Source organism: Actinomadura sp. 21ATH (assembly GCF_041951345.1).
GTDB lineage: Bacteria > Actinomycetota > Actinomycetes > Streptosporangiales > Streptosporangiaceae > Spirillospora.
The window spans coordinates 340,533-393,147 of sequence record NZ_JBGNUR010000002.1 but is presented as its reverse complement, the minus strand read 5'-3'; the positions used below and the strand labels follow the sequence as shown (position 1 = coordinate 393,147).

Below are 52,615 nucleotides of genomic sequence, written 5' to 3'. Positions count from 1 at the left end.
CCCCCCCCCCCCCCCCCCCCCCCCCCCCCCCCCCCCCGGCCGGGGGTCAGGCGAGGCCCAGGTGCAGGCCCGCGAGAACGCGGTAGAGGGGCTCGCGCATCACGGTGTTGCGGTGCGCGGCGACCATCGCCAGGTCGCGCAGGATGCGGGTGAAGCGCGCGCCGTCGTCCAGGACGCCCGCGCCGACGCTCTGCCGCAGCGGCCCCTCGACCACCGCGATGACCTGCAGCATCGCCTCCCGGGCGATGGCGCCGAGCCGCACCTCCTCCTCCGCGCCGTACGGCGGGCCGCCCGCCGCCGTGCGCTCGCACAGCGCGTGGTGCTCGGTCGCGCACCGCATCAGCGCCGCCTCCGCCGTGGCGATCTTCGCCAGCCCCTCGCCGTACCAGCGGTGGTAGTCGGGGTCGGTCAGCCGCGGCACGATCGGCGGCAGCGCCGTCCGGCGGGTCCGCATCTCCTCCTCGAACGCGTCCAGCGCCGCGTACCCGGCGCCGACCGTGATCGCGCACAGCGTCATCGTGAACGGCGCCATCGACCGTCCCGAGTAGAGGGCGTCGCCGTGCAGCGCGTACCCGGGCGTCCCGCCGTCCACGGCCACGTTGAGCATGTCGACGCCTTCGAGGGCGTAGTCCGCCGGGATACGGCCGCCGTCGAACCGGATGCTGTGCGACCCGCTCCCCTTGAGGCCGAGGTCGCCGCCCCAGTCGTCCAGCATCGTCCACTCGCTGCGCGGCGCGATGTACAGCAGCATCCGCCGCGCCTGCTCCTCCCTGGGCAGGCCGTCGATGAGCGCCTGGCCGACGAAGTGGGTCGAGTACGGGACGCCCGAGCAGTAGCCGACCGTCCCGTCCAGCCGCCAGCCGCCGTCCTCGCGGCGCGCGACGACCCCGGGAGCGGCGACCGACGCGGCCCGGAACTCGCCGTCCCCGAACACCTCGTCCTGGACGTGCTTCCCGAAGTACGAGCCGACCTGGAGGGCGTGCGCCGCCGCGAGGCCGAAGCACCAGGCGGTGCCGGCGCAGCCGTGCGCCAGCTCGACGAGCACCCGCGCGTAGTCGGAGAACGGCAGGGCCAGCCCGCCGTACCGGCGCGGGACCAGCATCCGGTAGAAGCCGCCCTCCCGGAACATCTCGTGGACGTCCTCGGCGTAGTAGGTGCGGCGCTCGGTCTCGGCCTGCCGCTCGACGAGCAGCGGGCGCATCTCGGCGGCGCGGCGGACCAGGTCGTCACCGGTGGGAGCGGGGGAGGCGGAAGGGGCGGTGGCGCGTGGGGCGGAGGGCAATGGCGGTCCTTCCCGGGAGTGGGGGAGCGGTGCGTCGGCGTTGACGCCCGCCGCCATCGTCACATGATCAACGAGCGGCCGCTAAGCCGGCCCGTGCTCGCCGTTCCTGTCGTGCCCGCCGTGCCCCGCGCGGCGCGCGAGTAGGCGGCGCTTCGCGCCGTGCCGCTCGTCCGGGACGTCCTCCTCGCCGAGGACGGTGAAGCCGGGCGGGAGCAGGGACGCGGGCTCGCCCGGCGCCAGGCACCATCCGGCGGGCAGGCCGGGCCGCACGGTCCGCGCCGCGATGGTGAACGCCTCCCAGGCCAGCACGCCGCCGGGCCCGGCGGCGCGCGCGGCCGGGCCGAACACCGGGCGGTCCCAGAAACCGGTGCACAGCACCAGCGCGAACCCGCCCGGCCCGTCCGCCGCCCATTCGCCCAGGTCGGCGTGGACGAGGGTGAGCAGGCCACGGACGCCGCGGCGGCGGGCCTCGGCGTCGAGCAGCCCGAGCGCGGTGTCCGAGACGTCCACCGCGGTGACCCGGCGGCCCTGCCCGGCGGCCAGCAGCGCGGCGCCGGACGGGCCGCACGCCAGGTCCAGGACCGGGCCGTCCGGCGGCGCCAGCGCCAGGGCCCGCGCCGCCAGGGGATGCGGGACGAACGCGGGGCCCGCGCCGCCGGCGTACTTCGCGTTCCACCGGATCCGGTCGGGATGCCCGGCCAGCCGCGGCGGAACGTCCTCGGTCATGCCCGGCACCCTACTCCGGGCCCCCGGCGAAGTGCCGGAGGCATGTATCAGGGCACGGGGGCGCGCCCTCTTCCTGGTTATGGACCCCTCACGCCCCCTACGTCCCTTGACGGTGGACGACATCGTCCGCATCGCGACGTACCAGGACCGGAAGCCGACCCACGAGGCCCGGGTCATCGCGTTCGCCTACCACCGGCTGGCGCTCGACCTGGCCCGCCACCTGGGCCGCGACGCGAACAACTGGTACTGCTACGCGGTGTGGGCGGTACGGGCGGTCAGCGAGAACCTCGACCTGTCGGAGGGCTCGCCGTTCCTGGCCGAGACGGGACGCCGGCTGAACGTGCCGGCCGCCCTGCGGCGCCCGTTCCGGAGCGTGATGCTGGCCCTGCTCGGCCCGAGCTACCAGCTCGGCCTCGCGCTCGCCAACCGGGCCATCTTCCTGGAGATGGGCAGCCTGGCCGCCGGCCTGTGGGCCGGCGGGCCGGAGTACGCGGTGCGGGTGCGGGAGTCGCGGGAGACGGAACGTCCGGGCGGCGCCGCCGCCGCGGCGGGCGAGGGGGCGCCCGACCCGGTGGTGCGCCGCCCGGCGTTCCTCACCCGGCTGCTGGCCCCGGCCGACGAGAGGCTCCTGGACACGGTCGTGGAGATGTTCACCCGCGCCAGGGACGAGACCGACCCCGCGCTGCGCGCCGAGTACGTGCTGGGCGCCAGCGTCGCGCTGGTCGCCTACGAGCAGCAGCGCGTCCAGCGGGCCCTGGAGCTGGTGTTCTACCGGCCGCCGCGCTGGGTGCTGCGGGCCCCGGGGCACTGGCTGCGCGGCGTGGTGACCGGGCGCCCGGCCCACCGCTTGGAGGTGTACCTGCAGCCGCACGAGTCGCAGCCGCGGCACGTGCGCAAGGTGGAGGAGTGGTGGGCCGGGTTCTACACGCGCAACCTGATGGGGATGCGCACGCCGCTCGGGTCGTTCCGACTCGGAAGGCCGCTCCCGCCCCCGCGGAGAGCGGCCACCGAGCCGCTATGGGCGCCCTTCAAGGACGCGGACGTGCGCGAGCTGGTCGAACGGTTCGTCCCGGACCCGGAACGGGCCACCGACGGCGTCACCGACTGGCTCGACTTCGACGACCGGATGCGGTTCATCGCCACGTTCTTCCGGCTCTACCTGGCGGTGCCGGAGCTGTTCGACCCCCCGTACGTGCCGCCGGCGTCCGACGGGCTCCTGGCGGACATGGACGACGGCGACGTGCCCGCGCCGTACCGCGAGTGGCGGCACGGCCAGGTCACCCGGCGCCGGACGCGGCTGCCGGTCCTGCGGCAGTTGTACCGCTCGCCGCTGCGGGCCGACCCGGACGCCGACGCGCTGGCGGCCTTCGACCTCCGCCCGTTCACCGAGGAGCGGCCGATCGCCACGCGCCCGCCCAAGGCCGGGTACGAGGCGTGAACCCGCCGCGTGCATGCTCACCTCCCTCACCGTCCGCTTCACCGGTCCCGCCTCAGACCAGCAGGTCCGGGGTCACGCCGCGCTCCTCCAGCAGGCCGCGCAGCCGGGTGAGGCAGCGGGCGCGGGACGGGCCGATGCTGCCGATCGGGCGGCCGAGCGCGCGGGCCACCTCGACGTACCTCAGCTCGGGCCGCTCGGCCAGCAGCGTGAACAGCTCGCGCTGCGGATTCGGCAGCTCGGCGGCCGCCTCGGCGAGCGTGCCCGCGAGCCAGGCGCGCGCGAGCCGCCGGTCGACGGCCGCCGCGTCGTCGTCGCGGGGCCGGTCGACGGTGTCCAGGTCGTCGACGCACACCTCCCGGGACCGCCGCAGGATCCGCAGCGACTCGCGGGCGGCGATCGTGGCCAGCCAGCTGCCGATCCGCTTCTCCTGCTCCAGCCGGCACAGGTTCTGCACGGCCAGCAGCCAGGTGGTCTGGATGACGTCCTGGGCGTCCTCGCGGCCCAGCCGGTAGCGCCGGATCCTGACCCGCAGCATGCCGGTGTAGGTCTCCACCAGCCGCTGCCAGGCGTCGGGGTCGCCGGCGCGGGCCGCCGCGACGAGGGCCGTGGGGTCCTCGGCGGCGGGCGCGGCGGCGGGTGGTTCTCCGGTCATGGGAGAACGTTCCATCAAGATCGGACTTCGTGCTGTTTCCGTGGTTACAGTTTCGATGTCTGCTACGACACAATCGCGGCGTACGGCCGTACAGTTCGTTTTATGGAAAGCGGCGGCGAGTGGGTCACGGGCGTGCTGGCCACCGTTCCGCTGTTCGCCGTGCTGGGGGAGGCGGGCATCGCCGCCGCGGCCGCGGCCGGATCGAGCCGCCGCCACCCGGCCGGCCGGTACGTGTTCCACCAGGGCGACCCCGGCGACCGCCTCTACGTCGTGCTGGACGGGCTGGTCAAGGTCGTCTTCGCGACCGAGGGCGGCGCCGAGATCGTGCTGGACACGCTCGGCCCCGGCGAGACGTTCGGGGAGATCGCGGTGCTGGACGGCGCGCCGCGCTCGGCGTCGATCGTCGCCGCCGCGCCGACCCGGCTCTTCTCGCTGTCGCGCGAGCGCCTGCTGGCGCTGATGCACGAGCATCCGGAGCTGACCGACCAGTTCCTGCTGACGCTGGGGCGGCTGGTGCGGCGGCTGACCGAGCGGGCCGCCGACACCGCGTACCTCGACCTCGGCGGGCGGCTGGCCAAGGTGCTGCTGCAACTGGCCGGCAAGCACGCCGCGCCCGGCGGCGACGACCCCGCGAACGGCGCGGTGATCGACCTGCGGCTGACGCAGTCCGATCTGGCGGCGCTGGTCGGGGCGTCCCGGCCGGCGCTCAACCGCGCGCTGCACGCGCTCGCCGCGCGCGATGTCATCGCGATCGAGAAGCGCACGATCGTATTGCGGGATATCGAGGCGCTGCGGCGGCGCGGCATGCCGTGAATTGCCCGGTGTGTGGCGTTACGGGAATGGCCGGATAGGGACACCCGTGTCACCGGAAACGGGGCCCGCGGGAACGTGCCGGTAAAGTGTCCCTGTCCATTTTCCGCTGCCCGCGCCCCGGCGTGACCGCGGAAAACGCGGGCCAGGGGAACCGGGCGAATCGGCGGGGGTGACGCGATGCGTGCCCGGAACGGCACCGGCGGCACGGCCGGTGAGGGCGCCGAAGGCGCGAAAGGCTCGGCGGGTGCGGCAGGCTCGGCGGGCGCGGCGGACCGCTGGACGGACGCCGAGTTCCGGCGGCTGCGCGCGGCGGCCGATCCCGAGATCGACGCGATGGTGGCCCGCTACCGGCGCGAGCGTCCCGAGACCGCGGCCGACCCCGGCGGGCTCGTCCGCGCGCTGATCCGCGACCTGGGCCGGGCCAAGGCGCGGGCGCGCGGCGTCGCCGTGGCCGAGCCGCCGCCCCCGGACGACCCCGTGGAGCTGCTGGACGAGCTCGCGGCGGCGACGGAGCTGCCCGACTGGGGCCGCGACGCCGCCCTGATCGAGCGCGGCCAGCGCGTGTTCACCGAGTACGGCCTCTACCAGTCGGTCGCGCTGTTCTTCTCCTGCCTCCCCCTGGCGTACGCGGAGCCCGGCAGCGCCCGCGCCCTGGCCCGCGTGTCCGACCTGGCCACCGGGAACCTGACCCGCAGGGTCGCCGAGACCGGGCAGATGCTCATCGACGTGATGGGCCTGGAGAGGGCGGGCGCCCTGGAGCCGGGCGGCCGCGGCCACACCGCCGCGATCGGCCTGCGGCTGCTGCACTCCTGCGTGCGGGCGCTGCTGCTGGAGCGCGACGGCCCCGAGGTGTGGGACACCGAGGCGCAGGGCCCGCCGGTCAACCAGGAGCTGCTGCTCGCCACGCTCATGGACTTCTCCCTGGTGACCTGGGAGGCCATGGAGCGCATGGGCATCGTGCTGGACGACGGCGACCGGGCCGCGAACCTCTACGTCTGGAGCGTCTTCGGCCACCTCATGGGCGTGGACGCGTGCGCGGACGGCCCGCTGGCGCTCGCCGACCTCGACGCGATCAGCGCGCACCTCGGCCGCGGTCTCGCGCCCACCCCCGAGGGGCGCCGGCTCATGGCGGCGCTGCTGGCGGAGATGGAGGACTTCATGTTCGTGGGGTGGCGCAAGCTGCCCCGCAGCTTGATCCACTGGCTGTTCGCCGAGGCCGCCCACGGCGTGAGCGAGGTGCCGAAGATGCTCGGCGTGCCGCCGCCCGCCTGGTGGGCGCGGCCGATGTTCGCCACCGCGCTGGCGGCGCACCGCGTGTCCTGGCTGCCCGACCCGCTGCGGCCGGTCGTGCGCGGGCTGATCCGCCGGGCCGGCCGGATGGTGATCCTGACCTACGCCGACCGCTACTCCGGCGGCGGCGCCCCGTTCCAGATCCCAGGCGAGCTGGCCCGGCGCTGGCGGCTGCGGCGCGCGCCCGCGGCCCGCCGGGCCCGGGGCGCACGGCGGGCGGCGCGCCGCGCCGTGCGGGCGCCGCTGCGGCCGCTGCGCGAGCGGCGCGGTGAGCGGCGGGGCGAGCGGGCGGCGTGATGGCCGCCCCGGCGCCCGGCGCGCTGACCACCGCGACGGTGCTGTTCACCGACGTCGTCGACTCGACCGCGACGCGGGCCCGGCTCGGCGAGCGGCTGGCCGACGGCCATTTCGCGGGCGTCTACAAGGCGCTGCACGGTGCCGTCACCGCGGCCGGGGCCGTCTACACCAAGAGCCTCGGGGACGGGCTGATGGCGGTGTTCGCCTCGGCCACCGCCGGGCTCGAGGCGGCCGTCGCCGTGCAGCGCGCGATGGCCGGCGAGAGCGACCGGGCGGCCGAGCCGGTCGCGGTGCGCGCCGCGCTCAGCGTCGGCGACGTGCGCTGGCACGAGCACGACGTCAGCGGCCTGCCCACGGTGGAGGCGGCCCGGCTGATGGGCCTGGCCGGGGGCGGGCAGGTGCTGTGCACCGAGCTGGTCCGGCGGATGGCGCGCGACCGCGGCGGGCACGAGTTCAAGGACCGCGGGCGGCTCCCGGCCAAGGGCCTGCGGGCCCCGCTGCGCACGTACGAGCTGCTGTGGCGCAACTCCGGCGACGACCCGGCGCTGCGGCTGCCGTCCTGGCTGGACGCCGGGCACGTGCTGCCGTTCGTCGGCCGCGAGGCCGAGCTGGCCGCGCTGGACGCCGAGCTGGCGGCGGCCGAGCTGGGCACCCGGGTGGTGATCCTCCAGGGCGAGCCGGGCGTGGGCAAGACCCGGCTGGCCTCGGTCGCCGCGCGGCGCGCCGCCGACCGCCGCTTCACCGTGCTGGCCGGGCGCTGCACCGATCCCGCGCGGCAGGCGTACGAGCCGATCGCGGCGGCGGTGGAGCGGCTGGCCCGGGACGCCCCGGAGCTGCTGCTGCGGGCCGGGGTCGACCGGCGCTGCGGGCAGCTGGTCAGGCTGGCGCCCTCGCTGGCCGCGCCGCCGCTGGAGCTGGCCGTACCGCCGGCGACCGAGCCGGTGTCGGAGCGCTACCAGCTGGCCGCCGCCGCGCGCACGCTGGTCGAGCGGCTGGCGTCGGTCGGCCCGGTGCTGCTGGTCATCGACGACCTCCAGTGGGCGACGGCCGAGTCGCTGGAGATGCTGCGCGCACTGATCTTCGAGTCGGACGGGCTGCCGCTGCTGGTGCTGGCGACGTCGCGGCCCGTTCCCGCGGACGCGCCGGGCCCGGCCGCGGCGGGCTGGCACGGGCTGGAGGCCGAGAGCCGGATCGTCCCGGTGACGCCGTTCGGGGTGGACGAGGTCACCGCGGCGCTGCGCGCGGTCGCCCGCCGCTCGGCTCCCGGCGCCGCCCGGCTGCACCAGATCACCGGCGGGAACGCGTTCCTGGTCAGCGAGGTCGCCCGGGAGCTGGTGGCGGGCGGCGACCTGGACCGGATCGCGGTGCCCGACTCGGTCACCCGCATGGTGGTGGCGCGGCTCGCGAGGCTGCGGCCGGGCGCCCGCGACCTGGTCAACCTCCTCGCGGTCGGGGAGCGGATGGACTCGGCCGAGCTGCGGGTGGCGCTGCGGATGGACGAGGCCGGCTTCGTCGACGTGATCGAGGAGGTCATGGCCAGCGGCCTGGTCACGATGGCGGCCACCGGGGCCTGCCGCTTCTCGCACGAGCTGATCAGGTCGGCCGCGTACGGCGCCCTGTCCGCGCCGCGTGCCGCGCTGCTGCACGGCCGGGTCGCCGAGGCGCTCCGGGACGCCGACCCGCGGATCATGGAGTCGCGGCCGTACGTGGTCGCGGCGCACCTGCTCGCCGCCGCCCGCGGCGGCCACGACCCGGCCCGGATCGCCGCGGCCGCGGACGCCGCCGGGCACGCCGCGGCGCAGGCGCTGGCCCGGCTGGCGCACCAGGAGGCCGTCACCTGGTGCCGCAGCCTCCTCGAACTGCTCGACCGCGACCCGGCCGCCGGCCCGGACCGCCGCGCCGAGGCGCTGGTGCGGTGCGGCCGCGCGATGTGGCTCGCCGGGGACCCGGAGGGCCGTCCCACGCTGGCCAAGGCGGCGGCGCTCGCCCAGGAGTGCGGGCGCGGCGACCTGGTCGTGGCGGCGGCGGGCGCCGAGGACCGCGGCTTCTTCAGCATGACCGCCGCCGCCGACGCCGGCCGGATCGAGCTGCTCACCCGCGCGCGCGACCTGGTCGACCCGGCCGACCTGCGGACCCGGGCGCTGCTGACCGCGCAGCTGGCCGCCGAGCTGACCTGGGCCCGGGACGGCGGCCGCCGGTACGCGCTGAGCGACGAGGCGGTCGCGCTGGCCCGCGAGTCCGCCGACCCGGCCACGCTCGTGAGCGTCCTCGGGCTGCGCAGCCTGACGGTGATCCCGGCCGTGCCGCTGGAGCGCCGCCTGCGGGACGGCCAGGAGATGCTCCAGGCGGCCCTCCGCACCGGCGACGACCTGGCGCTGTTCCACGCCACGTTCCAGCGCATCCCGCCCGTCCTCGAACGCGGCGACATGGACATCGTCGCGACGTTCCTGGAGCACGCCGACGAGCTGGCGCGGCGGCTGTGCCAGCCGCACCTGGTGTGGCTGGTCGGCATGTGCCGTACCGGGCTCATCCTGCTGCGCGGCGACATGGAGGCCGCCGAGCGGTCCTCCCTCGCCGCGCTGGAGATGGGCTCCAAGCTCGGGCGCCGCCTGGAGGCGCTGGCCTTCCACGCCGAGCAGATCGGCGAGATCCGCCGCTTCCAGGGCCGGCTCGGGGAGCTGCGCGACCGGCTGCGCCGCGCCTCCGAGAGCCCGCGGGTCGACCCCGTCCACGCCATCCTGCGGTTCCTGTGCGAGCTGGACGACGCCGAGGCCGGGCCCGCGCTCGAACGCGTCCTCGCCGAGCACGGCCTGATCCCGCGCGCCGACCTGGCGCAGCGCCCGGCGCTGGACAACCTGGCGTACGCCGCCTGCCACCTCGGCCGCGACGACCTGATCGGCCCGCTGTACGAGGCGCTCGCCCCGCACGGCGACACGTTCGGCACCTCCGCGGTCGGGCACCACTGCGGCCACCACTACCTCGCGCTGCTGTCGGCCGCGTCCGGGGACGCCGCCCGCGCCGGCGAGCACTTCGCGGCCGCCGCCGCGGTGCACGAGCGCTGCGGCGCCGCGCTGCTGGGCGCCGAGTCGCTGCTGGACTGGGCCGACCATGCCGACCATGCCGACCGTACGGGCGGCGGGCCGGACACCGCGGACCTGCGCCGCCGCGCCGCCGCCCTGATCGAGGGCCGCGGCGCGGTGCTCCTCGAACGCCGCCTGGCGGCCCGCCCCTGAGGACATGTATCACCGCCCGCGCCCCGCGGCTCTGTTGAGGTACCGAGCGATTACCAGGGGGGCGCATGCAGGCCAACGATGTCCGGCTCATCCGGGTCTTCACCACCAACAAGCCCGGGGCGTCCCAGGATCCGACGCCCAACGCGCTGGGCGGCACCCGGATGGGCGAGTTCTACCTGGTGATCGCGGCCGAGTCCGGCGACGGCCTGGGGGAGGCCGAGGCGCCGTACACGCTGATCATCAGCGCGGCCTCCACCTCGGGGGGCATGACCACGTTCGCGCGGCGGCGGGACGTCGAGACGATCACGGCCGGGAAGTTCGGCTGGACCGATCTCGGCGCCCACGCCGGCTACGCCAAGCTCGACACGCTGATGGTGCCGGTGGAGCGGTTCCCGGTGGGCGACGCGTACCGCTTCACGGTGACGCTGCTGGCCGCCGGCGGGATCGTGTCCACGCTGCGCAGCAACGAGTTCGTCATCGTCTAGACCGGCACTGCGCGGCGTCAGCGGGCGGGCTCGGGCTCGGGTTCCTCGGAGGGGCGGAGCGCGGCGAGCGCGGCCCCGGGCGTGTCGGTGTAGAAGCGGACCGCCGTCACCTCGGCCCGCCCGCCGAGCGGACGGACGGCGGTGACCGGCTCGGCCAGCTCGACGACGATGTTGGTCTGGGACCCCACCACGACCGCGAGCCGGCCGCCGTCCTCGACCCTGATCAGGCCGTCCTCGTTGTAGTTGCGCATCTGCCGGACGGCGGCGATCCGCTCGCGCGGGATCCGCAGGTCGAAGAACGCCCCGTACCGCAGCCGCAGCTCATCGCCCGACACCACGTGCGGGCGGGTGATGCAGGCCGCGATCACCGCCAGCACGATCAGCACCGAGTACGCGTCGATCACGAACACCACGGCCCGCAGCCAGCCCGGGGCGCCCACCGCCCGCAGGATGATCTCCACCCCGACCAGCTCGACGACCATGGCGATGAGGAAGGCCGCCATGGTGGCCGTCTGGGCCCCGGAGTAGGGCAGCGGCACACCGCCGGGTCCGACCCCGTCCCGCCGCCGCGCCACCCACAGGAAGAGGCTGCGCATATGCACGGCGTCGAACGCCATGACCCGCCGCACCACATCCCCGACCGGCCGCTCCATCTTCATCCCCATCTCCCGCTCCCTCCGCCTCGAGCCGCCAGCGCCCCGACCGCCATCACTCACACCGCCACCCGCCCTGCCGCCGTACGTCCCGCCGCCCGCGCGCCTTGCCGCCGGACGTCCTGCCGTCGCGGCCTTGCCCGTCGTTCGCCCCGGGCCGTCGTTCCTTTGCCGCCCGTCCGGGCTGGTGAACGCCGGGCCGGCGTCCGCCTGGGGCGTCGTTCGCACTGGTCGTCCTATGTTCCGCCGTCATCCGCTCTGCCGTCGTCCGCCCGTTCGCCGGGCGGCAGGCCCTCGCGGGCGCGCGCTCGCAGGGTGCGTATGAGCAGGCGGAACGCTTCGGCCTGGGCGGAAGTCATCTCCTGGCTCATCTCCGCCAGCCAGCCGCCGGTGGCCGGGTCCTCCAGGCTGGTGATCATCACCGCGGCCATCTCGCCGGGGATGTAGTCGGCCATCTCGCGGGCGGTCTCGGCGACGCGCGGGTCGCCGGGGTCCGCGTCGGCCAGCTCGTCCAGCCGGGCGTAGAGCCCGGCCCCGCGCTCGGCCATGCCGGGCGCGGTGAGCGGCTGGAGCAGCTCGGCGTACGCGGACCGGTCGCCGTCGGCCGCGCCGGTGTCGATCATCATCATCAGCTCGCGGTCGAGCCGGCCGATCGCCGTGCCGCCGTCGGGAGGCAGGTCGCGCAGGACGGCGGCCATGGCCGGGGACACCGCCGCGTCCGGGTGCACGTCGGGCTCGGCCAGGAGGGCGGCCAGCCGCTCGCGGCGGGCCGCGATCGCCTCCTGCTGCCGGGCCAGGTCGGCGTCCAGCTCCTGGAGCACCTCGCGCAGCTCCCGGCCCCGGTCGTCGGCCAGGACGTCGCGGATCTCGTCCAGCGACAGGCCCAGCTCGGTCAGTCGCCGGATCCGGGCCAGCGCGACCGCGTCCCGCAGCCGGTACTCGCGGTAGCCGTTGGCCAGCCGCTCGGGCTCGGGCAGCAGCCCCTGGTGGTGGTAGTGCCGCACGGTACGGGTGGACACCCCGACCAGCGCGGCGAGTTCGCCGATCCGCATGCCTCCATTAGAAACGTTGACGTCGCGGCAAGGTCAAAGCGGCCGCTCCGCGGTCCGGCAGCGCTCGGCCAGGACGTCCGCGAGCGGCTCGCGGCGGACGCACGAGCCGAACGCGAACGAGTCGGCCAGGGCGTCCAGCTCGCCGTCGTCCAGGCCACGGAACAGGTCCGCGTACTCGACCGTCAGCGGCTGGGCGAACAGGATGTGCCGCATCAGGTCCTCGGTGAACTTGCGCCGCCCGAACGGGTACGGGTCGAAGTCCGGGTACTCCTCGGTCATGAACGCGTGCACCGGCTCGGTGAGGTGCCGCACGCCCGCGTCCGTCGATCCCCAGTGGTCGGCGCCGAGCCGCGTCTTCTTGGCCTGGAACGCCCCGAACCGCCGGGCGTACGGGCTGCCGGGGTCGGTGTGCACCAGGCCCTGGAGCCCGACGTCCTTGTACGTCCACAGCGACCAGCCGGCGCCGTGGGCGTCGTAGATGTCGAGCTGGTCGCGGAGGATCTGGTAGCGCTGCGCGTCCCGTTCCGGGTCGCCGGTGTAGACGGGGCCGAACTCGCCGACCCAGATGGGGGTGCCGGTTCGGCGCTGGTAGGCGGTGCGTTCGAGGAACTTCTCGGCCAGCTGGTCGCGGTCCACCCACACGCCCTCCGTGCGGCCGGGGTAGGGGCCGCCGTACACGAAGCCCGCGAGGGCGTAGTCGTGGCAGGTGTAGACGGTGTTCTCGCGCGGCTCGCCGAACATGTCGAAGCGGGTGGAGTAGGTGTTGCCGTCCAGGAAGAGGGTGTGCCGGGGGTCGGCCTCCCGGACGGCGTCGGCGAGCCGGGCGTAGAACGGCCCGATGATCTCGCCGGTGGGGTCGGCGGGCTCGTTCAGCAGGTTGTGGCCGGCGACCCACGGGTGGCCGGCGTACCGGTCGGCGATCGCCTGCCACAGGTTGACGACCCGGTCCTGGAAGTGCGGGTGCTCCCAGAGCAGCGGCACGTGGACGGGGTTGTCGCTGTGCCAGTGGTGGTTCTGCGCGCCGGGGGCGGCGTGCAGGTCCAGGACGGTGTAGAGGCCGTGCCGGGCGCAGCTGTCGATCACCCGGTCCAGCTGCGCGAACCCCGACTCAATGATCTTGAATGGGGCGCGGTCGTCCTCGAAGTGCCGGTAGTTCAGCGGCAGCCGCACGCAGTTGAGGCCGAGCGAGGCGAGGTAGGCGGCGTCCGCGTCGGTGAAGAAGGCGGTGAGCAGCCGGTCGAAGAACCGCCGGTACCGCTCCTCGCCGAGGACGCCGAGCACCGCCCGGCGCATCAGCGTCTCGGTCGCCGGGTAGCCGGTGATGAAGTTCTCCATGTTCATCCAGCCGCCGAGCCCGACCCCGCGCAGCCGCACGGCGGCGCCGGTGCCGTCGGTGAGCCGGTCGCCGGCCACCCGCAGGAACCGCTGGTCGTCGGTCATGTGCACTCCGTTCCTCGTTCTCGGTTCCTCGGTCCCGTCACTTGCCGAACCCGGCGGTCAGCCCGCCGACCAGGCGCCTGCGCCCGATCAGGTAGAAGGCGAACACCGGCAGGACCGACAGCGTCATCGCCGCCATCAGCGCCGGCACGTTGGAGGTGTACTGGCCCTGGAGGCTCCAGAGGCCCATGGTGAGCACGCGGCGGTCCTCCGACTGCGTCAGGACCAGGGGGAACAGGAAGCCGTTCCAGGCGTTGACGGCCACGTAGATCCCGACCGTCACCAGCCCGGGCCGGCTGAGCGGCAGCACCAGCGCGCGCAGCACCCGCACCGCCCCGCCGCCGTCGATCGCCATCGCCTCGTACAGCTCCTCGGGGATGTCGCGCAGCGTCGTGGTGAGCACGAGCACCGCCATCGGCAGCAGGAACGCGGCGGTCGGCAGCACGATCCCGGCGAGCGAGTCGTACAGGTGCAGCCGGGTGATGATCAGGTAGACCGGGACGATCACCGCCTGGGCCGGGATGGCCAGCCCGAGCAGCAGCAGCGAGAACCCGGCCCGCAGCAGCGGCCCGGAGCCGCGGACGATCGCGTACGCCGCGGGCAGCGCCAGCACCAGCACCAGCGCGACGGACGCGGCCGTCACGATCGTCGTGTTGAGCAGGTAGCGGCCGAACCCGCCGCCGAGCACGGTGGAGTAGTTCTCCAGCGTGGGGGAGGTGGGCGCGGAGAGCGGGCCCGCCGTCAGGTAGTCCTCCCGGGTGCGCAGGCTCACCGCCACCAGGTAGTACAGGGGGACGCCCACCACCACGAGCCAGGCGAGCGCGGCCGCCATGGCGAGCGGGTTCGCGCGCCGCGCGGCGGCCAGCGGGCGGGCCCGCCGGGCGGCGGCGGTGCCCTTCGGCGGCGCGGCGGTCAGCCGGGGGTGCACGGTCACAGCCCCTCCCGCCTGCTGCGCATCGACGCGAAGCCGGTGGTGCGGACGATCACGATGGACAGCGCGGTCCCGACGACCACCAGCAGGACGGCGAGCGCGCTGGCGTAGCCCATCTCGAACGCGGAGAAACCGGTCAGGTACATGTGCAGGGGCAGCACCCGGGTCGCGGTGCCCGGCCCGCCGCCGGTCATGAGCAGGATCGTCTCGAAGTAGGTGAACGACCCGACCAGGATCAGCACCGTCGACGACACGACGGTGTAGCGCAGCTGCGGCAGCGTGATCGAGAAGAACCGCCGCACCCGGCCGGCGCCGTCGATGGCCGCCGCGTCGTACAGCACCGCCGGGATCTGCCGGGCGCCGGCCTGGTAGAGCAGCACGTGGAACGGCACGAACTGCCACGACACCACGAGCACCACGGCGGCCAGCGCCCGGGACGGCTCGCCGAGGATGTCGCCGTCCCGGGCGAGCAGCAGCGGGCCGACGAGGTCGGCCAGGCCGAAGTTCGGGTCCAGCAGCGACTGCCACAGCAGCGCGACCGCCGCGTTCGACATCAGCAGCGGCACGAAGAACACCGCGCTCAGCGCCGCCCGGCCCCGGCCGCGGCCGGCGGCCCAGACCCCGAGCAGCAGGCTGATCGGGGTCTGGACGCACCAGGCCGCGGCGGTGAGGATCAGCGACAGCCGCAGCGAGCCGGGCAGCGCCGCGTCCTGGCCCATCCGGGTCCAGTTCGCGGTGCCGGCCCACTGCGGGGAGCCGAGGCCGTTCCACGCCGTGAAGCTGAGCACGGCGACCAGCGCCAGCGGCGCCACCGCGAAGACCGCGAAGAAGGCGAGGGCGGGCGCCGCCCAGGCCGTCCCGGGGCGCTGCCTCACTTGGCCTTGCCCATCGCGGCGGCGAACTCGCCGGGGTCGATCTCCTTCAGGAACAGCTTCTGCAGGTTGGTGAGCAGCGCCTCCGACACCGACGGGGTCAGCGCCTGGTCCCAGGACTGGGTGAACTCGGGCGCGCCGCTCACCATCGAGTAGATGAACGTGCTGTACGCCGCGTCCGGCCCGGAGCGCAGCTTCGGCTCCAGCCCCTTGATCGCCGGGATCTCGCCGACGCCGATCATGCCCTGGACGTAGGCGTCGGAGGTCATGGTCTCCTTGAGGAACCTGACCGCGGCCGCCCTGTCCTTGGTCTTCGCGCTCACCGAGTAGAAGTTGGTGGGGTTGCCGACGATGTTGCGCGGGTCGCCGGCTCCGCCCGCGACCGAGGGGAACGGCACCCAGCCCATGCGGGCCTTCCTGACGAAGTCGGGGTTCTGGCCGAGCTGGGTGGCGTACTCCCACGAGCCCATCAGGTGCATGGCCGCGCGGCCCTTGGCGAAGAGCGTCGAGGCGCCGCCCACGTCGTAGTCGACGGAGCCGAACCTGGTCCCGAACGCGCCGCGGTCGACGAGCTGCCGGATCATCGTCAGCGACCGGAGCACCGCCGGGTCGCTCCACGCGCCGGGCCTCCCGTCCATGATCGCCTGGAACTTGGCGGGCCCGCCGACGCGGTCGAGCAGGTACTCCAGCCACATCAGCTCGGTCCAGCCCTGCGAGCCGGCCAGCGCGAACGGCGTGATCTTGCGGGCCTTGAACGTGTCGACCAGTTCGAGGGTGTCGTCCCAGGTCTTCGGCGGCCGCGCGCCGGCCGCCTCGAACACGTCCTTGTTGTAGAAGAGGACGATCGGCTGCATGCCGCGCTCGGGGACGCCGTAGTACTTCCCGCCGAGCTGCGCCGTCTTCATCACCGACGGGAGGAACGAGTTCAGCCACGCCGGGTCCTTCTGGAACTCGGCGGTGAGGTCGGCGACCTGGCCGGCGTCGACGTACTGCTTCAGGTGCCCGCCGCCCCAGTTGAGGAACACGTCGGGCGCGTTCGGGGCGCCCATCGCGACCTGGAGCTTCTGCTTGTACGGGTCGTTGAGGAAGGTCTCCAGCCGGACGTCGGTGCCGCCGGACCTGTTGAACGCCGTGACGCCGTCCCGCTCGACCTTGTTGACGGCGTCGCCCTGGAGCGTCCAGGCCCGGATCTCCCCGGCGGCGCCGCCGCCCGCCGGGCCCGACGTTCCGCACGCGCCGGCGGCCAGCACGGCCGCGGCGATCAGCGCCGTCCATCCGGCGCCGCGACGATTCCTGAACACCTTTCGCACCTCCTGAGGCGCCGCCCCCGGACAGCGATGTTCGAAATGTTCCCGATATGTTTCGGAAACTAGAAGCGGGGCGGACCCCTGTCAATATCGAGAATCCGCTTTTGTATGGGGCCGGGCCATCGAAAATTTTCGGAGTAGGATGCCCCCATGGTGCAGCCGCGTGTCACGATCACGTCCATCGCGCGCGAGGCCGGGGTGTCGGTCTCGACCGTGTCCAAGGTGCTCAACGGCCGTGCCGACGTGGCGGCCGGCACCCGCAGCCGGGTGGAGGAACTGCTCGACAAGCACGCCTACCCGCGCGCCGGACGCCGCGGCGCCGATCCGGCCGGGCTGGTCGACCTGGTCTTCGGCGAACTCGACAGCCCCTGGGCCGTCGAGATCATCCGCGGGGCCGAGGAGGTGGCGCGCGCCGCCGGTCTCGGCACCGTCGTCTCGGCCATCCACCCCGGGTCCGCGGCGGGCGCCGGTGCCGACGGCGGCGGGGAGCCGGCCCGGCAGTGGCTCGACAACCTCGTCCGGCGCCGCTCCGAGGGCGTCGTGCTCGTCCTGGAGGAGCTGGCCCCCGGGCAGCTCGCCCGGCTGGAGTCGCTGGACGTCCCGTACGTCGTCATCGACCCGCGCGGCGAGCCCGACCCGCGGATCCCGTCCATCGGCGCCGCCAACTGGGCCGGCGGGATGGCCGCCACCCGCCACCTGGCCGAGCTGGGGCACCGCCGGATCGCCATCATCAGCGGGCCGGCGGGCCTGCTGTGCAGCCGGGCCCGGCTCGACGGCCACCGCGGCGCGCTGGAGAGCGCGGGCCTGCCGGCCGACCCGGACCTGGTCCGGTACGGCGACTTCCACCACGAGAGCGGCTACGTCCAGGCCGGGCTGCTGCTGGACCTGCCCGACCCGCCCACCGCGATCTTCGCCGGGTCCGACCAGCAGGCGTACGGGGCGTGCGAGGCGGCCCGCGAGCGCGGGCTGCGGATCCCGCAGGACCTCAGCATCGTGGGGTTCGACGACCTGTCGGTGTCGCGCTGGTTCTCGCCGCCGCTCACCACCGTCCGCCAGCCGCTGGCCGAGATGGGCGCGCTCGCCGCCCGCATGCTGCTGCGGATGGCGCGCGGCGAGACGCCGGAGACCCGGCGCGTCGAGCTGGCGACCGAGCTGGTCGTCCGGGAGAGCACCGCGCCCCCGCCGTGATCCGCGCAGGGGCCGGCCGTGCGGCCGGCCTGCTCAGCCGGTCCGGTCCAGCCGGCCGACGAGGGCGCTCAGGGCGGCGCCGAGCGGGGCGTCGAGCGTCGTCAGGGCGTCGGCGTCGCCGCGGGTCGCGCCCCGGTTGACGATCGCCACCGGGATGCCCAGCTCGGCCGCGCGGCGGACGAACCGGTACCCCGACATCACGGTCAGCGAGGAGCCCAGCACCAGCAGCGTCCCGGCCCGCTCGGTCAGCCCGAAGCACTCGGCGACCCGCGGTCGCGGCACGTTCTCGCCGAAGAAGATCACGTCCGGTTTGAGGATCCCGCCGCAGGACAGGCAGTCCACCACGCGGAACGCGTCGATGAGCTCGCCCTCCAGATCGGCGTCGCCGTCGGGATTGATCGTGTCCGCGGCGGCGTCCCAGCCGGGATTGGCCGCCGACAGCCGCTCGTGCAGCTCACCGCGCGGGGTCCGCCGGCCGCAGCCCAGGCACAGCACCCGGCCGAGCGCGCCGTGCAGCTCGATCACGCCGCCCGCCCCGGCGGCCTGGTGCAGGCCGTCCACGTTCTGCGTGATGATCCCCGAGACCAGCCCCCGGCGCTGGAGCTCGGCGACCGCGCGGTGGCCCGCGTTGGGCTCGGCCCGCTCGATGTGCCGCCACCCCAGATGGCTGCGCGCCCAGTACCGCCGCCGGTTCGCCGCGGCACCGGTGAACGCCTGGTACGTCATCGGATCCGACCGCCGCGCCCGTCCGGTCTCGCCCCGGTAGTCGGGGATGCCGGACTCGGTCGACAGCCCGGCCCCGCTCAGCACCACCACGTCGCCGTCGGCCACGAGGTCGGCCAGCGCGTCCAGGGAGCGTTCCGCGCCGGGCGGCGGCGCCATCACCGATGTCACCCCTCCATGGTGCCCGATCACCCGGGTGCCGAACGAGAGGTGTCATCACAGGTGTGCGGGTATGCAGCCACCCGTGGACGGGACCACCATGACGGCCCTGGAGGCGGTCACCACCGCCGACCTCGGGGCGGCGCGGATGCAGATGGCGCTCTCGCTGGGCTGGCACATCGTGCTGGCCTGCCTGGGCGTCGGGATGCCCGCCATCACGCTGATCGCCGAGTGGCGCGGGCACCGCACCGGCGACGACAACTACCGGCTGCTCGCCCGCCGCTGGGGCCGCGCGATGGGCGTGCTGTTCGCGGTCGGCGCCGTGTCCGGGACGATCCTGTCGTTCGAGATGGGGCTGCTCTGGCCGGGGATGATGGGCACCTACGGCGAGGTCATCGGGCTGCCGTTCTCGCTGGAGGGCATCGCCTTCTTCATCGAGGCGATCTTCCTCGGGATCTACCTGTACGCCTGGGACCGGCTGCCGCCCGTCCCGCACATGCTGTCCGGGATCCCGATCGTGATCGCCGGGGTCGCCAGCGCGTTCTTCGTCGTGACGGCCAACGCCTGGATGCAGCAGCCGACCGGGTTCTCGACCGCGGACGGCCGGGTCGTCGCGGTCGACCCGTGGGCGGCGATGTTCAACCCGGCCACCCCGCCGCAGACCGTGCACATGATCCTCGCCGCGTTCATGGTGGCGGGGTACCTGATGGCGAGCGTGTACGCGGTGGCGATGCTGCGCGGGCGCCGGGACCGCTACCACCGGCTGGGGCTGCTGATCCCGTTCACCGTCGCGGCGATCATCACGCCGGTGCAGATCGGCGTCGGGGACTGGGCGGCGCACTTCGTCGCCGACAACCAGCCGGTCAAGCTGGCCGCGATGGAGGGCGTGTTCGAGACCGAGCGCGCCGTGCCGCTGCACCTGGGCGGCGTCGCGGTCGACGGGGAGCTGCGGTACGGCGTCGAGATCCCGTACGGGCTGTCGCTGCTGGCGCACTGGGACCCGAACGCCGAGATCACCGGCCTGAACGAGGTGCCCGCGGACGAGCGGCCGCCGGTCAACATCGTGCACTGGGCGTTCCAGATCATGGTCGGGATGGGCTTCGCGCTGCTGGCCCTGGCGCTCTGGCTCGGGCTCTGCTGGTGGCGCCGCCGGACCCTGCCCCGGACGGCGTGGTTCCTGCGCGCCACCGCCGTCTCCGGCGTGGCCGCCGTGCTGGCGCTGGAGGCGGGCTGGACGGTCACCGAGGTCGGCCGCCAGCCGTGGATCGTGTACGGCGTGATGCGCACCGCCGACGCCGTCAACCCCGCGCCCGGCCTCGTCTGGGGCTTCGTCCTGGTCACCGCCGTGTACGCGGTGCTGACGGTCGCGACGGTGTACGTGCTGCGCCGGATGGCCCGCGACCGGCCGGTGCCGATCGCCCCGCAGGAACGCGACGTCACCGGGTTCAAGGTGGTCTGACGATGCTGCACGAGATCCTGCTGGCCGTGCTCTGGCTGGGGCTCACCGCGTACGTGCTGTTCGGCGGCGCCGACTTCGGCGGCGGCGTGTGGGACCTGCTCGCCGGGGGCAGCGAGCGGGGCCGCCCGCAGCGGGCGCTGGTGGAGCACTCGATCGGCCCGGTCTGGGAGACCAACCACGTGTGGCTGATCTTCGTGATCGTGGTGACCTGGACGGGCCTGCCGCCGGTGTTCGCCGCGATCGCCTCGACGCTCTACATCCCGCTGACGCTGGTCGCGCTGGGCATCATCGCGCGCGGCGCCGCGTTCGCGTTCCGCAAGGCGAGCAGCGAGCTGTGGCAGCAGCGGCTGTTCGGCGCGACGTTCGCGTTCTCGTCGGTGGTCACGCCGTTCTTCCTCGGCACGGTCGCGGGCGCCATCGCCTCCGGCCGCGTGCCGCCGGGCATCGCCGCGGGAGACCTGGTCACCAGCTGGTTCAACCCGACCTCGCTGATCTCGGGGGCGCTGGCGGTCGGCGTCGCCGCGTACCTGGCCGCCGTCTTCCTCACCCGGGACGCCGAGCGCGGCGGCGACACCGCGCTGGCGGAGGCGTTCCGCCGGCGGGCGCTCATCGCGGGCGCCGCCGTGGGCGCGCTGTCGGCGCTGGGCCTGGCCGTCCTGTACGCCGACGCGCGGAACCTGTTCGACGAGCTGACCTCCGGCCGCGCGCTGCCGCTGCTGGCCGTGTCGATCCTGGCCGGGCTCGCGTCGCTGGCGCTGCTATGGCGCCGCGCTTACGTGGCCGTACGGGTGACCGCCGCGCTCGCCGTCGTCGGGCTGCTGTGGGGCTGGGGCCTCGGCCAGTACCCGCACCTGCTGCCGGGCGTGGACGTGGCGGACGCCGCCGCGACCGACACCGTCCTGACCGCGAGCCTGGGCGCCCTGGCGGTCGGCGCCCTGCTGCTCCTGCCGTCCCTGTGGTGGCTGTACTGGACGTTCCAGCGGGAGGAGGGCGGGGAGGCCGCCGAGGCGGAGCGGCACTGACGGCCCCGCTCAGCCGCCGGTGACCGCCTGGGCCAGCACCATCCCGGCGTAGGCCGCGCCCAGCCCGGCCGCGACGGACGCGCCGACGTTGAGCAGCGCGGCCGTGCGGGCGCCCCGCTCGGCCAGCCGCACCGTCTCGTACCCGAACGTGGAGTACGTGGTCAGCGCGCCGCAGAAGCCCGTCCCCGCCAGCGCCATCGGCCCGGACCCGGCGGGCAGCGCGGCCAGGAACCCCAGCACCGCGCAGCCCGCCGCGTTCACCGTGAACGTGCCCCACGGGAACGCCGAGTCGTGCCGCGCCTGGACCGCGCGGTCGATCAGGTAGCGCAGCGGGGCTCCGGCGGCCGCGCCCAGCGCCACCAGCAGGACCGTCACCGCCCCTCCGCGCGGGCGGGGAGCAGCGCGCGGGCCAGCCGCGCGCCGGCCAGGACCGCGGCCAGCGCGCACACCGGCGTCACGGCCAGGTAGACCAGCGCGGTGGCCGGCGACCCGGCCTCGACGGCCCGCTGCGCGTCCACGGCGTAGGTCGAGAACGTGGTGTACCCGCCGAGCGCCCCCACGCCGAGGAACGGCCGGACGAGCCGGTGCGCCGCCCACACCTCGGTGATCGCGACCATCAGGATCCCGATCAGCAGGCAGCCGGACACGTTCACGGTGAACGTCGCCCACGCGAACGCCCCGGCGGGGTGACCGAACGCCGCCGCGACGCCGTACCGGGCCAGCGCCCCGCACGCGCCGCCCGCCGCGACCGCGCCCAGCGTCGACCACGGGGCCGTCCGGGACGTCCCGGCCCGCCGCGCCGGGACGTGGAGATCGACGTCCCGGCCGGTCGCGTGGTCGTCGCTCACCCGGCCTACGGTAGCGGGCGCGGGAAGAACAGCACCGCACCCAGCAGGTACGCGGCGGCCCTGTCGTGGGTGTCGAACATGACCTGCTTGCGGCGCTGACCGTTCTGCAGGAGGAACACCGACCAGCGGCCGGCCTCGGGCAGCAGGCTCCACACGCCCTCGGCGGCGTCGTTGATCCGGTACGCGCCGGGGTCGGCGCCCAGCTCGCGGAGCCTGCGTTCCAGGGTGGCGAGCGGGTCGTCGGCCGCCGGGACGGGCTGCCCCGGGTAGGGCGGCGCGGGCGGGCCGGGCGCGTACCCGCCGGGGGCCTGGAACGCGTCCGGCAGCGGCGGGGGAGCACCGTGGCCGGGCGGCGCCCCGAACGGGCCCGGTGGCGGGCCGTAGCCCGGCCCGGCCGGCGGCGGGTACTGGCCGGGCTGCCCGGGGAAGCCGCCCGGCCCGGGCGGCCCGGGCGGGCCCGGCATCATCTGACCAGGAACGGGCGGGCCGGGCATCATCTGGCCGGGTACGGGCGTGCCGGGCGGGTAGCCGCCGGGCATGGGCGGCGGCGGGCCCGCGGGGCCGGGGCCGAATCCGGGCGGCGGCGGGTATCCGGGCGCGCCGTACGGGGCCCCGGGCATCGGCGGAGCGCCCGGCGCCGGCGGAGCGCCGGGCGGCGGGCCGGGATAGGCCGCGCCGGGCGGTGCGGGCGGCGGCGGCGCGGGCGGCGACGGGTCGGCCTCCCGCTTCCCGGTGGCGATCTCGATCGCGGTCTCCATGACGGCCTCGTCCACCTCGGGCGGCCGGTACCCCTGGGCGCGGATGTGCGCGAGGAGCGCCGGCTCCGGCGCGATCCCGTGCTTCTCCAGGTAGTAGTGGACGGCGCCGGCCCAGACCCACGTCCCGTCGGTGAGGAAGATCAGCGGCACCTGGTCGCCGCGGGACGGCTCCACCTCGTCGGGCGCGAACGAGCGGGCGGCGATCACCATCCGGCCGTTCTTCAGATACGAGACGATCTTGTCGACCTCGTCGGCGGGGACGGCGGGGCGGGACACCGAGGGTCGCTCGCCGCCCGCCGCCGGGCGGTCGAACACGCGGGCACTGAACATGGTCCCCGAAGATACCGACGGATCCGGGCGGGGTGAGCGGGAGAGGGCCGGATCGTCACGACGGAATCACCCAGATGGTGGATCTTGGTCGCCCCACGGCGGATCGGCGCCCGGAACGAGGCAGGTCGCGGCCGCGTGCCGGACCGCGAACTCCGCCGCCGACGTGACCTCGGCGAGCGTCAGCCCGTCCAGCCGGCCGCCCAGCCGCCCCTGCCCGTCCAGCCGGTGCAGCAGCCCCGCGGTGAACGCGTCGCCCGCGCCGACCGTGTCCACCGGCTCGATCTCCGGCGCCGGGACGGTCACGCGGTCGCCGCCGAGCGACAGGAGCGCGCCCCGCGCGCCCAGCGTGACGGCGACGAGGCGGACGCCGTTGGCGTGCCAGGCGTCGCAGGCGTCCTCCGGCGTGGTGCCCGGGGCCAGCACCGCCAGGTCCTCCTCGCTGAGCCGGAAGACGTCCGCGAGCGACGTCCACACGGGCAGCCGGTCGCGGTAGCGCTCGGCCGGCGCGAAGAGCGGCCGGACGTTGGGGTCGATGGAGATGGTGGCGCCCGCCCGCCGCCGCGCCAGCAGCTCCTCGATGAGCGGCCCGCCGGGCTCGCGGACCAGGGCCATCGACCCGGTGTGCAGGCAGCGCGCCCCCGCCGGGATCCGGTCCAGCTCCGCCGCGGTCCACTGCCAGTCGGCGGTGCCCTCTGCGTAGAACTCGTAGCCCGCGCCGCCGCCCGGCCCGACCGCGGTGACGGCGAGCGTGGCCTGCTCGGCGGCGGCCACCGCGGGCGCCAGGCCGACCCGGGACGACGCCAGCCGCTCGCGGAACAGGTCCCCGAACGGCCCGGCCGCGAGCCGTCCCGCGAACGCCGCCGGCGTGCCGAGCCGGCCGAGCCCCACGGCCGTGTTGAGGGGCCCGCCGCCCGGCCGCACCTCCATCCGCAGCGCGCCGTCCGCGGCCCGTCCGGCGGGCAGGAACGCGTCGGCCACCGCCTCGCCGATCACAGTGATGTGCTCCATGGTGATCCGATCATCTCAACGCGGGAAGGGAGGGCGCAGGGGGTGAGGCCATGAAGGCCGAACAGGTCACGGATCCGGTCGCCTACCACGGGGAGGGGCCGGTGTGGTCGCCGCGCTGGGGCGGCCTGCGCTGGGTGGACATGCTGGCGGGGGACGTGCTGTCGCTCGCCGCGGACGGGACGGTCGGCCGCCGACACGTGGGCGAGGTCGCCGCGGCGCTGCGCCCGCGCGAGAGCGGCGGGGCCGTCATCGGCGTCGAGCGCGGCTTCGCGCTGGAGGACCCCGACGGCACGGTCACGCACCTGCCCGAGGTGTGGGACGACCGGGGCGTGCGGATGAACGAGGGCGGCTGCGACCCGGACGGCCGCTTCTACTGCGGCTCGATGGCCTACGACAAGCACGAGGGCGGCGCGGCGCTGTACCGGCTCGACCCCGACGGGTCCGTGCGCGCCGTCCTGGAGAACGTGACGATCTCCAACGGGCTGGAGTGGAGCCCGGACGGCGCCGTCGCCTACTACAACGACACGCCGACCGGCCGGATCGACGTCTTCGACTACGACCCGGAGGGCGGCCTGACCGGGCGGCGGCCGTTCGCGGAGATCGCCCGCGCCGACGGCCACCCGGACGGGCTGACCGTCGACGCCGCCGGCGGTGTCTGGGTCGCGCTGAACCACGCCGGGAGGGTGCGCCGCTACACGCCGTTCGGGGCGGTGGACGAGGAGATCGAGCTGCCCGTCCGGCAGGTGACGGCGTGTACGTTCGGCGGCGCCGCCCTGGACGAGCTGTACATGACCACGTCCCGGGAGGGCCTGCCGCCGGAGGAGGAGCCGCGGGCGGGGTCGCTGTTCCGGGCGCGGCCCGGCGTGCGGGGCCTGCCGGTGCGCGAGTTCGCCGGCTGAACGGGGCTCCGGCCGTACCGCCGGAAACCGCCTCTGACCTCGTGTTTATTCATGATCGCGGAGGGCACCGGAGGGGCATCGGCAACTTCGGCGGCGGGGACGGCGATGAGAGCGATCACGGTGGATCCGGGCACCTCCGGCGCGGTTCGGGTCGACGACGTCCCCGAGCCCGACCCGGCGGCGGGCTCGATCCTGGTCGAGGGCAGGCTGCTGGGCATCTGCGGCACCGACGCCGACATCGTGTCCGGCGACGGGTACGGCTGGGCGCCGCCCGGCCGCGACCGGCTGCTGATCGGCCACGAGTCGTTCGGTGCCGTGCTGGAGGCCCCCGAGGGCAGCGGGTTTGCGGCGGGCGACCTGGTCGCCGGGATCGTCCGGCGGCCCGATCCGGTGCCGTGCGTGCCGTGCGCCAACGGCGAATGGGACTTCTGCCGCAACGGCCGCTACACCGAGCGCGGCATCAAGGAGCGGGACGGGTTCGGGTCGGAGCGCTGGCGGATCGAGCCGGAGTTCGCGGTCAGGCTCGATCCCGCGCTCGGCGAGCGCGGCGTGCTCATGGAGCCGGCGTCGGTGGTGGCCAAGGCGTGGGGGCAGACCGGGCGGTTCCTGACCCGCACGTCCTGGCGGCCGGAGCGGGCGCTGGTCACCGGTGCCGGGCCGATCGGGCTGCTGGCCGCGATGATGGGCGTCCAGCGCGGCCTGGACGTGCACGTGCTCGACATCGTCGAGAGCGGGCCCAAGCCGCGGCTGGTCGCCGACCTCGGCGCCACGTACCACGCCGGGGACGTGGCCTCGCTGGGCTTCGAGCCGGACGTGGTGATCGAGTGCACCGGGCACGGGCCGCTGGTCTTCGAGGTCACCCGGTCCACCGCCCCGGACGCGGTGATCTGCCTGACCGGGATCTCGTCGGGCTCCTCGAAGGTGGAGGCCGGCTTCGACGAGCTGAACAAGACGCTCGTGCTGGAGAACACCGTGGTGTTCGGCTCCGTGAACGCCTCGCGCCGCGACTTCGAGGAGGCCGCCGCCGCGCTCGCCCGCGCCGACCAGGACTGGCTGGCCCGGCTGATCACGCGGCGCGTCCCGATGGAGGGCTTCCTCGACGGCCTGCGCAAGCACGAGGACGACGTGAAGGTCGTCGTGGACCTGGCGGCCTGAGGTGCAGGGCTTCTCCAGCGCCCCCGTCAGCGAGGGCCCGCTGCCGGAGATCCCGGCCTCGGGCATGCGCAAGATCTGGACGTGGGCCGTGCTGATCGCGGTCGGCGGCTTCCTGTTCGGCTTCGACACCGGCGTCATCTCCGGGGCGCTGCTGTTCATCAAGCACGACTTCGACCTGAACGACTTCGAGCAGGGCAGCGTGGTCAGCGTGCTCGTGCTGGGCGCGATGGCGGGCGCGCTCGGCTCCGGCCGGCTCGCCGACCGGCTCGGGCGGCGCAGGCTGCTGGGCCTGGAAGGGCTCGTCTTCCTGATCGGCACCGCGATCGCGGTGTTCTCCACCGGCTACTGGACGCTGATCCTGGGCCGGCTGCTGCTGGGCCTGGCGGTGGGCGCCTCGTCGGCGACCGTGCCGCCGTACCTGTCGGAGATCTCGCCGACCCGCATCCGGGGCCGGGTGCTGACCCTCAACCAGCTGATGATCACCGTCGGGATCCTCGTCGCGTACCTGGTCAACCTGGTGTTCGCGGGCGGCGGGGACTGGCGGGGGATGATCGCGGTCGGGGCGGTGCCGGCGCTGGTGATCGTGGTGTCGGCGCTGTGGGTGCTGCCGGAGTCGCCGCAGTGGCTGCTGGCGCGCGGCGAGCACGGCCGGGCCCGCGACCTGATCGCCTCGGTCAGCGACCGGGACACCGCCGACCGCGTCGTGGAACGGCTCGACCGGACGGCCTCGGAGGCGCGCGGGCCGCGGCGGGCGGGCGGCCGGCACGTGCTGCTGGCCCGCCGGGTCCGGCCGGCGCTGATCGTCGGGCTGGTGCTGGCGGCGGCGCAGCAGTTCGCCGGGATCAACACGATCATCTACTACGCGCCGACGATCATCGAGCGGACCGGGCTGACCGCGTCCAACGCGATCTTCTACTCGATCGCCATCGGGCTGATCAACCTGGCGATGACGCTGGTCGCGATCCGGCTGATCGACCGGGCCGGGCGGCGGGCGCTGCTGCTGGTCTCGTTCGGCGTGATGGCGGTGACGATGCTGCTGCTCGGGCTGGCGTTCGTGGTCGGGCTGAACTCCGTCCTCGCCCTGGCGATCATGGTCCTCTACATCGCCGGGTACGCGGTCGGCGTGGGCCCGGTGTTCTGGACGCTGATCGGCGAGATCTTCCCGCCGGACGCCAAGTCGACCGGCTCCGCCGCGTCCACCGCGGTGAACTGGGCCGCCAACTTCGCCGTCAGCCTGGTCTTCCTGCCGCTCGCCGGCGCGATCGGCGAGGGGCAGACGTTCTGGATCTTCGCGGTGGTCTCGGCGGCGGGCTTCCTGTTCGCGCTGCGCTACATCCCGGAGACCAAGGACCGGGACTTCGGCGAGGTCGAGTCCGACATGCGGGCGCGCTTCGGGACGTGAGCGGGGCCGCGGGCGGGTCCTGGCGGCGGGCGGCCGCGGCCGCCTGGCCGCTGCTCCAGCAGGCCGCCGCGGCCACGCTGGCGTGGTGGATCGCCCGCGCGCTCGGGGACCACGACGATCCGTTCTTCGCGCCGGTCGCCGCCGTGGTGGCGCTGAACGCCTCGCGCGGCGACCGCGGCCGCAACGCCCTGCGGCTGCTGCTGGGCGTGCTCGTCGGGATCGTCGCCGGGGAGGTCGTGCTGGCGGCGCTCGGCGGCGGCTACGGGAGCCTCGCGCTGGCGGTGTTCGCGGCGCTGGTGGTGGCGCGGCTGCTGGACGAGCCGCGCATCGTGCTGGCCCAGGCCGGTGCGGGCGCGGTCCTCACGGTCGCGGTCGGCACCGACAGCGCGGGCTTCTACCGGGTGGTCGACGCGCTGGTGGGCGCCGGTGTCGCGCTCCTGTTCAGCCAGCTGCTGTTCACGCCCGAGCCGGTCGCGCTGCTGCGGCGCGCGGAGACGGCCGCCCTGGACCGCATGGCGGCGGGCCTGGAGCTGACCTGCGACGCGCTGGAACGCGGCGACGAGCGGCTCGCGGAGCGGGCGATGACCGCGCTGCGCGCCATGCGCGACGGGCTGGCCGACCTGGCCAGGACCCGGCAGGCCAGCACGTCGGTGATCCGCTACTCGATCGCGTGGCGGTTCCGCACCGCGCCCTCCGCCCGGGAGCGGGAGAACGCCGGCCATCTCGACCTCCTCGGCGGCAGCTGCCTGATGCTCGCGCGCACCGCCCTGGCGGCAGGGCCGGACGAGCGCGCGCTGCTCGCCCCCGCCCTGAAGGAGATCACCGCGATCCTGCACGCGCTGGCCGCCGACCCCGGCGACCAGGCCGCCCGGCAGCGCGCCACCGAGCGGGTGCTGGAGGTCGTCGGCGGCCTCAACGACTCCGGGCTGGAGACCGAGGCGGCCGGCCGCGACGCCGCCGCCGGCCTGCGCGCGGTGGCCGCCGACCTGCTGGTCTTCGCCGGCGTCCCGGCCGAGTACGCGGTCGCCGCCGTGCGGGAGGGCGCCGGCCGCTTCGAGGTGCCCGAGCCGCCGCGGCTGCCGTGGCCGCACCGCCTCGCCCGCCTCCGGCATCCATTCCATAAATCCGATTGACTTAGTAGGGATTTGCTGGCAGGCTCCTTCCCATGCCCGCGGGACTCCCTCTCTGGTCGCGCCTGCACGTCGACTTCCGGCGGCAGGCCAGCGACCTGTGTCGGCACGCCTGACCGAAGACGCCAGCCGTGCCCGACAGTGAGAGGAACCATCCGCCATGACCGTGAGCCTTCCCGCGCCCGCCGCCACCGCCTCGGCCGACGCCGCCTCCGCCGCCTCCGATCTCGCCCGCCGGGCCGGGGACCTGGCGGCCGCCGCCGACGAGTGGCTGCCGCGCGTCCGGCTCGACCCGCAGGGCCGCTGGTACGAGCGGCTGCACCGGGACGACGACACCGAGGTGTGGCTGATCAGCTGGCTGCCCGGCCAGGCGACCGGGCTGCACGACCACGGCGGCTCGCGCGGCGCGTTCGCGGTCGTCCTCGGCTCCCTGGAGGAGCACGACACGGCCGCCGTCCGGGACGTCGCCGCCGGCGAGGTCCGCGCGTTCGGGCCCGAGTACGTCCACGACGTCCGGAACACCTCCGCCGCGCCGGCCGTCAGCGTGCACGTCTACTCGCCGCCGCTGTCCGTCATGAACCGCTACGAACGCACCGACGCCGGGCTGGTCCGCCTGGCCACCGAGGAGGCCGGCCAGTGGTGACGGCGATCCGCACCATCGACGAGGTCCTCGCCGCGGCCCGCGCGCGGCTGGACCGCCTCGACCCCGTTCAGGCGCACGCCGAGGCGCGGGCCGGCGCGCTGCTGGTCGACATCCGCCCGGCCGCGCAGCGGGCGGCCGAGGGCGAGGTGCCGGGCGCGCTGGTCATCGAACGCAACGTCCTGGAATGGCGGCTCGACCCGTCCTCGGACGCCCGGATCCCGCAGGCGACCGGCCACGACGTGCGCGCCATCGTCCTGTGCTCGGAGGGCTACACCTCCAGCCTCGCCGCCGCGTCCCTGCACGACCTCGGCCTCACCCGCGCCACCGACGTGGCGGGCGGGTTCCGGGCCTGGCGGGCGGCGGGCCTGCCCGCCACGGACGGGGCCGGCCGGTGACCGCGCGCGTCGTCGCGCTGGTCGGCAACCCCCGCCCCGCCTCCCGCACGCACCGCGCCGCCGGCCAGGCGGCCTCGGCCGTCGCCCGCCGCCTCGGCGCCGGGCCGCACGCGACCATCGACCTGACGGCCCTCGCGCCGCACCTCCTGTCGCCCCGCCCGTCGGCCGCCGTGGAGTCGGCCCTGGAGCTCGCCGCCGCCGACGTGCTGGTGGTGGCGAGCCCCACGTACAAGGGCACCTACACGGGACTGCTGAAGGCGTTCCTGGACCGCCTGCCGGGAGGGGCGCTGTCCGGCACCGCCGCGCTGCCCCTCCTGGTCATGGGCGACGCCAAGCACGCCCTGGCCGTCGAGGTCCACCTGCGCCCGCTCCTGGTGGAGCTGGGCGCCCGCGTCCCGACCCCGGGCCTGGCGCTCCTGGAAGCGCAGCTCGGCGACGCGGAGGAGACCCTCGCCGCCTGGGCGGACGCCTTGGCCCCGCAGCTGGAGGGGGCGCTCACCTAGGCCGCGGGCAGGACGCCGTGCGGGTCGATGACGTACTTGCGGGCCGCTCCCCGGTCGAAGTCGTGGTACCCGTCCGGGGCCTCGTCCAGCGGGATCACGGTCGCGTTGACGTTGCGGGCGATCTGCACGCGATCGTGCAGGATGGCCATCATCAGCTGCCGGTTGTAGCGCATCACCGGGCACTGGCCGGTGGTGAGGACGTGCGACTTCGCCCAGCCCAGCCCGATCCGGATGCCCAGCTGCCCGACCTTGGCGTGCTCGTCCACACCGCCCGGGTCGCCGGTCACGTACAGCCCCGGGATGCCGAGCCGGCCGGCCGCCCGGGTGATGTCCATCATCGAGTTGAGCACCGTGGCGGGCTGCTCGCCGGCCGACCCCTCCGGGCCGTGCCCGCGCGCCTCGAAGCCGACGCAGTCGACCGCGGCGTCCACCTCGGGAACGCCCAGGATCTGCTCGATCTGCGCCGCGACGTCGTCGTGCGCGGACAGGTCGATGGTCTCGCAGCCGAAGCTGCGCGCCTGCGCGAGGCGCTCGGCGTTCATGTCGCCGACGATCACCACGGCCGCGCCGAGCAGCAGGCAGGAGGTCGCGCACGCCAGCCCGACCGGCCCCGCGCCGGCCACGTACACCGTCGACCCGGTCGTCACGCCCGCGGTGTACGCGCCGTGGTAGCCGGTGGGGAAGATGTCCGACAGCATCGCCAGGTCGCGCATCTTCGCCATCACCGTGTCGCGGTCGGCGGGGAAGCGCAGCACGTTGAAGTCGGCGTAGGGAACGGTCACGTACTCGGCCTGGCCGCCGCGCCAGCCGCCCATGTCCACGTACCCGTACGCGGCGCCCGCGCGGGCCGGGTTGACGTTCTCGCACACGCCGGTGTGCCGCTCCTTGCAGTTGCGGCAGCGGCCGCAGGCGATGTTGAACGGGACGCTGACGATGTCGCCCGGCTTCACGAACTCCACGTCCCGGCCCGCCTCGACCACCTCGCCGGTGATCTCGTGGCCGAGGGTGAGCCCGGCCGGGGCGGTCGTCCGGCCGCGCACCATGTGCTGGTCGGAGCCGCAGATGTTGGTGGCGATGGTCTTCAGGATCACGCCGTGCTGCAGCTTGCGCCCGCCCTGCTCGGCCAGCTCCAGCTTCGGGTAGTCCAGATCCTGGACGGTGACCTTGCCCGGTCCGAGGTAGACGACGCCCCGGTTGGTGTTCGCCATGGCCGCTTCCCCTTCGAAGAGTGCCTCGCGGCGCCGGGAGCGGCTGGCAAGAACCGCTCCTGCGGCGTCTTGACCACCGAATCGTACGTCCGGGACGTTTAATGGTAAACCGCCCATGTATGGCGATTCAGGACCAGGTGGCCTTGCGGAGGATCTCGGCGAGGCCGGGCGTCTCCCACTCGTCGACGATGAGGACCTTCGAGCGCGGCAGGTACCAGACGCGCTGGACGAACGACACGTTCGTCTCCACCGAGGGGTCCCGCATGAGCAGGCACCTGATGCGCCACTCGCGGTACTCGGCCTGCCGGGAGCCGACCGGCGCCAGCCCGCGCCGGACGAGGGTCGAGCGGCCGGCCCCGACCATGTCGGCGCGCTTCGGGCAGACGTGCGACACGTCGGTCTCCGGCCCCCAGGGCGCGCCGGCGCGGAACGTCCGCCAGCCCCGGGTGCCGTCGTTCGACCACGGCTCGGTGATCACGGCGAAGCTCGGGCAGTAGTCGTGGTAGTTGCCCGAGTCCTCGGTCCGCTCGCCGCGCTCCTCGGCGAGGTCACGCACCACCTTGGGCACCCGGCACGGCCCGGGGAAGTTGACCCGGTGGTTGCCGCTGGTGCCGCCGGTGACGCCCGGCAGGCGCTTGGACCGCCACGACGGCGGGACCACGAGCGTGAGGCCGCCGAGCGCCAGCGTCCGGCCGGGCGGCCGGGCGGCGGGCGAGACCACCGCGGCCGGGCGGCGTTCCGGGTCGTCCCGCAGGGCCTGGTAGACGCCGGCGCCGCCGGCCGCGCTCCCCGCAACGGCCGTGCCGGCGATGACCGCGGCGGTCTTGGTGCCCAGCGCCCCCAGCACCCCGGCCGATCCCGCGCCCGCGGACGCCGCGGACGCCGCGCCGCCCGAGAGCAGCCCGGCGGCCAGCGGGAAGAGCGCCGCGAACGCGACGGCGGCGCCGGCGAGGGCGCGCACGCCGCGCGCCTCCCAGTCCGGCCCGTACGCGGCGCTCGCGGTCTCCTCCAGCTCGGCGACGAACGCGGCGGCGCTCTCGGGCCGGGCGCCGGCGTGCTTGGCCATGCCCCGCTCCACCAGCGGCCGCAGCGGCCCCGGCACCTCCTCCGCCGGGACCGGCGCGGACAGGTGCCCGGCCGCGATCGCCGCGCGGTCCGCCGCCCCGTACGGCCGGCGCCCCGTCACGCACTCGAAGAACACGCACGTCGCCGCGTACACGTCGGTGGCGGGCGTGGCCGGTTCGCCGCGCCACTGCTCCGGCGCCATGTAGAGGGGCGTCCCGGCGCCGGCGGACGAGCCCAGCGCGGTCGCCACGCCGAAGTCGATGAGCTTGCTGTTGCCGTCGGCCGGGACGATCACGTTGGCGGGCTTGTAGTCGCGGTGCACGACCCCGAGCGCGTGCGCGGCGGCCAGCCCGAGCAGCGAGCCCTTGAGCACGGTCAGCGCCGCCTCCGGGCCGAGCGTCCCGTACCGGGCGAGGATCTCCTTGAACGAGACGCCGTTCACGGCCTCCATGACGATCGCGAGCCGGCCCTCCGACTCGACCAGCCGGTAGAGCCGCGCGACGTGCGGGTCGTCGATGCGGCCCAGCAGCCGCGCCTCGTCCCGGAAGCGCTCCCGCGCCGCCGCGTCCGCGCCCTCGGCCAGGTACTTGATCGCGACGGGAGTGCCCGCCCGCGCGTGCCGGGCGAGCACGACCCGGCCCTGGGCGCCCCGGCCCAGCTCCCGTACCTCGTCGAATCCCGACACCCGCCATCCGGTCACCGGCGCCACCTCCGAACATGGGACGCTCCCGGAGCCGCGCCGGTTTGGCCGTCAGCCGGGAACGGACAGGTGGCGGGGGTTGGTGACGGTGAGCTTGTCGGCGACGGCGGCGCGGACGGCCGCGACGACCTCGTCCGTCCGGCCGTCGAAGCGGCCGGAGCGGATGCCCTCGGCGAGTTCGGCGTCGTCCGCGCAGCCGAGGGCACGCAGCCGCTCGCGGTGGGCCTCCCGGTGGGCGTCGCCCAGCAGCAGCTCGCGGCGGGCGATGCGGAGCGCGGACGCGGCCACCCGGGCGTGGAAGCGCAGCCGCTCGTCGGGCTGCTCGGCCTCCAGCAGGAACGCGGCGGCGGCGTCGATGAGGTCGGCCGCGCCGGGCCGGTCGTGCGGCCCGGCCGCCGCGCCCGGCACGTGCCCGTCGAGCGGGTCGGGGACGGTCGACGGCGAGGTCAGGCCGAGCGCGAGGAGCAGGTCGTGCTCCTGCTCGCACACCTTCCGGCCGAGGACGGCGTACTCGATCGACGGGTCGGCGCCGCTGAGGTACCGCTCGGCCTGGTGGCGGCAGAGGATCGTCCAGCGCAGCGTGCCGTACACCTCCCACCAGTGCAGCTCCTCGTCGGTGGGCGGGGTGCCGCCGGCGGCGGCGTACCCGGCGAGCAGGTCCGCGCGGCTCCCGAACCCGCCCGCCGGGTGCGGCGAGCCGAACCGCCACGCCTTCACGCACAGCCAGCCGAGGTCCTCGGCCGGGTCGCCGGCGTGCGCCAGCTCCCAGTCCAGGACGCCGCGCACGCCGTCGGTGCCGATCATCAGGTTGCCGTTGCGGAAGTCGCCGTGGACGAGGGCGCGCCGGTCCGCCGGGGGCGGGCGGTGCTCGCCGAGCCACCGCAGGGCGAGCTCCACCGCCGGGCGCGGCTCGCCGTACGACTCGTAGTGCTCGGTCAGCTCCTCCAGCGGGTCGCCGTCCGGGAGCCCGGGGACGGTGTCGGGCGCCAGCGTGTGCAGGCGGGCGAGGACGGTGCCCAGCTCGTATGCCAGCCGCGGCCTGATCTTCGCGAACCGCTCGTCGCGCAGCAGCCGGCGCGGGATCGTCTCGCCGTCGAGGCGCTCCATGACCAGGTACGGCGAGCCGAGCAGGTCGGGGCCGTGCGACTCCACCCGCGGCACCGGGACGCCGGCGCCCGCGGCGGCGGTGAGCAGCGCCGCCTCGCGCGCCATGGCCGCCGGGTCGGGGGCGGCCGGGGGATCGCGGCGCAGGATGAGGCCGCGGCCGGCGGCGTCGAACGACCAGGTCTCGCGGCTGGCCCCGCCCGACAGCCGGCGCAGGCCGGTCACCTCGGCGCCGGTGAGTTCGGCGAGGCGCTCGCCGAGCCCGGCCGTCATGCCCGGGCCGCGCGCTGGGCGGCGGCGAGGGCGCGCAGCGGGTCGCTGCCGCGGGTGTCGGCGTACTCCTCGATCCGCGCGATGCGGCCGCCGTCGACGGTGACGAACAGGCAGGCGGCGATCTCGACCGGGTCGCCGCCGGGCAGGTTCCCGCGCAGGACGTGCCGCTGGACGTAGCCGCCGGGCATCGGGTCGCGGCGGATCTCCTCGTACCGGAACCCCTCCAGGTTGCGCGACAGCCAGCGCAGCGTCCGCAGGTTGTCCTCCACGCCCTGCTCCTCGCCGCCGCCCTCGCCGGGGCCGTTGTGCCAGATCAGCGCGCCGGGCGCGTACAGCGAGCGCAGGGTGGCCACGTCGCCGGCGGTGATGGCGCCGATGAAGCGGTCGGCCAGTTCCTGGTGCACGTGTTCCTGGTGCACGGGGTGCCTCCTGTTCAGGGGGTGTCGGGCAGCCCGAGCGCCCGGACGAAGAGCGCGTCCAGGGTGTCGAGGAGCCGTTCGGTGCCGGGGGCGTCGTCGCCCTGGACGAGCCAGAGGTAGAGGCTGTGGTCGACCATCGCCGACAGGGCGCGGGCGGCGAGTTCGGGGTCGAGGTCGGCGGCGACCAGGCCGGCCCGCTGCCAGCGCGCGATCGCCCGCGCGGAGCGGCCGAGGGAGGCGGCGCGGTGCTTGCGGCGCATCTCCTGGAACTCCTCGTTGAACGTCGCGACCTGCTCGATGATCGCCATCATCTTCGCGTTGCGCAGGTACGCCTGGTAGTACGCGCGGTTGGCGCGGCGGATCCGCGCGGCGGGGGAGGGGCCGGCGGGCGGGACGAGGGAGTTCTCGGTCATGTCCTGGAAGAGCCGGTCGGCGACCTCCAGGAAGACCGCCTCCTTGGACGGGAAGTAGGTGTAGAACGAGCCGTAGGCGACCTTGGCGTGCCGGGCGATGTGCGCGACGCGGGTGTCCAGGAAGCCGCGCTCCTCGAACACCTCGCGCGCGGCGGCGATGAGGCGCTCCCTGGTACGGGCGCCGCGCTCGGTCAGCGGCGCCGGCTCCGGCTCGCTCGGCATGGCCGTGCTCCCTCCCGTTTCCCGTCCCGGTCCCGGCGGCGGGGGTTGACAACCCGATGCTCCCAGGCCGAGGATCCGAGCATCGAACAGAATTGACATGACTGTCAAGTCATCTTTAGGAGTGGCCATGGCGCGGCCGGTGCGGGGGCTTCCATGCTGATCAGCGACATCGTCGAGTACGCGGCGCGCAAGCATCCCGGCCGCACGGCGCTGCGGTTCGAGGACGAGGCGATCACGTTCGCGGAGCTGCGCGACCGGGTCCGGCGGGCCGCCGGCGCGCTGCGGACGATCGCCGCCCCGGGCGACCGGGTGGCCGTGCTCTCGGGCAACCGGCCCGAGTACGTGGACCTCTACTACGGCGTCCCGGCCGCCGGCATGGCGCTGACCTTCCTCAACCACCGGCTGCACGCCGACGAGATCGCCGCGCTGGTCGACCACGCGCAGGCGAGCGTGCTCGTCGTCAGCGCGGAGTACCTGGAGGCGATGGAGGCGCGGCGCGGCGCGATGCCCGGGGTCAAGGTCGTCGTCGGCCTGGACGGCGGCGGCGACCGCCCGTACGCCGAGCTGGTCGCGGACGTCCCCGCCGCCGAGCCGCCCCGCCCCGACGAGGACGCGGTCGCCTGGCTCGTCTACACCAGCGGGACGACCGGCGCCCCCAAGGGCGTCATGCTGTCCCACCGCAACCTGGTCACCGGAGTGATCAACTCGGCGGCGCACTGGGAGATCCCGGACGGGTCGGTCTTCCTGTTCTGCTTCCCGCTGTGCCATGTCGGCGGCTACGCCGTGCTGGTCAACCACCTGCGCTCCTGCACGGTCGGCCTCGTGCGCTCGTACGACAACGAGACGTTCCTGCGCCGCGTCGCCGAGTGGAAGGTCACCCAGACCGGGCTGGCCCCGACGATGATCGCGTTCCTGCTCCGCCATCCCGGCATCGAGGAGCACGACCTCGGCACGCTGGAGGCCATCGGGTACGGCGCGTCCGCGATCCCCGCCGAGGTGCTGCGCCGCGGCATGGACGTGCTCGGCTGCGACTTCTACCAGGGCTTCGGGATGAGCGAGACCGGCGGCAACATCCTGTACTTCGGCACCGCCGACCACCGCCGCGCCGCTGCGGGGGAGACGCACCTGCTCGGCGCCGCCGGCCGCCCCATGGACCTCGCCGACATCCGCGTCGTGGACGCGGACCTGAACGACGTCCCGCCGGGCGAGCCCGGCGAGATGCTGGTGCGCTGCGACCAGGTGATGAAGGGGTACTGGCGCGAGCCGGAGCTGACCGCGGCCGCGTTCGCGGACGGCTGGCTCCGCACCGGCGATGTGGTCCGGCGGGACGCCGAGGGAATGGTCTACATCGTGGACCGGATCAAGGACATGATCGTCACCGGTGGCGAGAACGTCGCCTCCCGCGAGGTCGAGGAGGCGATCCACCACCATCCGGACGTCGCCGACGCCGCCGTGTTCGGCGTCCCCGACCCGCGCTGGGGCGAGTCCGTGTGCGCCGCCGTCGTCCTGCGCGACGGCGCGTCCGCCACCGAGGCCGACATCGTCGCGGTCTGCCGCGAGCGGCTCGGCGGCTACAAGGTGCCGCGGCGGGTGGAGTTCGTCCCCGAGCTGCCCCGCAACGTCGCCGGCAAGATCCTCAAGCGCGATCTGCGCACCCGCTACACCACCCCTCAGGAGGAGGTCTCATGACCGCCCGGAACACCGAGTTCGAACTCGGCGGCATCAACCATCTGGCGCTGGTGTCGTCCGACATGCAGCGCACCATCGACTTCTACTCCGGCGTGCTCGGCATGCCGCTGATCAAGACGCTGGACCTGCCCGGCGGCATGGGCCAGCACTTCTTCTTCGACTGCGGCGGCGGCGACTGCGTGGCGTTCTTCTGGTTCCCCGACGCGCCCGACGGCGTCCCCGGGATCTCGGCGCCCAAGACCCGCCCCGACGGCGGCGAGCTGCTCAGCGCGGTCGGGTCGATGAACCACGTCGCGTTCCACGTCCCGGTCGAGAGGTTCGAGGAGTACCGGCGCCGGCTGCGGGACAAGGGCGTGGAGGTCAGCCCGATCCTCAACCACGACGACAGCCCGATGGGGATCGCGCGCGACTTCGACGAGGGCGTGTTCGTCCGGTCGTTCTACTTCCAGGACCCGGACGGCGTCCTGCTGGAGTTCGCCTGCTGGACGCGGGAGTTCACCGACGCCGACGTCTCGCACGAGCCCAAGACCGCCGCCGACCGGACCGTTCCCGCCCCCGCGGCCGGCTGAGCCGCGCCCCCGACGACTGAGGAGCACGATGCCCCGCCTGCGTGAGGTCCCCCGCGCCGAGGTCACCGACGAGCGGATCCTCTACTTCTACGACCACCTGTTCGCCCCCGACCGGGACCCGGCCGTCGACCACGGCACCGCGACCGGGTCGCCCGGCGACTGGTGGACGGTGTTCGCCCAAGACCCGGACGTCTTCAAGCACGCGGTGCGCGGCTTCGCGCTCTACCGCAACGCCTCGCTGGACCCGGCGCTGCGCGAGCTGGGGCAGTGCCGGGCCGGCTGGGCGCGCGGCAGCCAGTTCGTCTTCTCGCAGCACTGCAAGCAGATGCGCGCGCTGCACATGCCCGAGGAGAAGATCCAGGCGATCCCGCACTGGCAGACCGCCGACTGCTACACGCCCCTGGAGCGCGCCCTGCTGGCCTACACCGACGGGCTCGTGCTGGACGGCGGGCGCGTCCCCGACCAGGTCTTCGACGTGCTGCGGGAGCACCTCTCCGACAGGGAGATCCTGCAGTTCACCTACATCACCTGCATGTACGAGATGCACGCCACGATGTCCAAGGCGCTGCGGCTGGAGTTCGACGACCGGCCCGAGGCGGTCGAGGAGGTCGCCGCGCCGGAGGGCTACGGCGACCGGGACATCTCCGCCGACCTCACCGGCGGCTGACGCGGCCGGCGCTCCGAGCGGACGGGGACGCCCCGCGCATCCGGCCGGATGCGCGGGGCGCCCCCCGTTCACGTCAGCCCGCGTTGTTGAGCTTGAGGCCCGGCCGCGGCCAGCCCTCGATCTTCAGCAGCTTCCCGGTGCTGGACGCGGTGACGTACGCGGTGCGCAGGTCCTTCCCGCCCCAGCAGATGTTGGTGATGCCCGGGTCGTCGTCCACGTCGATCTCGACGAAGTCGACCAGGCGGCCCTTCGGGCTCACCACCGAGATGCCCGCGTGGATCATGGACGCCACGTTGACGTTGCCGTGCGCGTCCACGCCGAGCGAGTCGAAGTTGGTGTAGTCGGGCGCGGTGTAGAGGAAGTTGCCGTTCCCCGAGCCGCCCAGCGACCGGCCGCCCTCGATCTTCCCGGGGCCGGTGACGTCCCACCACCACACCCGCGCGGTGTAGGTCTCGCTGACGTACAGCCGCTTGCCGTCGGGGGACAGGCCGATGCCGTTCGGACCCTCCATCCCGCCGGCGAGCATCGTGATGGACGAGCCGTCGGCCTTGGCGTAGAACAGGCGGCCCTTGTCGCCGGTGACGCCGTCGCTCTTGCCGTAGTCGGTGAAGTAGATCCCGCCCTGGTCGTCGAACACCAGGTCGTTCGGGCCGCGCAACCGCTGGTCGCCGGCCTTCGTGTACAACGTCTCGACCGAGCCGTCCGACAGGTCCACGGCCTGGATGCTGCCGGTGGTGTAGTCGTCGGGGATGCCCCCGGCGAACACGAACCCGCCGACCTCGAAGCGGCGCAGGCCGCCGCAGTTGGCGATGTAGACCCGGCCGTCCGGGCCGAGGGCGGCGCCGTTCGGGCCGCCGCCGACCTCGGCGGCCACCGAGGTGGTGCCGTCCGGCCTCACCCTGGTCAGCGTGCCGCGGTGGATCTCCACCACCAGCACGTCGCCGTCCGGCAGCGCGACCGGGCCCTCGGGGAACAGCAGCCCGTCCGCCAGTGTCGTGATCCTCATTCTCGTCCTCCCCTTCCGCGGGCGCCGGTCCCGCCCGTGCTCGTCCCGCCCGTGCTCGCCCGGCCGGGCGAACGCGGCGGTGGACAGCCCCGCCGCCGCGATCCCCAGCCCTGACAGCAGCGCCCGGCGCGATGGCCGGCCGTGCGGCCCGCCGCCGGGCGCCGCCGTGTTCTCAGGCGTGCTCAAAGTCCGCCCCTTCGCGTGCGTGGGTCCCCGAGGGCATGCCGCGGCACGGCTCAAGGGCCGTGGGGCGGCGGGGACCGAAGATCTCCCTCGGGACTAGATTGCACGCAATGTGGGCCGAAATCCAGGGTTACGGTCGAAAAAATCCGGAGATTGTATGCAAGTCAGATCGTTCCGGCCTCCGCCAGCCCGTCCAGCTCCGCCGTGCCGAGCCCGAGCAGCCCGCCGTACACCTCGGCGTTGTGCTCGCCCAGGGACGGGCCGAGGCTGCGGACCTCGCCGGGGGTGCCCGACAGCTTCGGGAAGACGTTGTGCATCGGGAAGTCGCCGAACTCCGGATGCGCCATCCGGATGATCGCCTCGCGCGCCTTGTAGTGCGGATCGGCCAGCATGTCCTTGGCGCGGTACGTGAGCCCCGCCGGGACGCCGTTCTCGTGCAGCAGCTCCAGCAGCGGCCCCGACTCCTGCCCGGCCGTCCACGCGCCGATCAGCTCGTCCAGCTCCCCGGCGTTGGCGCCGCGCGCGCCGTGCGTCGCGAAGCGCTCGTCGTCCGCCAGCTCGGGACGGCCCATGAGGTCCGACAGCCGCCGCCAGATCGTGTCGCGGTTGGCGGCGATGAGGACGGGCCCGTCCTTGGTCGGGTAGACGTTGCTCGGCGCGACGTTGGGCAGCACCGAGCCGGTCCGCTCGCGCTGGTAGCCGGCGATGTCCCACTCGGGGATCAGCGACTCCATCATCGCCAGCACCGCCTCGTACAGCGCCGAGTCGACGACCTGCCCGCGGCCGGTGCGGTGGCGCGCGTGCAGCGCGACCAGCGTGCCGATCGCGGCGAACGTGCCGGCCAGCTCGTCGCCCAGCGAGATCCCGGCCCGCGACGGCGGCCGGTCCGGGTCGCCGGTCACGTACCGGATGCCGCCCATGGCCTCGCCGATCGAGCCGAAGCCCGCGCGGGGCGCGTACGGGCCGTCCTGGCCGTACCCGGTGACCCGGGTGATGATCAGCTTGGGGTTCGCGGCCTGGAGCGTCTCGGGCGACAGGCCCCAGCGCTCCAGGGTGCCCGGCCGGAAGTTCTCCACCAGCACGTCCGCCTCGGAGATCAGCCGCCGGGCCAGCTCCTGCCCCTCGGGGGTGCGTAGGTTCAGCGTGACCGACTTCTTGTTGCGGGCGAGGATCGGCCACCACAGCGACTTGCCGTGCGGCTTCTCCCGGCCCCACTCGCGCATCGGGTCGCCGGCGCCCGGCGGCTCGATCTTGATGACCTCGGCGCCGAAGTCGCCGAGCAGCTGGCCGCAGAACGGCCCGGCCAGCAGCTGGCCCATCTCCACGACCCGCAGGTCGCCGAGGGCGCCGGGGGCGCCGGAAGCGCTGGGGGAGTCGCTCATCGTTCCTGGTCCTCTTCCTCTTCGGTGAGATGTGCCGCCGCCGCGCGGATGTGCGCGCGCATCACCGACTCGGCCCACGCGGGGTCGCCGGCGGCGATGGCGGCGACGAGCTCGCGGTGGTGGTTCATGCTGCGGGCCATGGCGTCCGGGGCGTACCGGTGGAAGGTGCCGAGGATCAGCGGCGCGTGCATCACCGAGGTCAGCATGCCGGGCAGCCGCCCGTTGCCGGACGCCTCGATGATCGCCGCATGGAACCCGCCGTTCAGCCGGGCCACCAGGTCGAGGTCGCCCTCGGCCGCCGCGCGCTCCATCGCCGCGCACCGCTCGCGCAGATCGTCCAGGACGGCCGCGTCCTGGCCCAGCCGGGCCGCGCGCGCCGCCGCGTACGGCTCCAGCAGCGCGCGCAGCTCGAAGATCTCCGCGAGGTCCTGCCGGGTCCAGCGCGCCACCCGGGCGCCCCGGTGCGGCAGCACCTCCACCAGCCCGTCCGCGCCGAGCCGCTGCAGCGCCTCCCGCACGGGCGTGCGCGACAGGCCCAGCGTCTCGGCCAGCTCCGCCTCGCCGAGGCGGCTGCCCGCCCCGGCCTCGCCGGAGAGGATCATCTGGCGCACCGCCTCGTAGGCGATGTCGGTAGCGCGGGGCATGGTTCCTCCTGCCGGTTATTGCATGCAATATAGTCCAGTGGTGACCAATAATGGGCGAGAGGGGTCTGAGTTGCATACAACAGTGCTCGAAGTCGGTCCGCGCGACGGCCTCCAGAACGAGCCCCGCGCGCTCTCGCCCGAGGACAGGATCGCGTTCATCACCCGCTGCGTCGAAGCGGGACTGAAGCGGATCGAGGCCGTGTCGTTCGTCAACCCCAAGCGCGTGCCCCAGATGGCGGGCGCCGAGGAGGTCATGGCGGGCGTGCCACGCCGCCCGGGCGTCTCCTACAGCGGCCTGGTCCTCAACCGGCGCGGCCTGGACCGCGCCCTGGCGGCCGGGGTGGACGAGGTGAACGTCGTCGTGGTCGCGTCCGACACGTTCTGCGTCCGGAACCAGGGCTGCACCACCGCGGAGGCGCTGGACGCCTGGGACGGCATCGCCGCCGCGGCGGCCGAGGCGGGCGTCCCCGCAGCGATGACGATCGCCGCCGCGTTCGGCTGCCCGTTCGAGGGGGAGACGCCGCCGGAGCGCGTCGCCGAGATCGCCCGCCGCGCGCACGCGGCCGGCGCGGCCGAGATCGCCCTCGCCGACACCATCGGCGTCGGCGTCCCCGCCCAGGTCCGCGACCTGACCCGGCGCGCCCGCGCGGCCGCGCCCGGCACGCCGCTGCGCTTCCACTTCCACAACACCCGCAACACCGGGTACGCCAACGCCCTAACCGCCGTGGACGAGGGCGTCACGATCCTGGACGCCAGCACCGGCGGGTTCGGCGGCTGCCCCTTCGCCCCCGCCGCCACCGGCAACATCGCCACCGAGGACCTCCTGTACGCCCTGCACCGCGGCGGCGCCGAGACCGGCGTGGACATGGAGGCCGTCGCCGCCACCGGGACCTGGCTCGGCGGACTCCTCGGCACGCCGCCCCCCGCGCTCCTCGGCCGCGCCGGGCCGTTCTGACATCGCGCGCGCTGTCGGAGGCGGATGCCAGGATGAGGGGATGACGGAACGGCCCTGCCTGCTCCTCCTGGACGGCCACTCGCTGGCCTACCGGGCGTTCTACGCGCTGCCCGTGGAGAACTTCAGCACGAGCGCGGGCCAGCCGACCAACGTCGTGTACGGGTTCGCCAACATGCTGGCCAACGCGCTGCGCGACGAGCGGCCGACGCACGTCGCGGTGGCGTTCGACGTCTCGCGGCGGACGTTCCGCACCGAGGCGTACCCCGGCTACAAGGCCAACCGGGCGCGGTCGCCGGAGGAGTTCCACAGCCAGCTCGGCGTCCTCGACCGGCTGCTCGCGGCGATGAGCGTGCCCGCCGTGCGGGCGCCCGGGTACGAGGCCGACGACGTGATCGCCACGCTCGCCACGCGGGCGGCGGCGGCCGGCCACCGGGTGCTGATCATCACCGGCGACCGGGACGTCCTCCAGCTGGTCGGGCCCGACGTCACCGCGCTGTACTTCTACCGGACCGCGGCGGAGATGATCCGCTACACGCCCGAGCTGGTCCAGGAGAAGTACGGCCTCACGCCGAGCCAGTACCCCGACTTCGCGGCGCTGCGCGGCGACCCGTCCGACAACCTGCCGAGCATCCCCGGCATCGGGGAGAAGACGGCCGCCAAGTGGATCCGCGAGTACGGCACCCTCGGCGCGCTGCTGGAGCGCATGGACGAGGTGAAGGGCAAGGCCGGGGAGCGGCTGCGGGCCGCGGCGGAGACCGTGCGGACCAACCGGCGGCTCACCGAGCTGGTCCGCGACGTCGACCTCCCGGTCGACCTGGACGGCCTGCGGCGCCGCCCGTACGACCTGCCCGCGTTCACCGCGCTGCTGGACGAGCTGGAGTTCCGCAACGCCAGCATCCGCCAGCGGCTGTTCGCGGCCGATCCCGGCGGCGGCGGGGAGCCGGAGGGGCGGGCCGAGCCGCTCAAGGGGCGCGAGCTGGCACCGGGCGAGCTGCCGGAATGGTTCCGCACGCGGGCGGGCGGCGGCCCGGTCGGGCTGGCCGCCGATCAGTCGTGGGCCCGCGGCGAGGGCGAGATCACCGGGATCGCGCTGGCCACCGGCGACGGCTTCGCGGCCTGGTTCGATCCGGCCGCGATGACCGCCGCGGACGAGCGGGCCTTCGCCGGCTGGCTCGCCGACCCGGAGCGCCCCAAGGCGCTGCACGACGTGAAGTCGCTGCTGCGGGTCTTCGGCCCGCGCGGCTGGACCCCGGCCGGCGTCACCGCCGACACGGCCGTGGCCGCCTACCTGCTGCTGCCGGGCCTGGCCGCGTACGGCATCGCCGACCTGGCCGCCCGCCACCTGGGCCGCCGCCCGGCCGGCGAGGGGCCCGCCGGGCTGATGCTCCAGGCGCGCGCCGTGCTGGAGCTGGCCGGCCGGTTCACCGCCGAGCTCCGCGACACCGGCATGGACCGGGTCATGACCGAGGTCGAGCTGCCGCTGGCCGCCCTGCTCGCCCGGATGGAACGGGCCGGCGTCTTCGCGGACGCGGCGGCGCTGCGCGCCCTGGAGGAGCGGTTCGCCGCCGCGATGGAGCGCGCCGCCGGCGAGGCCGCGCGGATCGCGGGCCGCCCGTTCAACCCGGGTTCGACCAAGCAGCTCCAGGAGGTCCTGTTCGGCGAGCTGGGGCTGCCGAAGACCAAGAAGATCAAGTCGGGGCACTCCACCGACGTGGACGCGCTGACCTGGCTGGCCACCCAGACCGACAACGGCATGCCGCAGGTCCTGCTGCACCACCGCGACCAGTCCCGGCTGCGGATGACGGTGGCCGGGCTGATCCGGGAGATCGGCGCGGACGGCCGGATCCACACCACATTCCAGCAGACCGTCGCCGCCACCGGCCGGCTCACCTCGACCGAGCCCAACCTCCAGGTCATCCCGATCCGCACCGAGGAGGGCCGCGACATCCGCCGGGTCTTCCTGCCGGGCGAGGGCTACGAGGCGCTCATGACCGCCGACTACAGCCAGCTCGAACTGCGCGTCATGGCGCACCTGTCCGGGGACCCGTTCCTGCTGGAGGCGTTCGCGTCCGGCGAGGACCTGCACACCACGATGGCCGCGCGGGTCTTCGGCGTCGAGCCCGGCGCCGTCACCGCCGGGATGCGGCGCCGGATCAAGGCGATGTCGTACGGCCTGGCGTACGGGCTGTCGGCGTTCGGCCTGGCGAAGCAGCTGGGCGTCGCGGTGGCCGAGGCGCGCCCGCTGATGGACGCCTACTTCGAGCGCTTCGGCGGCGTCCGCGACTTCCTGGACCGCGTCGTCGAGGAGGCCCGCCGCACCGGCTACACCAGGACGCTCCTCGGCCGCCGCCGCTACCTGCCGCACCTGTCCAGCGACAACCGGCAGCGCCGCGAGACCGCCGAGCGGATGGCGCTCAACGCCCCGATCCAGGGCTCGGCCGCCGACATCGTCAAGATCGCCATGCTCCGGGTCGACGAGGCGATCGCGGCGGCCGGGCTCCGCAGCAGGCTGCTGCTCCAGGTCCACGACGAGTTCGTGCTCGAGGTGGCCCCTGGTGAACGGGCCGCGCTGGAGGACGCCGTCCGCACCGGCATGACCGGCGCGTACCCGCTCAGCGTGGGCCTGGAGGTCGCCGTGGGCACCGGCGCCGACTGGAACGCCGCCGCCCACTGACGGCGCGCCGCCGATTCCGGGCGTTCCTGGGGGTGCGGTCCTCGCGCTTTCCCGCGGGCGTGGTCAGCGGCTGTCGCGCTTCCCCTGGCGGCGGGCCCCGGCGGCGCGCGTCGAGGCGCGCTGCTTGGCCAGGACCGGCTGCTCGGGCGTGCGGTCGAGCCGCTGCGACTGCATCGGCACCACCGCCTCGTCCGGCGCCTTCCCGGGCCCGGAGCTCCGGACGGCCCGCACCGCCTCCAGCCGCTCGGCCTTGAGCGCGGTGGCGCTGCGCCGGGCGGCGGTGGCCAGGTAGCGGCTGACCCGGGCGAGCGCGTCCTCGAAGACCTCCGCCTTCTGGGCGTTCCGGCGGTTCTTGGGCCGGGCCCTGCCGCGCCCGCCGACCTCCGCGACCCGGCCGGCGGCCTCCCGCCGGTAGAGCTTGACGTGCTTGTTGCGGGCACGCCGGATCCGGGCGTGCAGCTCCAGCAGATCGTCCTCCTCCATGCCCTCGAGCCGGTCCCGCTCCGTCTCCCGGACCAGGTCCTTCTCGCTCTCGGTCATCGAGTTGAGCAGCGCCTTCACGCCGGTCCCCTTTCTGCTGGCGAACGCGTGGCGGGGGACACCGTTGGTCTTCTGGTCCTGCCCGGGGGCCGTCCGGGTTACACCCCCGGTGGTCCTAGTCGCCCCCGCCTCCGCCGCCCCCGCCGCCCCCGCCGTCGTCTCCGTCGTCTCCGCCGGCCCAGAACCAGTTACGGAGGGTGCTGTGGGTGGGATCGCTCCCGCTCCGCCCGAACCGGGGCGCCTCGGGAGGCTCCGGGACGGGATTCTCGAACGCCCGCCGGATCGCGGCGTCCTCGATGCCCGCCGTTCCCGCCGCCGCGACCCGGCGCAACGGGTCGGACGACGCCCGCTCCCGCTCCGCGAGCCGCTCCCGCGCCTCGAGCCCCGCCCGGGCCCGGCCGCGCCGCCACGGCGCCGCGAACCGCGACCCGGGCAGGAACCCCTCGGCGCTCAGCCGCCGCCCGACCTCGCGGACCGCCGCGGACCGCGCGATCTGCTTGAGCGCGGGGGCGAGCAGCGCGCCCTTCGACGGTACGGCGCCGTACGCGGCCTCCTCCACGGCGTCGCGGGGTTCGCGCCGGACGACCCGGAGCCGGGCCCGGGCCGCCCAGATCCGGAGCCGGCCGTCCCGGTGCAGGGCCAGCAGCGCCACCATGGCCACGCGCTCCGGACCGCCGCACAGGTAGGCGATCTCGTAGTGGTCCAGTTCCGCGTCGTCGCGCATCGCGCACCTCCCGGCCGTCGCGGCGGACGCCGCATGATCGTCTCAATATGGCAGCGGCCGCCGGGAAGGAAAGGGTCAGCCGACCCGATCTCCGGGCTGGCAGCATCCGGCCACCTGGCGGTCGGTGGCGTAGGCTGATCCGTCCGGTGTGAGGCACGTTACTTACCATGTGGTAGAAAATGGTGGTGGATAAGATGATCGCGCCCGCCCTCGTGCCCCTGCCGCAGCGGTTCTCGGCGGATGAGGACTCCGGGCCCCCGCCGCACCTCCCGTCCGGCCTCCGGATCGCGGTGCCGTCCGGAGAGCTGCGAGAGCTGGGCGCGGCCGTCGCCGGCCTGCTCGGGAGGCTGCACGGGATCGAGCCCGCCGTCCAGATCGGCGGGGAGGGCGACCTGACGCTGGTCCAGGCCCCGGACCCGGCGGGCGGCGTCGAGAGCGTCCAGGGGATCGACCCCCTCGACCGCGCCGACGGCGACGCCCGCGAACGCTACGAGCTGACGGTGGGGGAGCGCGGCGCCGTGGTGACCGCGTGCGCGCCGGAGGGCCTCTTCCGCGGCGCCACCACGTTCGCGCAGCTGGTCCGGCCGGACGCGGCCGGCGGGCTCACCGTCCCCCGCGTGCGGATCGCGGACGGACCGGCACTGGCCTGGCGCGGCCTGTCGCTGGACGTCGTCCGCCGCTTCTTCACGGTCGCCCAGGTGAAGAAGGTCATCGACCTGCTGGCGCTGTACAAGTTCAACGTCCTGCACCTGCACCTGTCCGACAGCCAGGCGTGGCGGCTGCGGATCGACGCCTGGCCGCGCCTCACCGACCCCGCGCACTGGCCCGCCGGCGAGCTGACCGCCGGGGACGGGCGGCCCTACTACACGCAGGACGACTACCGCGAGATCGTCGCCTACGCGGCGGACCGGTTCGTCACGGTCGTCCCGGAGCTCGACATGCCCGGGCACGTCCTCGCGGCCGTGCGCGCCTACCCCGAGCTGCAGGGCGGCAAGGAGACGCCGCACGAGCTGCTGGCCTACCTCGACCCCGAGGCCGAGGCCACCGAGCGGTTCGTCCGCGACGTGCTGGCCGAGGTCGCCGCCCTCACGCCCGGCCCGTACCTGCACGTCGGCGGCGACGAGGCGTTCGGCATGCCGGACGACCTGTACGCCGCGTTCACCGCCCGCGCGCTGGAGATCGCGCGCGGCACCGGCAAGAAGGTGGTCGGCTGGCAGGAGACCGCCCGGTCCGGGGCGCTGACCTCCGCCGACCTGGTGCAGGCGTGGATCGGCGCCGGGGACGAGTTCGACCTCGCGGCCGCCCGCGAGCGCACGCCGGCGGCGTACCACGGCCTGCTGGAGAGCATGGCGGAGGCGTTCGCCCAGGCGGAACGGGACGTGCCGGCGGCCGTCGCGGCGGGCGTTCCGGTGCTGGCCTCGCCGAGCAGCTTCCTGTACCTGGACCGCCGCTACGCCGAGGACTCGCTGAACCCCGGCCAGAACGAGCGGCGCGCCCGGGTCGGGCACGATTCGTACCCGGTCCGCACCTGCCGCGAGCTGTTCGGCTGGCGGCCGGGCGAGCTGCCGGAGATCCCCGCGGGCGCGCGGATCGCCGGGGTAGAGGCCGCGGTCTGGTGCGAGTCGGTCAGGGACTTCGACGACCTGGCGTTCCTGCTGCTGCCCCGGCTGGCGGCCATCGCCGAGAAGGCGTGGACGCCGGCCGCCACCGACTGGCACGCCTACCGGGCCCGGGTGGCTACCCACCCGGCCTGGTGGGAACGGCTGGGCCTGAACGACTACTACCGCTCGACCGAACTCTTCACCTGACCGCGCCCGCGGCACCCTGCGCTGAGTCCTGGCGTGTCCCGCCCGTCTCCACGATCTCGCCGCGGTCGATCACCGCCACCCGGTGGCTGACGAACCGGATCACGGCCAGGTCGTGCGAGACGAACAGGTACGCGACGCCGGTCTGCTCCTGGAGCTCCAGCAGCAGGTCGAGGACGGCCTGCTGGGTGGTGAGGTCGAGGGCCGAGACGGGCTCGTCGCACACGATCAGCTTCGGCCCGATCGCCAGCGCGCGGGCGATGGCCACCCGCTGCCGCTGCCCGCCGGAGAACTCCCGCGGCAGCCGCCCGGCGGCGTCGGACGGCAGCCGCACCCGGTCGAGCAGGCCGGCGACGCGGCGGCGCGCGTCCGCCTTCCCGCGCCCTTGGGCCAGCAGCGGTTCGGCGAGCGTGTCGCCGACGGTACGGGACGGGTTCAGCGACGTGTACGGGTCCTGGAACACGACCTGCACGTCGCGGCTCAGCTCGCGCCGCCGGCGCCGGGTCGCCCGTTCGATGCGCTCGCCCGCGAAGGTGATGGTCCCGGACCGGACCGGCACCAGCCCGAGGACGGCGCGCCCGATCGTGGTCTTGCCCGACCCGGAGGCGCCGACGAGCCCGAGCGTCTCGCCCGGCCGCACGCCCAGCGAGACGCCGCGCAGCACGTCGGTACGCGGCGCGCGCCATCCCTTGCCGGGGAACGAGACATGCAGATCCTCGATGGTCAGCAGCTCACCGTTCACGACTGCTCCCTCCTCCCGGACCCTCCACGGAGTCCACGGGGTCGCCGGTCTCCGCGGGGCGCCACGGGGCGCGGGCGGGGGCATCGTCCAGGACCGCGCCGAGCAGCCGCCGCGTGTACGGCTCGCGCGGTGCGCCGAGGATCCGCTCGGCCGGGCCGGTCTCCACGATGCGGCCGTCGTGCATCACGGCCACGCTGTCGCACAGGTCCGCGACGACGCCGAGGTTGTGGGTGACCAGCAGGACGCCGAGTCCGCGCTCCTTCTGCAGGCGGCGCAGCAGCCCGAGCACCTCGGCCTGCACCATGACGTCCAGCGCGGTCGTCGGCTCGTCGGCGATCAGCAGCTTCGGGTCGCAGGACATCGCCCCGGCGATCAGCACCCGCTGCGCCATGCCGCCGGAGATCTCGTGCGGGTACGACCGGAACGTCCGCTCCGGGTCGGCGATCTCCACCATCCGCAGCAGGTCGAGCGCGCGCCGCTTCGCCTCGGCCCGGGAGATCCCGAGCTTGTGCCGCATCGGCTCCACGAGCTGGCTCCCGACGGTGAACGACGGGTCCAGGTTGGTCATCGGCTCCTGCGGGACGTACGCGACGACGTCCCCGCGCAGCGCCCGGTGCTCCCGCTCGGGCAGCCCGACGACCTCCCGGCCGCCGATCGTGACGCTGCCGCCGCTCACGCGGCCGCCCTCCGGCAGGATCCCGAGGATCGAGAACGCGGTCTGCGTCTTGCCGGAGCCGGACTCGCCGACCAGCCCGACGATCTCCCCTTCGCGGACGTCGAGGTCCACGCCGCGCACGACGTCCTTGGACCCGTCCGGCACGGCGTACGAGACCGTCAGCCCGCGGACCGACAGCAGGCCGGCGCGCCCCTCCGCGTCCGTGCCCGCGCCGGCCGGCGCCGGAGCGGTCGCCGCCCGCCGGGCGCGGCGGCGGGACGGCTCGCGCCCGCGGTCCTCCAGCGCGTCGCGCAGCGCCCCGGCCAGCAGGACCAGGGACGCGTTGGTGAGGCCGAGCGCGAGCCCCGGCCACAGGATCGTCAGCGGGGCGCGCTGCATGTTCTGGAACGCCTCGTTCAGCATGGCGCCCCAGGTCGGGGTGTCGCCGCTGCCGATGCCGAGGAACTCCAGCCCGGCCTGCAGCCCGATGGCCAGCCCGGCGATCAGCGCGGTCTGGATGATGATCGGCGCGCGCACCACGACCAGCACGTGCCGTGCCACGATCCGGGCGTCGGTCAGCCCGGACACCCGCGCGGCGTCCACGTACAGCTCGTTGCGGACGCCGGACACGATCCCGCGCACCAGCCGGAAGAAGCCGGGCGCGACCAGGACGCCGAGGACGACCATCAGCACCCACACGGTGGGGCCGAGGATGGCGCGGGAGGCCAGCAGCACCACCATCGCCGGCAGCGCCATGACCAGGTTCACCGTCCAGCTCGCCGCGGCGTCCAGGCGGCCGCCGCGGTAGCCGGCCAGCAGCCCGGCCGGGACGCCGATCGCCAGCGCGACCAGCAGCGCGATGGCCGCGCCGCCGAGGGTGTTGCGGCCGCCGTGCAGCAGCCGCGCCAGGACGTCCCGCCCGGCGGAGTCGAATCCGAGCGGGTGGCCGCCGCTCGGCCCGCCGAACGAGTCGGCCAGGTCGCCGGCGCCGGGGTCGTGCGGGCTGATCAGCGGGGCCAGCACCACGGCGGTCACGATGACCGCCAGGACGGCCGCGGAGACCAGGCCGAGCGGGTTGCGCAGGAGGCGCCGCAGGGCGGTCACGAGACCCTCGCCTTCGGGTTGAGCCAGCCGATGAGCAGGTCCACCACCAGGTTGATCAGGATCACGCCGAGCACGGTGAACATGACCAGCCCCATGATCACGGGGATGTCGCCGCGGGTGGTGTACGTGACGGTCATGGCGCCGACGCCGGGCAGCCCGAAGATCTGCTCGACCAGGACGGCGCCGCCGAGCAGCGCGACGAACTGGAGGCCGAGCACGGTCAGCGCGGGCGCGGCCGCGTTGCGCAGCACGTGCCGGAACAGGATCCGGTGCGGCGGCAGGCCGCGCGCCCGCAGCGTGCGGACGTAGTCCTGGCGCAGCACGTCGATCACCGCGCCGCGCACCTGCTGGGACAGGCCCGCGACGGAGACGACCGACAGCGACGCGACCGGCAGCGTGATCGTGGACAGCCAGCCGGGCACCGACTCGGTCAGGCCGATGTAGCCGATGGCCGGGAACCAGCCCAGCCGCACCGCGAACACCAGCACGATGATCAGCGTGACCAGGAAGCCCGGCAGCGCGTACCCGATCACGCCGAGGACCTGCACGAACCGGTCAACCGCGCCGCGGCGCACGCCGGCCCAGACGCCGAGCAGCAGCGACAGCGCGGCGGTGACCAGCGTGACGCCGGCCATCAGGCTGGCCGTGACCGGCAGCCGGGTGGCGATGGCCTGCAGCACGTCCTCGCCGGTGAACCAGGAGGTGCCGAAGTCGCCGCGGACCGCGCCCGCCAGCCAGTCGCCGTACTGGGCGAGGACGGCGCGGTCCAGGCCCAGCTCGGCGTTCTTGGCGTCGACGAGGTCCTGCGGGGCCGCCGAGCCGAGGAGCTGGCGGCCCACGTCGGCGTCCGGGATCGACAGCAGCAGGTAGGAGAGGAAGGAGATCACGAACAGCAGCACCGCTCCCGCCGCGATCCTCCGCAAGGCGAAGCCCAGCATCGTTCCGCCCGGCTACTTGGCGGGGGAGTAGTTGTAGATCGACGGCAGCGCCATGCCCTCCTGCGGCGTGATCTTCACCGAGCCGTCCGAGACGTGCAGGTACGACATCCGGTAGAAGGGCACGAACCACGCCTCCTTGACCAGGTGCTCGTTGAGCGCCCGCAGGTCGCCGCGCGCCTGCTCGGCCTCGGCGGCCTGGATCCTCGGCACCAGGCCCTTGATCCGGTCGTCCATGGTGCCGAACATGTTGAACGTGCCGGGCAGCACCAGCTCGCCGATGGTGATCCAGTCCGTGGCGGGCTGCCCGTTGTTCATCACCATGCCGGGGTACCGCCGGTCGGTGAAGATCTTCCGGATCGCCGACTGGTCGACGTTCTCCCAGGTGAGCTTGACGCCGATGGCGCCCAGGTCGGCCTGGAGCGAGGAGGCGAGCGCGTCGGGCACGATCGCCGGGATGCGCGGCAGCTTCAGCGCGAAGCCGTTCTCGTGGCCGGCCTGCTTGAGCAGCTCCTTCGCCTTCGCCGGGTCGTGCGCGTAGTAGGAGTCGAACCGCGGGTCGTACGCCTTGGTCCCGGTCCCGAAGATCTGGTTCGTGACCTTGCCGCGGCCCTGCCGGATCTTGCTCAGCATGGTGTCGCGGTCGATGGCGTGGTTGAGCGCCTGCCGGACGCGGGCGTCCTTGAGCGCAGGGACGAGCGCGCCGCCGCGGTCGAAGAGCAGCAGGCTCTGCACGTCGAACTCCTGCTTGACCGTCTTCACCCCGGCGGCCGACTCGATGCTGATCTGCTTGTCGGCGTCCTGCAGCACGGCGGCGTTGATCTGCTTGGTGCGGATGCCGTTGACG

At 74.6% G+C, this 52,615-nt stretch carries 48 protein-coding genes and 1 pseudogene (1 of these 49 running past the window's edge); 21 read left to right on the top strand and 28 right to left on the bottom strand.

Annotated features, from left to right (window positions below):
* Positions 1–46: 46 nt before the first annotated feature.
* Both ACA361_RS08465 and ACA361_RS08460 read right to left on the bottom strand, forming a co-directional pair.
* Entirely contained in the window at positions 47–1,282 is a 1,236-nt protein-coding gene (locus ACA361_RS08465) for an acyl-CoA dehydrogenase family protein (protein ID WP_375011256.1), read from the bottom strand.
* Between the two features lie 81 nt (positions 1,283–1,363).
* A complete protein-coding gene (locus tag ACA361_RS08460) occupies positions 1,364–2,008 on the bottom strand; it encodes a class I SAM-dependent methyltransferase (protein WP_375011255.1) in 645 nt (214 codons plus the stop codon).
* Between the two features lie 106 nt (positions 2,009–2,114).
* On the opposite strand from ACA361_RS08460, the gene ACA361_RS08455 reads away from it, so the two are divergent.
* Complete coding sequence (locus ACA361_RS08455; RefSeq protein WP_375011254.1) at positions 2,115–3,446, top strand: hypothetical protein; 1,332 nt, start codon at positions 2,115–2,117, stop codon at positions 3,444–3,446.
* A gap of 52 nt (positions 3,447–3,498) precedes the next feature.
* Here ACA361_RS08455 and ACA361_RS08450 read toward each other — a convergent pair whose 3' ends face one another.
* Positions 3,499–4,098 carry an RNA polymerase sigma factor gene (locus ACA361_RS08450; RefSeq protein WP_375011253.1) on the bottom strand — a complete coding sequence of 200 codons (600 nt, stop codon included), beginning with the start codon at positions 4,096–4,098 and terminating at the stop codon, positions 3,499–3,501.
* 102 nt (positions 4,099–4,200) lie between these two features.
* Between ACA361_RS08450 and ACA361_RS08445 the strand changes: the two genes are divergently transcribed.
* The 4 genes from ACA361_RS08445 (at position 4,201) to ACA361_RS08430 (ending at position 10,216) form a co-directional block, all read left to right on the top strand.
* Entirely contained in the window at positions 4,201–4,911 is a 711-nt protein-coding gene (locus ACA361_RS08445) for a Crp/Fnr family transcriptional regulator (protein WP_375011252.1), read from the top strand.
* A gap of 177 nt (positions 4,912–5,088) precedes the next feature.
* Positions 5,089–6,498, top strand: a complete 1,410-nt coding sequence (locus tag ACA361_RS08440; protein ID WP_375011251.1) for an oxygenase MpaB family protein — start codon at positions 5,089–5,091, stop codon at positions 6,496–6,498.
* The gene (locus tag ACA361_RS08435) at positions 6,498–9,731 is read left to right on the top strand and encodes an AAA family ATPase (protein ID WP_375011250.1); all 3,234 of its coding nucleotides are present in this window, start codon (positions 6,498–6,500) and stop codon (positions 9,729–9,731) included. The genes ACA361_RS08440 and ACA361_RS08435 overlap by 1 nt, the downstream gene beginning before the upstream one ends.
* 65 nt (positions 9,732–9,796) lie before the next feature.
* Positions 9,797–10,216, top strand: a complete 420-nt coding sequence (locus tag ACA361_RS08430) for a hypothetical protein (protein WP_375011249.1) — start codon at positions 9,797–9,799, stop codon at positions 10,214–10,216.
* Between the two features lie 17 nt (positions 10,217–10,233).
* On the opposite strand, the gene ACA361_RS08425 is transcribed toward ACA361_RS08430, so the two are convergent.
* The 6 genes from ACA361_RS08425 to ACA361_RS08400 form a co-directional block, all read right to left on the bottom strand.
* Positions 10,234–10,881 carry a hypothetical protein gene (locus ACA361_RS08425; protein WP_375011248.1) on the bottom strand — a complete coding sequence of 216 codons (648 nt, stop codon included), beginning with the start codon at positions 10,879–10,881 and terminating at the stop codon, positions 10,234–10,236.
* Between the two features lie 224 nt (positions 10,882–11,105).
* On the bottom strand, positions 11,106–11,921 hold the full coding sequence (locus ACA361_RS08420; RefSeq protein ID WP_375011247.1) for a MerR family transcriptional regulator: 816 nt from the start codon (positions 11,919–11,921) through the stop codon (positions 11,106–11,108).
* Between the two features lie 33 nt (positions 11,922–11,954).
* Complete coding sequence (locus tag ACA361_RS08415) at positions 11,955–13,361, bottom strand: glycoside hydrolase family 5 protein (protein WP_375011246.1); 1,407 nt, start codon at positions 13,359–13,361, stop codon at positions 11,955–11,957.
* Positions 13,362–13,398: 37 nt separating this feature from the next.
* Positions 13,399–14,292 (bottom strand): carbohydrate ABC transporter permease, encoded by an 894-nt coding sequence (locus tag ACA361_RS08410; RefSeq protein ID WP_375011245.1) that lies wholly within the window; start codon positions 14,290–14,292, stop codon positions 13,399–13,401.
* On the bottom strand, positions 14,289–15,164 hold the full coding sequence (locus ACA361_RS08405; RefSeq protein ID WP_375011244.1) for a carbohydrate ABC transporter permease: 876 nt from the start codon (positions 15,162–15,164) through the stop codon (positions 14,289–14,291). The genes ACA361_RS08410 and ACA361_RS08405 overlap by 4 nt, the downstream gene beginning before the upstream one ends.
* On the bottom strand, positions 15,161–16,462 hold the full coding sequence (locus ACA361_RS08400; RefSeq protein WP_375011243.1) for an extracellular solute-binding protein: 1,302 nt from the start codon (positions 16,460–16,462) through the stop codon (positions 15,161–15,163). Before ACA361_RS08400 ends, ACA361_RS08405 begins: the two co-directional genes overlap by 4 nt.
* Before the next feature lie 156 nt (positions 16,463–16,618).
* Here ACA361_RS08400 and ACA361_RS08395 point away from each other — a divergent pair, with 156 nt between their 5' ends.
* Positions 16,619–17,656, top strand: a complete 1,038-nt coding sequence (locus ACA361_RS08395; protein WP_375011242.1) for a LacI family DNA-binding transcriptional regulator — start codon at positions 16,619–16,621, stop codon at positions 17,654–17,656.
* A gap of 33 nt (positions 17,657–17,689) precedes the next feature.
* Here the strand turns inward: ACA361_RS08395 and ACA361_RS08390 are convergent, their stop codons facing one another.
* Positions 17,690–18,538 carry an NAD-dependent protein deacetylase gene (locus ACA361_RS08390; protein ID WP_375011991.1) on the bottom strand — a complete coding sequence of 283 codons (849 nt, stop codon included), beginning with the start codon at positions 18,536–18,538 and terminating at the stop codon, positions 17,690–17,692.
* A 73-nt stretch (positions 18,539–18,611) separates the two neighbouring features.
* Here ACA361_RS08390 and ACA361_RS08385 point away from each other — a divergent pair, with 73 nt between their 5' ends.
* Together ACA361_RS08385 and ACA361_RS08380 are read left to right on the top strand one after the other, a co-directional pair.
* A complete protein-coding gene (locus ACA361_RS08385) occupies positions 18,612–19,997 on the top strand; it encodes a cytochrome ubiquinol oxidase subunit I (protein WP_375011241.1) in 1,386 nt (461 codons plus the stop codon).
* 2 nt (positions 19,998–19,999) lie between these two features.
* Complete coding sequence (locus ACA361_RS08380; protein WP_375011240.1) at positions 20,000–21,019, top strand: cytochrome d ubiquinol oxidase subunit II; 1,020 nt, start codon at positions 20,000–20,002, stop codon at positions 21,017–21,019.
* Between the two features lie 9 nt (positions 21,020–21,028).
* Here ACA361_RS08380 and crcB read toward each other — a convergent pair whose 3' ends face one another.
* The 4 genes from crcB to ACA361_RS08360 all read right to left on the bottom strand — a co-directional run bounded on the left by crcB (position 21,029) and on the right by ACA361_RS08360 (position 23,963).
* The gene (crcB, locus tag ACA361_RS08375; protein ID WP_375011239.1) at positions 21,029–21,394 is read right to left on the bottom strand and encodes a fluoride efflux transporter CrcB; all 366 of its coding nucleotides are present in this window, start codon (positions 21,392–21,394) and stop codon (positions 21,029–21,031) included.
* Complete coding sequence (locus tag ACA361_RS08370) at positions 21,391–21,867, bottom strand: fluoride efflux transporter FluC (protein WP_375011238.1); 477 nt, start codon at positions 21,865–21,867, stop codon at positions 21,391–21,393. The genes crcB and ACA361_RS08370 overlap by 4 nt, the downstream gene beginning before the upstream one ends.
* Positions 21,868–21,872: 5 nt before the next feature.
* Positions 21,873–22,955 (bottom strand): hypothetical protein, encoded by a 1,083-nt coding sequence (locus tag ACA361_RS08365; protein ID WP_375011237.1) that lies wholly within the window; start codon positions 22,953–22,955, stop codon positions 21,873–21,875.
* 66 nt (positions 22,956–23,021) lie between these two features.
* Positions 23,022–23,963, bottom strand: coding sequence for a carbohydrate kinase (locus tag ACA361_RS08360; protein ID WP_375011236.1), 942 nt, complete (start codon positions 23,961–23,963; stop codon positions 23,022–23,024).
* Between the two features lie 50 nt (positions 23,964–24,013).
* On the opposite strand from ACA361_RS08360, the gene ACA361_RS08355 reads away from it, so the two are divergent.
* The 7 genes from ACA361_RS08355 to ACA361_RS08325 all read left to right on the top strand — a co-directional run bounded on the left by ACA361_RS08355 (position 24,014) and on the right by ACA361_RS08325 (position 30,090).
* Entirely contained in the window at positions 24,014–24,862 is an 849-nt protein-coding gene (locus ACA361_RS08355; RefSeq protein ID WP_375011235.1) for an SMP-30/gluconolactonase/LRE family protein, read from the top strand.
* 105 nt (positions 24,863–24,967) lie between these two features.
* Positions 24,968–26,017, top strand: coding sequence for a glucose 1-dehydrogenase (locus tag ACA361_RS08350; RefSeq protein WP_375011234.1), 1,050 nt, complete (start codon positions 24,968–24,970; stop codon positions 26,015–26,017).
* Position 26,018: 1 nt separating this feature from the next.
* A complete protein-coding gene (locus tag ACA361_RS08345; RefSeq protein WP_375011233.1) occupies positions 26,019–27,419 on the top strand; it encodes a sugar porter family MFS transporter in 1,401 nt (466 codons plus the stop codon).
* Entirely contained in the window at positions 27,416–28,552 is a 1,137-nt protein-coding gene (locus tag ACA361_RS08340; RefSeq protein WP_375011232.1) for an aromatic acid exporter family protein, read from the top strand. Before ACA361_RS08345 ends, ACA361_RS08340 begins: the two co-directional genes overlap by 4 nt.
* 157 nt (positions 28,553–28,709) lie before the next feature.
* Positions 28,710–29,192: a cysteine dioxygenase family protein gene (locus ACA361_RS08335; RefSeq protein ID WP_375011231.1), complete on the top strand. Its 483-nt coding sequence runs from the start codon at positions 28,710–28,712 to the stop codon at positions 29,190–29,192.
* A 5-nt stretch (positions 29,193–29,197) separates the two neighbouring features.
* Positions 29,198–29,587: a rhodanese-like domain-containing protein gene (locus ACA361_RS08330; protein WP_375011990.1), complete on the top strand. Its 390-nt coding sequence runs from the start codon at positions 29,198–29,200 to the stop codon at positions 29,585–29,587.
* The gene (locus tag ACA361_RS08325; RefSeq protein WP_375011230.1) at positions 29,584–30,090 is read left to right on the top strand and encodes an NADPH-dependent FMN reductase; all 507 of its coding nucleotides are present in this window, start codon (positions 29,584–29,586) and stop codon (positions 30,088–30,090) included. Before ACA361_RS08330 ends, ACA361_RS08325 begins: the two co-directional genes overlap by 4 nt.
* Here the strand turns inward: ACA361_RS08325 and fdhA are convergent.
* The 5 genes from fdhA to ACA361_RS08300 form a co-directional block, all read right to left on the bottom strand.
* The gene (gene fdhA, locus ACA361_RS08320; protein ID WP_375011229.1) at positions 30,087–31,298 is read right to left on the bottom strand and encodes a formaldehyde dehydrogenase, glutathione-independent; all 1,212 of its coding nucleotides are present in this window, start codon (positions 31,296–31,298) and stop codon (positions 30,087–30,089) included. The genes ACA361_RS08325 and fdhA overlap by 4 nt on opposite strands.
* Before the next feature lie 127 nt (positions 31,299–31,425).
* Entirely contained in the window at positions 31,426–33,063 is a 1,638-nt protein-coding gene (locus ACA361_RS08315) for a serine/threonine-protein kinase (protein ID WP_375011228.1), read from the bottom strand.
* A gap of 51 nt (positions 33,064–33,114) precedes the next feature.
* Positions 33,115–34,440: a phosphotransferase family protein gene (locus ACA361_RS08310; RefSeq protein WP_375011227.1), complete on the bottom strand. Its 1,326-nt coding sequence runs from the start codon at positions 34,438–34,440 to the stop codon at positions 33,115–33,117.
* Complete coding sequence (locus tag ACA361_RS08305) at positions 34,437–34,859, bottom strand: nuclear transport factor 2 family protein (RefSeq protein ID WP_375011226.1); 423 nt, start codon at positions 34,857–34,859, stop codon at positions 34,437–34,439. Before ACA361_RS08305 ends, ACA361_RS08310 begins: the two co-directional genes overlap by 4 nt.
* Positions 34,860–34,873: 14 nt before the next feature.
* Positions 34,874–35,494 (bottom strand): TetR/AcrR family transcriptional regulator, encoded by a 621-nt coding sequence (locus tag ACA361_RS08300; RefSeq protein ID WP_375011225.1) that lies wholly within the window; start codon positions 35,492–35,494, stop codon positions 34,874–34,876.
* Positions 35,495–35,647: 153 nt separating this feature from the next.
* On the opposite strand from ACA361_RS08300, the gene ACA361_RS08295 reads away from it, so the two are divergent.
* From ACA361_RS08295 to ACA361_RS08285, 3 genes are read left to right on the top strand one after another with little or no spacing between them, the layout of a single operon-like run.
* A complete protein-coding gene (locus ACA361_RS08295) occupies positions 35,648–37,183 on the top strand; it encodes a class I adenylate-forming enzyme family protein (RefSeq protein ID WP_375011224.1) in 1,536 nt (511 codons plus the stop codon).
* The gene (locus tag ACA361_RS08290; RefSeq protein ID WP_375011223.1) at positions 37,180–37,752 is read left to right on the top strand and encodes a VOC family protein; all 573 of its coding nucleotides are present in this window, start codon (positions 37,180–37,182) and stop codon (positions 37,750–37,752) included. Before ACA361_RS08295 ends, ACA361_RS08290 begins: the two co-directional genes overlap by 4 nt.
* A 28-nt stretch (positions 37,753–37,780) precedes the next feature.
* Complete coding sequence (locus tag ACA361_RS08285; protein ID WP_375011222.1) at positions 37,781–38,419, top strand: carboxymuconolactone decarboxylase family protein; 639 nt, start codon at positions 37,781–37,783, stop codon at positions 38,417–38,419.
* A 73-nt stretch (positions 38,420–38,492) separates the two neighbouring features.
* Here the strand turns inward: ACA361_RS08285 and ACA361_RS08280 are convergent, their stop codons facing one another.
* The 3 genes from ACA361_RS08280 to ACA361_RS08270 form a co-directional block, all read right to left on the bottom strand.
* Positions 38,493–39,611: an SMP-30/gluconolactonase/LRE family protein gene (locus tag ACA361_RS08280; RefSeq protein ID WP_375011221.1), complete on the bottom strand. Its 1,119-nt coding sequence runs from the start codon at positions 39,609–39,611 to the stop codon at positions 38,493–38,495.
* A 161-nt stretch (positions 39,612–39,772) separates the two neighbouring features.
* Complete coding sequence (locus ACA361_RS08275) at positions 39,773–40,990, bottom strand: CaiB/BaiF CoA transferase family protein (RefSeq protein WP_375011220.1); 1,218 nt, start codon at positions 40,988–40,990, stop codon at positions 39,773–39,775.
* On the bottom strand, positions 40,987–41,634 hold the full coding sequence (locus ACA361_RS08270) for a GntR family transcriptional regulator (protein ID WP_375011219.1): 648 nt from the start codon (positions 41,632–41,634) through the stop codon (positions 40,987–40,989). Before ACA361_RS08270 ends, ACA361_RS08275 begins: the two co-directional genes overlap by 4 nt.
* A 22-nt stretch (positions 41,635–41,656) precedes the next feature.
* Between ACA361_RS08270 and ACA361_RS08265 the strand changes: the two genes are divergently transcribed.
* Positions 41,657–42,589 (top strand): hydroxymethylglutaryl-CoA lyase, encoded by a 933-nt coding sequence (locus ACA361_RS08265; protein WP_375011218.1) that lies wholly within the window; start codon positions 41,657–41,659, stop codon positions 42,587–42,589.
* Between the two features lie 40 nt (positions 42,590–42,629).
* Complete coding sequence (gene polA, locus ACA361_RS08260; RefSeq protein ID WP_375011217.1) at positions 42,630–45,263, top strand: DNA polymerase I; 2,634 nt, start codon at positions 42,630–42,632, stop codon at positions 45,261–45,263.
* 63 nt (positions 45,264–45,326) lie between these two features.
* Here polA and ACA361_RS08255 read toward each other — a convergent pair whose 3' ends face one another.
* Both ACA361_RS08255 and ACA361_RS08250 read right to left on the bottom strand, forming a co-directional pair.
* Positions 45,327–45,824: a hypothetical protein gene (locus ACA361_RS08255; RefSeq protein ID WP_375011216.1), complete on the bottom strand. Its 498-nt coding sequence runs from the start codon at positions 45,822–45,824 to the stop codon at positions 45,327–45,329.
* 94 nt (positions 45,825–45,918) lie between these two features.
* Positions 45,919–46,530: pseudogene (locus tag ACA361_RS08250) on the bottom strand (TIGR04222 domain-containing membrane protein); the annotation flags it as partial.
* Positions 46,531–46,721: 191 nt separating this feature from the next.
* Between ACA361_RS08250 and ACA361_RS08245 the strand changes: the two are divergent.
* Positions 46,722–48,335 (top strand): beta-N-acetylhexosaminidase, encoded by a 1,614-nt coding sequence (locus ACA361_RS08245; protein WP_375011989.1) that lies wholly within the window; start codon positions 46,722–46,724, stop codon positions 48,333–48,335.
* On the opposite strand, the gene ACA361_RS08240 is transcribed toward ACA361_RS08245, so the two are convergent.
* The 4 genes in view from ACA361_RS08240 to ACA361_RS08225 are tightly spaced (at most 12 nt apart) and all read right to left on the bottom strand, a layout consistent with a single transcriptional unit that may run on beyond the window.
* On the bottom strand, positions 48,328–49,074 hold the full coding sequence (locus ACA361_RS08240) for an ABC transporter ATP-binding protein (RefSeq protein ID WP_375011215.1): 747 nt from the start codon (positions 49,072–49,074) through the stop codon (positions 48,328–48,330). The two genes, ACA361_RS08245 and ACA361_RS08240, sit on opposite strands and share 8 nt — an antisense overlap.
* Positions 49,064–50,833 (bottom strand): dipeptide/oligopeptide/nickel ABC transporter permease/ATP-binding protein, encoded by a 1,770-nt coding sequence (locus tag ACA361_RS08235; protein WP_375011214.1) that lies wholly within the window; start codon positions 50,831–50,833, stop codon positions 49,064–49,066. The genes ACA361_RS08240 and ACA361_RS08235 overlap by 11 nt, the downstream gene beginning before the upstream one ends.
* Positions 50,830–51,771: an ABC transporter permease gene (locus ACA361_RS08230; protein ID WP_375011213.1), complete on the bottom strand. Its 942-nt coding sequence runs from the start codon at positions 51,769–51,771 to the stop codon at positions 50,830–50,832. Before ACA361_RS08230 ends, ACA361_RS08235 begins: the two co-directional genes overlap by 4 nt.
* A 12-nt stretch (positions 51,772–51,783) precedes the next feature.
* On the bottom strand, positions 51,784–52,615 hold the 3' portion of the coding sequence (locus ACA361_RS08225; RefSeq protein ID WP_375011212.1) for an ABC transporter substrate-binding protein. The gene runs 704 nt beyond the window's last position; 832 of the gene's 1,536 nt are visible here — the last part of the coding sequence; the start codon falls outside the window, past its right edge; its stop codon occupies positions 51,784–51,786.

Bases quoted from the DNA above. Each gene is read 5' to 3' on its own strand.
- ACA361_RS08440 (WP_375011251.1), top strand. From the start codon at position 5,089: ATGCGTGCCCGGAACGGCACCGGCGGCACGGCCGGTGAGGGCGCCGAA.
- ACA361_RS08245 (WP_375011989.1), top strand. From the start codon at position 46,722: ATGATCGCGCCCGCCCTCGTGCCCCTGCCGCAGCGGTTCTCGGCGGAT.
- ACA361_RS08430 (WP_375011249.1), top strand. From the start codon at position 9,797: ATGCAGGCCAACGATGTCCGGCTCATCCGGGTCTTCACCACCAACAAG.
- ACA361_RS08230 (WP_375011213.1), bottom strand. From the start codon at position 51,771: ATGCTGGGCTTCGCCTTGCGGAGGATCGCGGCGGGAGCGGTGCTGCTG.
- ACA361_RS08285 (WP_375011222.1), top strand. From the start codon at position 37,781: ATGCCCCGCCTGCGTGAGGTCCCCCGCGCCGAGGTCACCGACGAGCGG.
- ACA361_RS08425 (WP_375011248.1), bottom strand. From the start codon at position 10,881: ATGGGGATGAAGATGGAGCGGCCGGTCGGGGATGTGGTGCGGCGGGTC.
- ACA361_RS08360 (WP_375011236.1), bottom strand. From the start codon at position 23,963: ATGGAGCACATCACTGTGATCGGCGAGGCGGTGGCCGACGCGTTCCTG.
- ACA361_RS08310 (WP_375011227.1), bottom strand. From the start codon at position 34,440: ATGACGGCCGGGCTCGGCGAGCGCCTCGCCGAACTCACCGGCGCCGAG.
- ACA361_RS08335 (WP_375011231.1), top strand. From the start codon at position 28,710: ATGACCGTGAGCCTTCCCGCGCCCGCCGCCACCGCCTCGGCCGACGCC.
- ACA361_RS08300 (WP_375011225.1), bottom strand. From the start codon at position 35,494: ATGCCGAGCGAGCCGGAGCCGGCGCCGCTGACCGAGCGCGGCGCCCGT.
- ACA361_RS08450 (WP_375011253.1), bottom strand. From the start codon at position 4,098: ATGACCGGAGAACCACCCGCCGCCGCGCCCGCCGCCGAGGACCCCACG.
- ACA361_RS08275 (WP_375011220.1), bottom strand. From the start codon at position 40,990: ATGAGCGACTCCCCCAGCGCTTCCGGCGCCCCCGGCGCCCTCGGCGAC.
- ACA361_RS08395 (WP_375011242.1), top strand. From the start codon at position 16,619: ATGGTGCAGCCGCGTGTCACGATCACGTCCATCGCGCGCGAGGCCGGG.
- ACA361_RS08365 (WP_375011237.1), bottom strand. From the start codon at position 22,955: ATGTTCAGTGCCCGCGTGTTCGACCGCCCGGCGGCGGGCGGCGAGCGA.
- ACA361_RS08445 (WP_375011252.1), top strand. From the start codon at position 4,201: ATGGAAAGCGGCGGCGAGTGGGTCACGGGCGTGCTGGCCACCGTTCCG.
- polA (WP_375011217.1), top strand. From the start codon at position 42,630: ATGACGGAACGGCCCTGCCTGCTCCTCCTGGACGGCCACTCGCTGGCC.
- ACA361_RS08415 (WP_375011246.1), bottom strand. From the start codon at position 13,361: ATGACCGACGACCAGCGGTTCCTGCGGGTGGCCGGCGACCGGCTCACC.
- ACA361_RS08265 (WP_375011218.1), top strand. From the start codon at position 41,657: ATGCAATATAGTCCAGTGGTGACCAATAATGGGCGAGAGGGGTCTGAG.
- ACA361_RS08295 (WP_375011224.1), top strand. From the start codon at position 35,648: ATGCTGATCAGCGACATCGTCGAGTACGCGGCGCGCAAGCATCCCGGC.
- ACA361_RS08380 (WP_375011240.1), top strand. From the start codon at position 20,000: ATGCTGCACGAGATCCTGCTGGCCGTGCTCTGGCTGGGGCTCACCGCG.
- ACA361_RS08350 (WP_375011234.1), top strand. From the start codon at position 24,968: ATGAGAGCGATCACGGTGGATCCGGGCACCTCCGGCGCGGTTCGGGTC.
- ACA361_RS08390 (WP_375011991.1), bottom strand. From the start codon at position 18,538: ATGGCGCCGCCGCCCGGCGCGGAACGCTCCCTGGACGCGCTGGCCGAC.
- ACA361_RS08355 (WP_375011235.1), top strand. From the start codon at position 24,014: ATGAAGGCCGAACAGGTCACGGATCCGGTCGCCTACCACGGGGAGGGG.
- fdhA (WP_375011229.1), bottom strand. From the start codon at position 31,298: ATGGCGAACACCAACCGGGGCGTCGTCTACCTCGGACCGGGCAAGGTC.
- ACA361_RS08435 (WP_375011250.1), top strand. From the start codon at position 6,498: ATGGCCGCCCCGGCGCCCGGCGCGCTGACCACCGCGACGGTGCTGTTC.
- ACA361_RS08460 (WP_375011255.1), bottom strand. From the start codon at position 2,008: ATGACCGAGGACGTTCCGCCGCGGCTGGCCGGGCATCCCGACCGGATC.
- ACA361_RS08270 (WP_375011219.1), bottom strand. From the start codon at position 41,634: ATGCCCCGCGCTACCGACATCGCCTACGAGGCGGTGCGCCAGATGATC.
- ACA361_RS08290 (WP_375011223.1), top strand. From the start codon at position 37,180: ATGACCGCCCGGAACACCGAGTTCGAACTCGGCGGCATCAACCATCTG.
- ACA361_RS08385 (WP_375011241.1), top strand. From the start codon at position 18,612: ATGCAGCCACCCGTGGACGGGACCACCATGACGGCCCTGGAGGCGGTC.
- ACA361_RS08420 (WP_375011247.1), bottom strand. From the start codon at position 11,921: ATGCGGATCGGCGAACTCGCCGCGCTGGTCGGGGTGTCCACCCGTACC.